Below are 41,773 nucleotides of genomic sequence, written 5' to 3'. Positions count from 1 at the left end.
GATCACGGTGTAAGCACTGCCAGCGCGTTCTTGCAGGGTTTTAGTCATGCCGGATGTGTCGGCCCAATCGGACAGCATTTGATCCAGCAAACCGCGTTGCTCTTCACGTGTGGTGGCCGCGCTGTAGTGTGCCAAAACGTCTTGCAGTGATGTCGACAAGCTGGCGGCTTCGCGCAGGTCGCGCACTTTGCCTGCGCCTTGCATATCGGGCAGATCTTTGACGTTATCGGCAATCACGACTTCATCAGTAAACTCCCGATGGAAGGCGTCTTCCTCAAAATTTACGTCACCCATATTGCCGCTGCTGCCATCGGTTTTTGTGTACGTACCTTGGTCGGCTAACTGGTTACCATTGGCGAGTGTTTGGTTATGTGATTTTTTGTTGACGTTGAGACTGGCGATGCCGAGTTGATCCAGCGTGAATAATTCATTGGCTTGAGATATGCCATCCTGATTAAGATCACGCCAGACTTTAAGTTGGTTCCAGTTGGCGTCGTTTTTATCGATCTTGCCATCGTGGTTGGAATCCAGATCAGCCAGCGCGCCAAAACCATCGCTGGCGGTGTGGCCGTTGTCGAGGTGGGTGGAATTACCGAAGAGTTCCGTACCGTTGTCGATCACGCCGTTACCGTTGCGGTCCATGACGAGCAAGCCATCGTCAGCGCCGACCCAACCGGTCGCGGTTTTGATACCGTCGTTGTTGTTGTCGAAGTAGATGTTGTTTTTGCTGCTGACGGTTTCGATGCCGTCGCCGTCGAGGTCGAGGACTAAGGGATCGTAGCGGTAGCTACGGGAGTGGGTGAAACGGTCATTGATTTCTTGGCCTAGTTTTGTCGATTCGTCGAATTGCCAATCATAAAGCTTTGATCCGACATATCCTCCAGCAACCCCTGCAACAACCCCCAGTGGTATTGCAAATGGCCCTATAAATGGCGCTGTCGCACCACCAACATAGACGCCTACCGCTTCACCGATTGCATAACCAGCACCTAATGAACCGACCATTTTTACCTGATTAGTAAAGTCTCCCCCAATAGAGTTTCTTAGCGTATCAAGAATGGTGTCCATCGCTGTTTTTGCATCATCACCTCTTTGTACTATTTTTCCTAAATGTTCTGCTACGGGCACAGCATCCTTCCCAATTCCTTTTGCAATGGCTTTGATGGCTGCGGGCGTAGCATCAATAACAACAATTCCGGATTTCGTGACAATGTAAGCAACACTCATTTAAGACCTTAGTTAATTTATTTAGACGAAATTTCAAATTTCTTGAAACAGATGGAGGTGATAGAAAGCCAGAACATTAATAGAAACAAAAAAGTGCTGAATAAATAGAAGGTGTAACTATTAGTGAACTGAAATCTAGATGTATGGCTGCCATCAATAGCCGTAGGAGTAACAAGTAAAAAAAACGAAATTAACCCCATTTTTTTTGCATTATCGAGATAGGTTTTATTTTCAACACTTTCTCTTAATTTTCTGTAAAACGTAGTTACATCTAAAGACTCGCGTTTACTCATTGAGAAGGTATCCAAGACCACGCCCACAAGAACGAAAATTACAGAAAAGAGAATCTCTACTGGGAACAAAGTATGAGAATTTCTTAGGAAATTCCCTATATAAAATACGTTACACAATCCAAGGAAAATGCATATTCTTCCTATTAATAAAAGTGCTCTGGACATGATATTTTTTATGTCCATAAAATCGCCTCCTGACACCCTATATTTGCTTCGTTACCATGCAGAGTCATGCAGCGACCTTGTTTTTCATTATTTCGGCTCTTTTATTTTTTCCACTTGTCGGGGCTTTTAACAGCCGGTCGTTAAACACTTTTCTTAAAGTCAGAACTGCATGGATGGGCATTGCAATAGACATAATTTATTCCTCGGACGATGACGCGATGGTGATGTTCTTTTTAATCAGGTCCGTGACGACTTGGTCTATTTTTATAAAGTCTTTTCCTATCGGTTTGGCTATCGTGTATTGCAAGTCGAAGTGATCATCGATTGTTCTGAGAGCTTTAAAACTAACGATAAATGGCAATGGATCTTTGATCGCGACGGGTTGTCCGTCTGCTGCCTGAAAGATGTAATACGTGCTGAGTGATTCCAACTCTTTCGGATTGCCTTGTTGATACCTGCGATAAATGCCGCGATTTTCTACGCGATATTCGAGTCCTCGACGTGAGGGATCGAACTGATCGATCGCGTTTTTCTCCATATTTTCGGCGTCGTTAATTCGAGGAAAATCAGACACTGTTGTCCGGCTTAGATATATTTTTATCTCATCTTTTTTTGGTGCGCTTCCCTGTGTTATCGGTGCCATGTCTGGATAGTGGAAGGCAAAGGTAATCAGCTCTGTATTGGTGTTATTTGTTTCATATTTTTGAGGTAGTGTAAAAGTCGCTTTGCCGTCGCTTGAATGCAGTTGCCTCACTGTTTTATCCTCGCTGCAAGAGATAACTAAAGAAGCCGATACCGTCATTAGAAAAATGTGAAAGTAAGATCGTTTGCCTATCATCATGCTCACTACTCCTTGGTTGATTATGTCGATTACCCTGTCAACGTTTGATCATTTAAAACTTGCTTTGTGTCAAAGCGCATTGCACGCTTCAGTGGCGATGAATCGTGTTGCGAGCGGAACGCCATATACTCGTTGTTCACATTTTTATGGAACGTCGATTCCAATTGATTGCATCAAGATTGGATAGCGTGACTGCAATGGCAGAAAACGTTGTCATGAATTATTTTAGTGTCTATTTTATTTTTAATTATTTTCAATTTTACAAATGAAATTTCCGAATTGATACGAGACTATTCTCGAATTAACATGAAAAATTCTATAAATAAATTTATAAGGAAGATAACTCTCGGCGAAGATCGAGAATTCTCTTGGATGAATTTATTAGAATATTTATCGCTCTATTTATTGACATATTTTTTTATTTATTACGTGGTCTATCTCTCTCGCCCTGCCTCCTGAACGGCCTTCTGCACCGGCGATAACAGATATTCCAATACTGTCCGTTTGCCCTGATGAATTTCTGCGACAACTTGCATGCCAGCGGTCATTTGCAATTGGTTGCCTTGCGGATCGACCAATATCTGATGCGCCAGTTTGATACGGGCTTTGTAGGTTGATCTGGCGTTGTTGCTGTCATCGCCGTTGCCGCCACCTGACGGACCACTGGCATTGGCGCTGCCCTTTTCGGGATCTGATGCGTCGGCGCTTAATCGTGTGACTGTGCCGTTCAACATGCCGTATTTTTGGAACGGGTAGGTAGCGAGTTTGATTTGCGCGGTTTGGCCGATTTGGACGAAGCCGACATCTTCGTTTTTGACAGAGACATCGGCATACAATTGCTCGTCCTGCGGCACGAGCGTCATGATAACCGTACCGGGTTGTACCACTGCGCCGACGGTTGTGGTGGCAAGATCGTTGATTACGCCATCTTGTGGCGCGCGCAGTTCCATCAGTCCTTGTTTGTAAATGGATTTATCCAGGTTCGGTTGCAATTGGGCGAGTCGGGCGTGGATGTCGGCAAGTTCGGTTTGCAGGTCGGCGTGATAGGTGTCGTGTAACTGGGTGATCCTTTGCTGTTGGGCTGCGATGGTTGCGGCAAGCGAGGCGACGATTGACTGTTGCGCGTCTAGATCTCTGGCTTTTTCAATGGCGTCGCGCTGCTTCTCGTCGGCAGCCAGACCGCTGACAAAACCTTCTTTTTCTAGCTTGGCGTAGGCTTCTGCACTGCGTTGATACAGCGGTAATGTTTGTTTTAATTTAGCGGAAATCTGCACCGCACTGCGGTACTCGTGCGTGGCTTTGATGACCAGTGATTTCTCCTGATCCAGACTGCTTAGAAATGCTTGCCTGTGCGCCAAAAATTGACGCTGTACCTGCGCGTATAGCTGCGGATCGTCTCCTGCTTTGGATGCCATCGTTTGATCTGCCAGTTCGGCATTGATCCGACGAATCTGCATGCGCTGGATGTCAATATCCTTGCTGACGCCGTTACGATCGGCGTTGGCCAGTGTGGTATCGAGTTGGGCTAATAGTTGACCGGCCTTGACGCTATGGCCTTCATTGACGAGTATTTTTTTGACGACGCCAGGTTCTGCCGGTTGCACGATCTTGACTAAGGTTTGCGGGACTAGCTTGCCTTCGGCGGTGGCAATAATGTCGAGTTTGCCGAACGCAGTCCAAATGATCAATATTAAAATAAGAATCGATACTGTCCATAGAACCAATCGCTTGATGTGGCTTGGCGCTTCGGCTTCGATCAAACGCAGAGGATCTTGCCAACGATTGGATGAAGGCAGCGCCATGATCGGGGCCATGTTTTGCGCGAGCTCCGACTGATCTGGTTTGCCCCACTTGTCTGATGATGTGGAATTATTTTTTGATGATGTCGAATTATTTTCTGATGCTGTATTGATGCTTGCATTCAGATTTGCATTGTCCGATGGCGTGGATGGCATTAATTGCCTCCTTCTGTTGCTTGCAATATGGAATTACCAAGCACATTGCTTTCTGCGTCAGGGTTAACCAATTGCGCGCCGTTTGCGGTTAGGCTAAATACGGCGTCGACCTTCAGTCCCTGCGGTAAGCCATGTGTGATAAATAGCATCGTCACCTTGCCCTTGAGAGAGTTGATGGTCCGAGCAAATTGCTCTGCGGTAGACGCATCGAGGGCGCTGGTGGCTTCGTCGAAGATGAGGATGGTTGGCTGCTTTAATAAGGCGCGGGCGATGGCAATACGTTGCTTTTGACCGCCGGAGAGGCCAGCGCCACGTTCGCCAATTTCGGTTTGATAGCCTTGCGGTAAGGCTTCGATGACGTGGTGAATTTCTGCCATTTTGCAGGCGGTGGTGATGGCCTCAAAATTAGCGTTGGGGCTGGCCATTTGTAGGTTCTCAAAGATAGTGCCGGAGAAGAGCATGGTTTCCTGCGGCACGACGCCGAAGTAGCTACGCAGTTCGTTGGCCGCGAGATACCGGATATCGACGCCGTCAATCAGGATGCGACCAGCACTGGGTTGGTAGAAGCCTTGCAATAATTTTGCGAGCGTGCTTTTGCCGCAGCCTGATGGCCCCATAATGCCGATGGTTTGTCCTGGACGGATGGTCAGGGAGACGTTTTCATAAACGAGCGGAAGATGATCGGCGTAACGAAAAGCGATCTCGCCTATTTCGATTTCACCATGCCGTGCGGTGTCGCGTGCGGGGATGACTGAATAAGGTTCAATCGGCACGTTCATCAAATCGCCTAGCCGCGCTACCGATAGACTTGCTTGCTGAAATTGTTGCCACAGGCCGACCAGACGCAACATTGGTTGTGACAATTTGCCCGCAAACATCTGGAAGGCAACCAGCATCCCAATAGTGAATTCCTTTGAGTGCATGACGGTGTAGGCACCGATACCGAGGATCAACAGGCTAAGTAACTGCTCCAAAAAGTTGGCGGTGGTGTTGTAAGTATTGGCCAGTTGCTTGGTGGAGAAACCAGCTTGTAGATAACTGGCGAGATAACCGCTGTACTTGCTGTTGAGTTGCGGCTCTAGTTGTAATGATTTGACCGTTTCGAGACCGGATACGTATTCGGTAAGAAAGGCTTGGTTGCGTGCGCCGAGTTGAAATTGTTGTTGCAGCCGTGTTTGAAATAACGGCGCTACAACGATACTTAGCCCGACGATTAACAATAAGATGGCCAACACAATCAGCGTCAAGGTAACGCTGTAATGAAACATAATGGCGACAAAAATAAATAGAAATGGCAAATCCAGTATCAGCGTTACGGCTGCGCCAGAAATGAACTCGCGGATGGTTTCAATTCCGTGCAGACGTGCGGCAATGATGCCAGTCGGACGATGCTGAAAATATAGCGGCGGCAGTTTGAACAGGCGTTCGAACACTGATGAACCCAATACCGCATCGACGCGGTTACCGGTATGTAATACCAGATATTGGCGCAACCACGATAAGACAGCCGAGAACAGCATAAAAATTGCCATGCCAATCGCAATCACGATCAGCGTGCTTTCTGTGCGGTGAACTACTACTTTATCGATGATGGTTTGCGTGAACAGCGGCGTTGCCAGTGCAATTAACTGGATCACCAGCGAGGCCAGCAATACTTCTTGCCACAATTTTTTGTGTTTGAGTAATTCAGGCACAAACCAGCTGAAGCCGAATGTGCGCGTTTGCCGCGCTTCGGTCTCGCTATCAATATCCGTACCGGGGTCAGCTTGCACATTAATGCGGGTGAGAAAGCCGTGATACCGAAGTGAAAAATCTGCGGGCGACATCATGGTTGGTGATACCTCACCTTTTTCCAGTACCAAAAAACTGTCGGTATCGACTTCCAGGATGATGGCTGGTATCGCATCCGGCGCTTCTGGCGGTAGAACTGAAGTTGCGCTGTCTACGCTGTTTGGTGTGTTTGGCCTGCCTGCGATATCTGTCATCGCAATTGACACTTGGGTCATTGCCGATAGCAACGCAAGTTCGTTCGAATTGTTGCCCTCTGTTGGGGCGGCTTCGACTTGTAGAAAAGGGGATTTGGGTGTCAACCAAACGACGGTAGGTAGACATTCTTTGTCCACATCTGCGGTAACGCAGCGCGTTAGTTCCGCATCGAAGCCGTATAAAGCAATAGCCGCAACCATGGAATGAACGGTGTGTGGCGCGGCTAATTGTTGGATCGCTAATTCCATGGAAAAGGGCTTGCGATGAAGTACGCAGATTCCCTGTAAAGCCCAAAAAAATGCATTTGTATCGACCTTCTTATTACGCATAATGACGGCTTTTCTCTTTATGCCTATTTAAGGCATTATGTTGTTGGAAGTTGTGCTTTTATTACTTTTAGCAGTCGAGGCGTTGATAAACGCTTGCCGTCATTCAAATGGCATCAGACTCAACCTGCGCTGGTGGCAAAATCAGCATTCCACGTGATCGCTCAGCGTGTTTCCGTGCGGGTTATTGAACCGGATCGGTAGAGCTGAAGGTTTCAAGAATCGCATTAATGCTTTGGTTGTTAATTTAGACAGAGAGCCATTAATGAACGAAAAAACAGACGCGAATAGCGACCCATAACTGCTCAAAGCATTGCGTGATAGCGCGCAGTTACACTGCACGTAAGCCCGCACATCCGTCGCGCGGCTGTCCTTGTCCAGATTATTATTTTATTTTCATTAATCCTGTGCAATTCTACAAAGCGCGCTTGCGAATTGATATGAGACAATTCTTAAACTGAGATAAGAAATATCCAAAAATTCGGGCAGATTTTTATTGGCTATTTGAGCCAAGCCAAGAAGGTACAATTCGTACCATTGATATGGTTGGCATGCAGGTTTGATGGTGCTGGCTTTTGATATCGTTTGCTGCCTTTTTTTTGCTTTTTTTCTACCAATTTTTTGTCGTTGTACGCAATTTCATACTATTCATATTCATAATTTTTTGTGGCCAAGTGGGCTGACTCAAAATTTCATTTCACCGCACTTAACATCGAAATAACTATTTTTTCCATGTATATCATTAACCTGTTGCTCCCCGATTTCACCCTGATCCTGCTTGGCGTTATTTTGCGGCGGACGACCGATTGGGGCGATGCCTTCTGGACCGGTGCCGAGAAGTTGGTGTATTACCTGCTTTTTCCTGCTTTGCTGTTTTATTCCACCGCGCGTACCGTATTGCATTTCGATACCACCGGAAAAATGCTCATGGTGGGATTAACGGCGCTTGGTGTGGCGATCATCCTGACCTGGATCGGCAAGCCGTTTTTGAAAGCAACGCCGATGGATTATGAGTCGGGTATGCAAACCGGCTATCGCTTCAATTCCTATATGGCGTTGGCGCTGGCGTCACGTATGGCGGGGGAAGAAGGTACGGGATTGATGGCATTGTTGATCGGCTTTGGCGTGCCGCTGTGTAACCTGGCGGCGGTGCACTCGCTGGTGCATAAAAACGGCGGGTTGTTGAAGGAACTGGCAAGAAACCCTTTGTTGGTCGCCACGGCATGTGGCTTGTTATATAGCTTATCGGGTATGCCAATACCGGATGTCGCCGGTGCGGTCTTGTCGCGACTCGGCAATGCCGCGTTGGCAATTGGCTTATTGCTGGTCGGTGCAGGTTTGCGTCTTACTGGCGTGCGTCAGGCCAAGTTGATGACGGGATTTTTTCTTGCAGTAAAATTACTGGCGCTACCGGCGGCAGCGTTGATACTTGGTCGCTGGGTGGGATTGGGGGCCTTGCAATTGCAAATAGTCGTGTTGTTCTGTGCATTGCCGACGGCATCGAGCGCTTATATTTTGGCAGCACGGCTTGGTGGCAACGGACCTTTGGTGGCGTTTTTGGTTTCTGCAGGAACGGTATTGTCGGCACTGACTTTGCCGTTATGGCTGGGATTGCTGCACTATCGTTAACTACGCTGCATCTGCATCAGATTACAGTCCGTACTGCTGCAATGCCCATTCAACATGCTCGCGAATCAAGGCAGATGGATCGTCGGCACGGGTTTGTAAGGCAGCGATGATTTCTGATGCATTATGCGTTGTTATGGCCGTTGCGGCTGTATTACCCAATCCGATCGCAATATTACGCAACCATCGCTCGTGCCCTATCCTGCGAATCGGGCTGCCTTGTAAGCGCTCATTAAATTGGGCTTCGGTCCAGCCAAACAGCTCTACTAACGTGGCGTTATCGAGACCGTTACGTACATCAAAATCATTCAACGTGGACGGTTGAGCAAACTTATTCCACGGACAAAATAACTGACAATCATCACAGCCGTACACGCGGTTGCCGATCAAGGCTCGAAATTCCAGCGGAATGCTGCCTTTTAATTCTATTGTCAAATAGGAAATACAACGGCGTGCATCCAAAGTATAGGGCGCGATAATGGCCTTGGTCGGACACACGTCGATACAGGCGCTACATTGACCGCAATGGGACGTGATCGGTGCATCCGTTGGGAGTGGCATATCCGTCAGCATCTCGCCTAGAAAAAATAACGAACCGGCTTCACGGTTCAACAGTAAGGTATGCTTTCCGCGCCAACCTAAACCCGCCTTTTGCGCTAGCGCGACCTCCATCACCGGTGCGGAGTCGGTAAATACACGATAACCAAAGGGACCAATTTCGGCGGTAATGCGATCTGCCAATTGCTGCAAGCGCGAACGTAACACCTTGTGATAGTCACGACCACGTGCATATAGCGATACCGTAGCCGACGTGGATGCACCGGGCTGAAGCCGATTTTTCTCACGCTGACGCCATGCGGCATCGCTATCTTGCGGCAAATAATCCATGCGCACGCTAATCGATCGAATGGTGCCCGGCACCAATTCTGCGGGTCGCGCACGCTTTAAACCGTGTGCTGCCATATAATCCATGTCACCGTGATATCCGAGCGCAAGCCAAGTCTCGAAGCCAGCTTCTTGTTGCGACAGATCGACATCCGTAATCCGCACGTCAGCAAAACCCAATTCGCGCCCCCACGCCTTGATGGTGGCGGCAAGCGCAACCATTGCGGTGGGGTTATGATCGCGTTTGATATCGTTATTGATATCGGTGCTGTTGTCGACGCTGTGATCGATGCCGTGATCGTTAAGATCAGCGCGATTCAAGGCGGTTTCAGTAAAATGCGGTAGAGACATCAGGACATCAACTCATCAATGACAGAGGACTATTTTACGAGATGCAAGACTTTACCTTTCATCTACATGACGAAGCAGGTACGTTTGCCCTTGGTGCTGCATTATCACGGGCGCTGGCACCGGGTCTGACGATTTATTTGCATGGGGACCTTGGGGCTGGCAAAACAGCACTGACCCGCGCCTTATTGCATGCTGCCGGTTATACCGGCCACGTCAAAAGCCCAACTTATACTTTGGTGGAACCTTATACCGTCAATATAAATCAACAAACGGTCGAAGTGATGCATTTTGACCTGTATCGCATGGGAAGTCCGGAAGAATTTCTAGAAGCCGGTTTCCGCGAGCATTTCAATGATTCCAATATTTGCATCGTTGAATGGCCCGAAAAAGCAGAAAATATTCTACCAACACCAGACATAAACGTCATTCTCAGCGTCTCAGGAGACGGGCGTGATGTAAAATTGTGCGGCGTAACCGATAAAGGTAATCAATGTCTCGCTCGACTGAAATTTGCACCAAACCTCTGAAGTCCAAAAGCCGCCGTACCATTCTCAAAGCAGGTGGAACGCTGCTTATTTCGGTTGTCGCGCCACTGACCTCGCAATCTGCACGGGCCGCACAAATTCTTGCGGTTCGGGTCTGGCCTGCTGACGACTATACCCGCGTTACGCTGGAAAATGATGTCGAACTAAAAGCTACCCATTTTCTGGTGCAAAATCCTGCCCGAATGGTGGTCGATATCGAAGGGATTGAACTGAATCCGGCACTGAAAGAACTGGTCGCCAAAATTCAATCGAACGATCCTTATATTAAGCAGGTTCGGGTTGGTCAGAATCGACCAAATGTGGTCCGTCTGGTGTTTGACCTGAAAGATCAGGTCGTACCGCAGGTCTTTACGCTGGACCCAATCGGGAATTACAAATACCGTTTGGTGTTCGATTTGTATCCACTAGTGCCGCCCGATCCAATTGCCATGATGATCCAAAAAGGCGAATGGCCGACAGCGGAGCCGGGAGAGATCGTCCCGCCAGTAGCAGTCACCAAGCCAGTACCGGTGGTGCCACCGCCAGAACCGCCGGTGGCAAGGGTTGATCCCAAAGCGCAGAGAAAACTTGAGAAGTCGCCCACCATGACGCGGATGATCACCATTGCACTTGACCCCGGTCATGGCGGTGAAGATCCTGGCGCAACCGGTAGTCGCGGCAATCATGAAAAAGATATCGTGCTCGCCATCGCCAAGCGCCTTAAAGCCAAGATTGAACAGCAGCCTAATATGCGCGTAATGCTAACGCGTGACGCTGATTTCTTTGTGCCACTAGGTATGCGGGTGCAGAAGGCACGTAAAGTTCAGGCTGACTTATTTGTCTCGATCCATGCCGATGCTTTCGTGACACCCACTGCGCGTGGCTCGTCCGTTTTTGCATTGTCTGAAAAAGGTGCCACTTCGACCGCCGCCCGCTGGATGGCCAACCGAGAAAACGCCTCAGATTTGATTGGCGGGGTGAATATCAAAAGTCATGACAAGCAACTTGCGGGCGTTTTGCTCGATTTGTCTACCACTGCGCAAATCAATGACAGTATGAAACTTGCCAGCGCGGTCCTTGGTGAAATCGGCGGTATTAATAGGCTTCACAAAGGGTCGGTCGAACAAGCCGGTTTCGCAGTGCTTAAAGCGCCTGATATCCCAAGTATTCTGATTGAAACCGCCTTCATCTCAAACCCGGAAGAAGAAGCCAAACTGACCGACAACGCCTATCAGGACAAAATGGCCGACGCCATACTGACCGGCATTAAGAAGTATTTCTCGCACAATCCGCCACTGTCCAAGAACCAGATGACATAACTAGTATCTGCTCACCGCTTTTGGTGGCAATGTGCAGACATAAAAAAAGGGTATGGCGCAAACAAATGCGTCATACCCTTTTTTACATCTGATCCATCGCTCTGATGGCAGCAGATTACATCAGCATTAAAGCACCATAAATCTTAGGCTGTACAACAAGCTGCATTTTCAGCAGCCCTAAGCTTGCTGCCCTTTTAGCTTTTGATACAGTTTCCATATCGCACCCAAAACCACAGGGATCGCTGCTGCGCCGACGCCAAGCAATACAATCGTATTTAAATGATCACGAATGATTGGCATATTTCCAAAGAAATATCCCGCTGACACCAGACCGACGACCCATAACAAAGCGCCAGTGATGTTGAAAAACTGAAACTTTGAAAATGTCATCTTGGACACGCCAGCCACAAAGGGCGCGAAAGTGCGGACAATGGGGACGAAGCGCGACAAAATGATGGTTTTTCCGCCATGATGTTCATAAAACGCATGCGTCCTTTGTAAAGCCTTTTGGTCCAGCCATCGATAATCGTGGGAGTAGACTTTCTCCCCGATCTTGCTACCGATCCAATAATTCAGCGTATTACCAGTGGTCGCCGCGATGATCAGCAAACCCATCAATAGCCAAATATTCATTTCGCCCATCGCGCAAAATGCACCGCCGATAAACAGCAATGTATCGCCAGGCAAAAATGGGAATACAACCAATCCTGTTTCACAAAAGACAATTAAAAATAACACCATATAGATTAAGGTGCCGTATTCCTTAATCAAGAATCCTAAGGATTTGTCAACGTGCAGAATCACGTCGATGAATTGCATAAAGTCCATAACTCTCCTAATGGTTGCGCGAAATAATACACTACACGGTTAGCCGAAAAAGCCAATGTCACTAAAAAAAATCACACACGGATTACCAGTAGACGACCGTTCATGCGCGAAACGCTCGTAAATCAACGAAAATCATAAAACGCTCTTGCCGGTCTGTGCCGGTCAAAAGTAGTACTTATACAAAACTTCCCCACCAATACCACCTGACGACGGCCTTAATAAGGTGGTCGTCAGGTGCGCCACCGCTTGAGCGGTCTTGCGTCCATCCTAAAAAATAGAGATACCTTACTCCAGACAAGAATCAAGCTTCAGGGTTCGGTATAATCTGTAAATGAATGCTCCATTGCCCTCCTTTCGTGCTATCCAGGCTCTTCCTGACAACCTTATTTCGCAGATTGCTGCCGGAGAGGTGGTGGAACGACCATCTGCGGTTGTTAAAGAACTACTAGAGAATGCGCTCGATGCTGGCGCAACCCAGATCACCGTCCGGCTCGAACAAGGTGGCATAAAACGCATTTCCATTACCGATAACGGCCGCGGCATCTCTCCAGAGCAGTTGCCGCTCGCGCTGGCACGCCACGCCACTTCAAAAATAACATCCCTACACGATCTTGAGAATGTAGCAACCCTGGGTTTTCGCGGCGAAGCACTGGCCTCCATCGCCTCGGTTTCGCAGATGACTTTCACTTCCCGCACTGCCGATGCCGCCCATGCTTGCGAAATCGACGGTAGTACGCTCGTCGTCACACCGTCGTCCGGCGGCCAAGGCAGCACGGTCAATGTCCAGGATTTGTATTTCAATACACCTGCACGCCGCAAATTTTTAAAATCCGACCAGACCGAATACGGCCATTGTGCTGAAGTGGTCCGCCGCATTGCGTTGTCACGGCCAGATGTTGCGTTTTCACTATCGCACAATGGTAAAACCGTCGATCACTGGCTAGCCACCGAAAGTGCCAAACGCAGCGCCAGCATACTTGGCACCGAATTTGCCGAAGCCAGATTGCCGCTAGACGAAAGCGCCGGCACCTTACGCTTATATGGCTTCGTCGGACTTCCGACCGCCTCCAAAGCGCGTGGCGATTCGCAGTATTTTTATGTTAATGGCCGCTTCGTGCGCGATAAAGTACTCATGCATGCGGTCCGTGCAGCTTATCAAGACGTACTGCATGGCGATCGCTTTCCAACGTATGTACTGGCATTGGATCTGGACCCGTCGCTGGTAGACGTCAATGTCCACCCATCCAAAATTGAGGTGCGCTTTCGCGATAGCCGGTCGATCCACCAATTCATTTATCACGCGGTCAATCGCGCGTTAGCGCTCACTTCTGCGACATCCTTTGGCACCACGCCAGCGCCGATACCCGCGCCCAGTGGCGCGACGCCGTGGATGCGTGGCTCCGCCGAACACTTACAAGCTATTTTGCAGCCACAACCGCATCAACAGACCACATTTGGTGGGCAATTTAGAGGAAATACTTATCCCGGCGTAGCACAGTCACCCACCCAATACGGCGCCTTGTTTAATCAAGCCACACCAACAAACCCCTCCGCGGCGCTGGGTGTTGGTATGCCTGATGCCCACCAGACCAACGCGAACGATGAATTCCCGCTCGGCTTCGCATTGGCCCAATTACACGGCATTTACATCCTCGCGCAAAATGCCAAAGGTTTAGTGTTAGTGGATATGCATGCCGCGCATGAGCGCATTTTGTACGAGCAACTCAAAGATGCATTGGACGAAAACGCCATGCAAGTTCAGCCGTTACTGATTCCTGTGACGTTTTTTGCAGATGACGTGGAAGTCGGCACGGTTGAAGAAAATCAGGAAATCCTGAAATCGCTAGGATTCGACATTGCCGCAATGTCGCCGACAACGCTGGCTGTGCGTGCCGTTCCCGCGCTATTAAAAAATGCCGATGCCCAAACGCTTGCGCGAGATGTGCTGCGGGATGTCCGCGAATTTGGCGGCTCAAGAGTATTGGTAGAACGCCGCAATGCATTGCTCGGCACTCTCGCTTGTCACACAGCGGTGCGTGCCAACCGACATTTGACCGTGCCAGAAATGAACGCCCTACTACGCCAAATGGAAGCCACCGACCGCGCCGACCAATGCAATCATGGTCGTCCGACATGGAGCCAACTGGCAATGTCCGACCTCGATAAACTCTTTTTGCGTGGGCAATAACTGCAATAAGCCGGAATAGTATCGATCAACGAGAAGCGCAATGTGAGTAATCCGCCCAAGAGTCATGGCCGCCAATGACCCTCGACTGAATACGATCAGTACCTAATATTCAAATCAAGCTCAGGTCGACTTCACGTAAAATTCACGCAATCATCAATTTTGCTCCGACGCTTGCCACCATGCAAAGACCCGGACAAACAAATACCGGAGTGATGACGGAACGGTAGCGCTATGCGCGGCCTGAACCAGCACAATAACGTAAGCCAAAAACTGATAACCGCATGAATCAATCCGCACCAAAACGCCCGCTCGTAATCGCCATCATGGGCCCCACTGCCTCCGGCAAAACTGCAGCCGCGCTCGAGATCGCCCGTCACATTCCGTCCGAAATTATCTCGGTCGACTCCGCGCTGGTCTATCGCGGCATGGACATCGGCACCGCCAAACCAACCCCCGCCGAACGCGCCGCTGCGCCGCACCACCTCATTGATATCATTGACCCGACGCAATCGTATTCGGCCATGCAATTTTGCGACGACACGCTGGCTTTGATCGAACAAATACACGCCCGCGGCAAGCTCGCCCTCATGGTCGGCGGCACCATGCTCTACTTCAAAGCTCTGCGCGATGGCCTGGATACACTGCCGCAAGCCGATCCCGCACTACGCGCCCGCTTAGACGCCGAAGCCGCAATTATCGGCGTGCCAGGAATGCACGCCAAGTTAGCGCTACTCGACCCGCTCACCGCAGAGCGCCTCAAACCCAACGACAGCCAACGCATCCAACGCGCCCTTGAAATTATCGAACTCAGCGGTCATACCATGTCATCGCTACTGACCAACAAACCGCCCCCGCAACTTCCGTTCGATGTATTGCCGATCGCGCTGGAACCGTCCGACCGCAGCGTACTGCACAGCCGCATCACCCAACGCTTCGATATGATGCTTGACAGCAACGACGGCGGACTCGTCGCCGAAGTCGAATCCCTACGCGCCCGTGGCGACCTGCATCTAGGCTTGCCATCGATGCGCTGCGTCGGCTATCGCCAAACCTGGGAATATCTCGACGGCCAATACGATTTCAACGAAATGCGCGAAAAAGGCATCGTCGCCACCCGCCAACTAGCCAAACGTCAACTCACCTGGCTTCGCGCAATGCCCGACCGCATCATCATCGATTGCATCGGTAATAATGTTGCCAATACGGTATTGGATACCGTTATCCAGGCTCAGGATCAAAACCAGCCAAAATAAAGCGAAAATCATCAAAATCAGCCCCCAATTCGCTTGACAACAATTGGAGTGATAGATCATACTAGCGGGCTTCTTTGGTGATATAGCTCAGTTGGTTAGAGCACAGCACTCATAATGCTGGGGTCGGTGGTTCAAATCCACCTATCACCACCATGAACATGTTCTAGGTAGTACAGGAACGTACAGAAACCCGCACTTCTCTCTATGAGGATGCGGGTTTTTTGTTTGATATCGTCCGATGTTATCCATTTATATCTAAGATTTTTACATCCCTACTTTCATCAATGGATGCATGCCAACCTCCCTGAATGAAAAATGCCTAAACTTGCCACCCCGCTGAACGGTATCCAGCTCAAACGTGCCAGACCAAAGGGTAATACTTATACATTGGCTGATGGTGGGAGGGATGTATCTTGAGGTCGCTCCGACCGGTTCAAAAATATGGCGAATGCGTTACCGTTAACCCGACGGTAAAAACACACGTTTGCCGTTCGGTGCCTACCCGGAAGTATCGCTTTCCGGATGGACGTAAGAAGCGCATGGATGCAAAAAAACAAAAACGGATGGAACCGAGCCTGCGCAAGCGAAACGAATTGAAAGAAATAACAAGTACTGCCAACCCGAATACATTCGAAGCGGTAGCGCGTGAGTGGCATGCTAATAAGATGGACACGTGGGGGAAACTAACTGCAGACATGTTCTGAGCCGTTTATAGAAAGACATTTTTCAGTTAATCGGAAGGATGCCGATTACTGACGTCAAAGCGCCAATCATGCTCGATGTATTGCGGCAAATCGAAAAACGTGGCGCCTTAGATATGGCGAGGCGCCAGGGCCTGGTCTGTGGCCAAATATTCCGCTACGCCATTGCAGTCGATAGAAACTGAAGTAGACCCTATCCCCAGCCTGCGAGGTGCGCTCAAGCCAGGTGCAAAAGGTCACCAGCCATCACGGCGGACGGTCTACCCGAGTTTATCCGTGCATACGAGCAGATCGACGGCCGAATGTACCCACCGACCAGAATTATGTTCCGGCCAATGATGTTGATCTTCGTGCGCACCAGCGAATTGACGATAACGGAATGGAAAGAAATCGACCTCGAAAAGGAAGATTGGCTAATTCCGTGGCAACGCATAACGATGGAAAAAAAGAAGCTGAGCCCACGCAAAGTAGACGATCACGTATTTTTTGCCAATTCAAGGTTGTATTTTATTAAGAGAACTCCACCAATACACAGGCAATAACAAGTATCTCTTTTACAACCTGCGCGATCCTCAGAAGCGTGCAACTAATTTCGGTATATTGGCAGCTATCAAGCGCATGGGATACAGCGGCGCAATGACCGGACACGGCTTCAGATTGCTTGCCATGGGCGTGATTAAGGGGCGCTTGGGCTATCGTCACGAGGCCGTTGACCGTCAGCTATCACATGCTTCAGGAGATACCTACGGCGAGGCCTATGACCGTGCAATGTTTCTTGATAAGCGCAAGGTGATGATGCAGAAGTATGTGGATTCTCCTGAGACTGTGGCAGGCGGGAAGGTCATTGCTCGAAAGTTTGGGCGGGTGGGCTGATGCGTTAGTGCATGTGTTGTTTCGTCATAGCAAAACGGCAGGACAAGGCATTATATTAAAACCAAACCTCGGAATAGTATCAACGAATGTACACAGTCTTTACCAGAATACAGATAAAAAAACCCTTATATTTAATGTGACCCGTACCGCTTATCCAGACCGCAACCACTATAAAGATTCGATTGCGAGTTAATGCGCTTGGCTGCAACTAGTCAAAATAACGTGCTTTACCAATAACCTTGCATCACGGTTTCGGACATGACATCAGGAAGACTTTTTGCGTGGCTGCTGGATTTTGACGGTGTGCCCGACAATCTGGCCGCTATCGTTGATGCTCCAGGTTCCGATGCAAAAAGCCTGCTCCGGGCAGGCTCGGACTGAACGTAAAAAACGTTTATGCGTTGTTAATGCCTGATTTGCGACGTGCCACTGCGAAACCAAAAATTCCCAAAGCCAGCAATGCAATAGATCCCGGTTCAGGTACATTGGCTGTGGCATTACCTGGCGTGAACGTGAAATTTTGAAAAGTCACAAAACCAAGCGATTCGTCAAGGCGTGTCAGGTTCGTGAAGCCCGTTAAGGAAAATGTTTCGATACCAACACTATAGCCTGGCACTGTGAAACTCTTGCTGATGGTAGAGCCGTCAATCTTTGTGCCGAGAAAGGTCACGACTGACGCAGGATCAGCGTTGTTGAACATTGAAAATTGTTCCGACGTGAAGTCAAAGCTATTAAAGCCGGAGCCAGCGGTGTTCTTGACGGTAAGCGTTGACGGATAACCATATGGACCAGCAAAATTATTTTGAACAATATTCGGTCCAACAAATCCGAGAGAATCGGTAAAAGTCATCCCATCCTGCGTATACGTTTTAACCGTCCCAAATGTGCTTCCAAGACCTGCGAAATCGATCACATTTGCATTTGCATTTGCAAGTGCAGCCAGTAGACCTACGGCCGAAAATGCTACAGCAGCAGCGGAAGACCAAGAATTAAGAATTTTCATTTTTTTCCCAAGGAATGATTAAAGAATAATTCTAAATAAGCAACAATCATGCCCAAAAAAAACTTCTTTAATATCAATGACTTAAAAAAATATAATTTTTACGCCTCGTAATATGTAAAATTTGCTGACAACTGATATCGGTGTCGGTAGCCGGCGGCGACCTCCCCGGCACTGGCACTCGTAGCGCAAAAAATGGGCGAGAAATCTCATCCTGTAAGCAAAATTGCTGAGAATGTATCATCGCTGTAATTCGGTCGATGGCGCAGCGCAATTGTCGTTGCATTTTTGCAGCAGTGTAGTCAATTAAGGGCTAGCCTCCATTCCGGATCGATAAGCGTAGTACCTCAAAAAAATAGTTACACTACGCGTATTAATATGTGATTGTTATTCCGTCTGTTCGCGCTAACGCGATTTTGAACCAGGCTGCCGGAATTCATTGCCGCAGCTGCTCGCATGGAAAATAGTTTCCCCACTGCTGGATTTTGATGGTTGAAGATGGGTCAGTGAAGGTCGGCAGCCTGGGTCAAAATCGCGTCAGTGCCAACACTATAGAATATACAAAGTCCCGCTTAAGCGAGAGTGGACAGCGGGCAGCGGACAGTGAAAGAAATACCGCTGCAAAAGAATCCACGCGAGCTGCCGGTGAATCTCAATCGAGGAGGTAACTCACTTCCTCGATTGCGTCGGCAGCCAGAAGCACCGCTGCATTTTGATGTTATGCGTATCGGGGCAACGGGTTGCCAAACAGGGTATTGAGTCACCGTTCCGCGCCTGCAAAGCCCGCCAGACATAATCGCTTGTTATACTAATATCCCGGATACGACCGCCTGCAACGACCAGCGCGCTTCTACCCTGGTTCCACTATTCAGACCCGATTGAATCCAAAAATTACCAGCAGACGACTCTACCCGTTCACGCATGCTTTTTAATCCCAATCCCCCCTGATTCGCAGTGGAAAAATCGAGTGGATTGGCATCAAAACCTTTACCGTTATCACGGATGATCAAACGCATATTAGCGTGCTCCACCTGCAGAGAGACGGTTACCTCGGATGCCTGTGCATGCTTGGCGACATTATTTAATGCCTCCTGAATAATGCGGAAAATGTCCAATTTCAGCACTTCCGGGACTTCCGCTTCAATCACATCCAGATCAAGATTCAGGCGCACGTCGTGATATGCTTTTTTGTAAATGCGGCAATGCCATTGAATCGTCGGAATCAGGCCCAAATCGTCTAGGCTACTAGGACGCAATTCAATCGAGATACGCCTGACTTCATTCATTGCTTCTCGCAACCGTACCACCGTCTCATCAAGAATTTTCGCGCCCTCGTCCGGCTTTCCGCTTTTTACCTGTCGCGCGGCATCTTCGATCATAAACTTTATCATTGCCAACACTTGTCCAATGCCGTCATGCAATTCGGAAGAGACACGTTTCAGCTCGAGTTCGTGGGCTGCAATTAAACGATTCGAAAATTGTTGAAGTTTTGGTTCTGATCGATCCAAAGTTTGCAGTAAAGCGTTGCGATTGTTTTTTTCAGTGAGCACCAGCAACATAGAACGCGTGATGCCATCAGAATGTTCAATCGACTGGGGCACGATAGTGAGTGTACTTTTGCGACCGCTACGGCCTTTAAAAAGGATCTCAAACGATTCGAGCTTGCCAGACTTCAGCGGAAAGGTCAGTACTTGATCAAGCCCCCCTTGACCATTTTCTACTAAATGCGTCAGCAAGGTATCCTGTAGTTCTTCTACCTTAAATCCCAGCATTGCCGCCGCTATCTCGTTGATGCTCAGTATCTTGCTTTGGCTATCCACAATCAGCGAGGCTATCCCGATCAGCTCAGTTAGCTCACCAAACTGTGACTTCGACAACTCCAGCTCGCTACACATCCTGCGCATGGTCATCATCACTTGCTGCAGCTTTAACATTATTGTCTCCTTGCGAGCCTAGGAACCTACTTCGTGAACCGTATTCATTGCGAATAATAAGATTTCCGACTATCAACATACGGACGCGGTTACGTAGCTTTTTTTCCATCATACATTGCGCATCATAGTCGTTACCGCGATCCTGCATTCCTGGTCAGTCGCGGCCATTTATTTCTTCAGCGGCAGCAAAGCGCTATTCAGCGTTTGGCACCGCAGGCAATGCGTTAGGATTTGTAGTTCCCTTTGGTTGTCTTGGCGGAGTAAGGAATGGTGAAGTCGCTTTGCTCGTCGCCGTTCTTTTCGACGGGGCTTGCCCGACCGTACCGGCCGGTGCGGCCTCGCTTCCGCTATCTGCGCTGCATGCACTCACAGCAAGCATAATAAGCAAAACCAAGGGGAATAATAATGGATCCACTTTGCACCGTACAATCGCCACAATCAATCTCCATTTCCATGTTCCTACCTAAGCCTAAAGCTGACACGTTAGGTTAAGGGCCAGACGTCACAGCGGGCGCAGAAAAAAGGGCATCGCTCAATACAGGATTGAGCATGACATGGTCAATCACTATGCGCTCAGTGGTACGCGTCCCGCCGATCGCGGTGTCCAGCACATGGGGGATCTGAAGCCCGTGTACTTTCTTGTAACCGGAAAAATAGGTCTCTACCGGCCAAACTGATCCCCCTACCATCCGGGTGCCGTCAATTTTGGTATCGAGAAAGGTGTCGGCATCAATCCAGAGATGCCGCACCTGACCGTCGCGCAATGTTAAGGCGAGGCGATAGTTATTACGTCCGTCCACCAATTCGAGGCCTTCGAGGAGCACTTTAGTCCCTTTTGCCGCGCTATCCATCAGCGGACCATCCAGATCCTGTTGCGTCGCCGCCGCGTGCGCAGTCTGCGGTGCGTATTTCACCGCTACAGCCCCGCTAGATGTAGGCATCACCGTCCATCCTTGCATCCCATCGAAAACCTGAATCGCTGTCGACCCATGGTATTGAATTTCCAAATACATCTTATGCGGGCGCTGCATATGCAGGGTGAAGGGCACACTCCGGTCGCGCGCCCCGCCGCCAATGGTTGAATGGGCACCCGAACGCGGTTTGTGGATTCCATTGATGGTGCTAAGCTGGACCTGCTCCATCCGGCCGACCTCACTTAAACCTGTAACCGCATGCCATGCGTCAATGCCGCCGCGCGCGGCACCATTGCGGGCGATGATTTGGGCGACAGTGAGTGTCTGTACTTGCGGATTTTCAGCAGAGGATCCTTGTTGAACCGGAGCGATCGCATGGGCTGTGAGGGCGATTGTCAGCATCGCCATCCACGTAATAAGCATGGTCAGCAGCAATCCGGTGTGCAAGATGGACAAACCGAAGATACGGGCGGCCCCGCGATCGCGCATCCCCTCCTCGTCGGAGCATATTGACATTAAGCGCCCTGAGTTTTTCATATCTTCTCCTCTGCCGTTGCGGCGATTCGGTGTTTTGAAGGCCTGTACTGAGAACGTCAAATGACACTGATTTGAACATTCTTACCTTTTTCTGTTGAGACAGTTTTACGGTTTTGCGAACCGTGTATCCGGAAGATCCGCGTTGATCACTACTTTCTCCACGACTATTCGTTCAGCATCCTTCAGCCCGACACCATGGGTTTCCATCTTGAAGGGAATCATCACGCCGTCGATGCGGCGGTAATCGCTAAGTAGCGTGGTCATCGCACGCGAACGACCACCGACATCCCTGATACCATCGACCTTGACATCCAGGAACGTCGCAGCATCCACCCATACCCGACGCACATCTCCATCGCGTAACGCCACCCTGAGTTTATAAGCGCGTACCCCATTTACGCTATCCATACCTTCCATGCGGATTTGACTGCCCTTGGCGGCGGCATTAATCAGCAGACCGTCTAGCTCCTGTTGGGAAGCGGCAATTTTTATCTCCGCCGGACTGAACGATTCGACCGTCGTGCGTCCCATGAAAGGCCGAACCTTCCATCCTGCGCTACCGTCGTAGACCTGAATCGCGGTATCGCCAGCGAAGTCAAGCTCCAGCCGACTTTTGCGCGGTCGCTTCAACTCCAGCCGAAACGGCAAAGCAATCACCTCCTCTGGCTTTACGGGCGTTTCAGCGATCATCATGCGGCGCTGACCAGGGCGCAGATTCGACGGACCCGTTGAGTAGCTATCAACCGTGCCGGGAGGAGTGGGATGGGTCCGCCCAGCATCGATCTTACCTACAAAGGAAATCGAACGAATAGCACCCCAAGCGGTTGCTCCACCCCGTGCCACGACATTCTTATCGACAACTTGTGCTGCACCCAACGGTGGGGTTTCTGCCCGCGCAGCCGAGGTCAGGAAAACTATCACGCCCAAACACACGCATAATTTTGAGGGAATGGAAAGACGATAGTGGTTGTTCATAATGTGCTTTTCCTTTTCATCCAATATTATTCCGACCCAGCTATTCGACCACCAGGTCGTCCGCATGGAACGCGCCAACCGCAATATTTACCCGGTTACCGCGCCGCACCACTTGACTGGCATTTCCAAAAATAATGAAATAATCCCGCCCAGCCACCAACGACGACACTTGTCGCAGCTCACCGACATTTTCCATTGCCGGAACCGCCAGCATCGCGCCGCTCGGTTTGTCGGTCAAATACGGTTTGGCTTGATGATCGAGCAGCAACCTCGCCTTTTCCGGGTCCGTAACCTGGTATTTAAATTGCAGCATCCAATTGGAAGAAACCAGCCGCACGCCCGTTACGTTAATACCCCACATTCGCTCCATTTGCGGGTTGTGGTTGATGCGCCAGGCGTGGGCGGCATTGCGCGGATCTTCCTGGCTATCAGCGTAAGCTCCGTTGCAGAACCCAAGGATGGCTAGCAAGATGAAGGGACCGACAATGCTACGAACGGCATAGTGCCGGCTGTCCGTTATAAGGGACGCGCCACTTTCCCCACGCACCCTACCAGCAACGCGCGACCAGCCTGAAACCTCCCTGTGCAGCGCTGTATATTTTTGCTCATTCATGCGATCCCCTTGGCTGCTTATTGCCTGCTTATTGCCTGCTTATTGCCCACTTATTGCCCACTTATTGCGTCGTACCCTTGAGGGTAGCGACCTGCGTGCTACCAGCCACACCCCCGCTATTGTCGCGCACCAATAATGATGCGGTGACCGCTCCCCCCAACGCCAGCGGATGATAAGTCACCGTGATCCCGCAGGTAGCGCCGCTAGCCAATGTGGCACCACAGTTACTCACTATCGCGAACTGGGCCGGATTACTCGATGTAATACCGGCTATCGTCAGCAATGACTTTCCGCTATTCGAAAGCTGCACCGTACCGGACCCGCAGGCCGCCTGTCCAGGCGTACCGCAGTTGAGCGCAGAGGGTATCGATGCTGGCGTTAATGCACTCAACTGCGCAACCGGTTGGGTCGTCACGTTCACTGCCGCTGCCAGTGCAGTCAATGGGTTAGCGGTCGCCACCAATGCATTTGTACTGGCCATCAGTGACGCTGTACGCAGCAGTATATTTGCTCCCCCGACAATCCCGTTATTGACCTGCGTCGCGCCGATGTCAAACCCCGGTAAGCGACCAGTTGTAGGCCGTGGCGCACCCAAATAATCGATGCTTGTTGCTCTGATCAGACTGTCTGGATCCGCGCCTATGCCGTTGTTATATGCGGCACCGCTATTTGTAATGCTGTAGTTACCGTAGGGTACTGCACCTGGTTGAAGCGGATCAGTCAATGACAGCGGACCATATTTCAGATCGACAAAGTTTCCGGCCTCATCCAGCGTGACACCGGCAACCATGCTGAACGGCGGCAGGAAGGGCTGACCTGGCTCGAACTTCATCCCAGGATTGGCGCGCGGGCCGTTACAATAGCTCTTGGTCAGCCCAGGATCACTCACGCTGATACCTCGGCCAGGATTGCTGCCATAGATAGAACCTGCTGGCGAAAGGACCGAGTTGTACATATCCGTTACGGTGAATCTGGATGCTGCCGCCGAAACATCGCCGACCGTACCAATATCCCAATACGCTGGCGTACCGGTGCAGTCGCTGGCATTTACCGACGGTGGCAGCACGTTGCAGGTCCGATCGTTGGTATTGTTGCTCGAGCAAACGTTGGATGCACCCGCACCTCCGGTTGCGTCGACAAAGAACGACCTGTTATGCCAAATGATGTCATTAAATATATCGGGGTTGGAATAAGTATTACGCGCCTTGGTCGCAGAGACCGGCACCCGCGCCGAAGCAGTTGTCGGCAACACTGCAAGCAGTGCCGGCGAAGTCATTTCAGTGCTGATACCAGCCGGGCTTGCATACGATGTGGTAGGACCACGGCCATTGATGCCAAACAAGGCGCCGACGATGGCGGCACTATCGTTGTTAGCGATCGTATTTTCATGAATCACCGCCTTCAGCGTATCCACCAGCGAGATACCACCACCCGACCAGCCCGCCACGTTATTCGTGATGATATTGTTGGTGATGGTTGCCCGATACCATTTTTCCGGATTGGTTGGGTTGCTGATAACGTCGTTGCCGTTCACCTGTTGCAACCGAATTCCACCGCCATGACCGGACTGCGCAAAATTACCAACGATCAGATTCGAATCAATCGTGATATTGCCAGTACCGTTGGAAAACGTGGTGTTGGTAGTCAGATCGCCTTCAATATCGATCCCGCCGCCATGCACGGTCGTCGTCTGTTGCGCACTCTGATTAAACAATATTTTATTATGGGCGATCACACCGTTCATATTGACACCGATGGCACCGATACCGCCGCCGCCGCCGTTGCTATAGTTGCCGCAAATGAAGTTGTAATTCACCGCATAATTATCGGTACCGGTGCAGATGGATACGCCTGCTCCAGCGCCTGTTACGTTGGCCCCGCCAGCTCCCGGTGTCGCTTCGACGGTGCCGTTATTGGTGATGGCGTTGTGATGAATATTCACGCCGACGTCATAGCCATAACCATTTACAGGAGGGGTTTCTTCCTCAAATGGGGAGCCGATCCGTAAGCCGCCATGCATAGAGCTGGAATTGCTATAGATGCGGTTATTCGAAATTTCAAGTCCATGGGTCCAACCGTTGGCGTAGATGCCGCCGCCCGCATCGCTGCCAGTGATACTTAGGCCATCTATCCGCGATTTAGCACAGAGGAAGTTCGAATCGCCCATATTCCAGCCGGTCGGTTGTATGGCGACCTTGCTAGGCACGCCCAGATTTTTCGCGATCACCGCAAAATAATTGCTCGGTCCATTGTCTCCAGAAGTCGTACTGGCGCAATCGCTTTGCGGTAGATTTTTGGCCAGAACGGCTATTCCAGGCCCTTCTTCTGTCGCCAGTATGGTTGGTTCGAGCAGCACGACGCCACCGGTGATGGGAGTTTGGGTCGGAAGCGGATCGATTTGCGGTTTATCGCTCAGATTACCGGTGGTGACATCCACCCCGAACAGCTTGTTAATTCTGGGTCTCCAGTCTTCCAGCTTTTGGGTCGGATATTTCGCAGCATTGATCACTACCGAGGCAGCGCCTACGCCTTGTAATTGCACCGGTTTCCACATGATCAACAGTTCAGGATAGGTTCCCGCATCCACAATGATCAGATCGCCAGGCCGGGCGCTATCGATCGCGTCTTGAATCGGATGCGGAAAGCCAGCACCCGATGCCGTGGCTGGGCTCGGATTAAAAAAGGCGGGTTTCACCACTACGGGTACCGCACCCCCGACAGTCAGCGTGACCGAATCCACACTAGACAATCCCGCTGCATTGGTGATCAGCAACTCACCGGTCGCCATACCGCTTGGGACCGTTGCAGTAATGTTGGCGTCGGACCATGACACATTGGTCAGGGCCACACCATTGATACTAATCGTGCCCGCAGTCGGACCGAACCCATAGTGCCGTTTGACCGTGCGCTGGTTGAATGGCGCGCTAGTCGCACTAGGTCCCTGATATGCCGGATTTGGCACATCCACGTCGCCCAGCGCGGTGATCTTCACAATATGCGTACCGTCAGCCGCAGCCACCCAGGGTCCTACGTTGTCGCCGTCAACGCGTTTAATGGAAGGCGTGCTGTCGGGATAATTGCAATCGGCCGGATTGTAACCATCGGCAAACGCAGCCACTGGCAACACAGGCGTATCAAGATAGACAGTTGCACCCGGCATGTACGGGTTGGTATAGCAAAAATGGCTGAATGAGGGATTGAACAATGGGTCCGAAATCAATTGTCCCAAGGTTGAAGAACCGGGGCGCATATCGACGATTGGACCGGAATCATTCATACAAGCGATCAGCATATTCGGAGAATATCCAGACGGATTCGGTACGTTGACTTGCCAGGTCGATGGTGCCATACCGTTATAGGTACCCCATTGATCGGAATACACCCGTGAAATTTCCACGCCATGCATATCGCGGATCGATACCGGCGCATGGGCGATGGCGAATTTTTCACCGAAATCGGGCGAGACGGCATTGATTTCAGTCGCAGCATCGTCAAGTATCAAGCCAGTGAAATGCGCAGCAACCGGCGTATTACTGTAGATGAAGAAACTTGCTTTGCCGGTCGCCTGATCGGCAAGCTGTACTTCCTTACGATCGCAGAGCGGTTTGATCGCACCCGCGAACGGTGCTACCTGACCGGAGCCGGGAAACAGACTCATGAAATCAGGCACCGTACGCAATGTCCCGACGCAGGTTGGAAACTGGACTTTAGCGCCCTGGAACCCAAGGCTGGTGGTGGCATTATTCGGATTCTTCGGATTGTAATATGCACCCACCTGGGCTTGATCAGGCATGATGAAAATATTGGCCAGCGCACTGAATTGCTGGGCTGCCGGTGCTACCCACGCGTCGCCGATCAAGATGTTCTTATCTTCTTCCTTAACAATCTCATATCCGGCCGGAGGAATAATTTCGACCACATATCTCCCCGGTGCCAGAGGCAAGCCCGCAGCATCGGTCGTAAAGGCATAGGCACCATCGTAGACCGCAGGTTGCACCTGGTTCCATAGATGGAAGCCGTCATAGCACTTGAACTGGTTAGATGCGCCAAGTGTGTAAGTCAGGAAAGGATCTTGACCGTCTTGTCCCGGACACACCATATTCGGTGACCCATCGGCCTTGGTCCCGGTCGCGTAATCGTCCCAGCTGGTGGTCTTAGTGGTGTTCACAAGGGTGAGCGCTGTCGTGCCGTCCGCATTCAGCAACTTTTTATACAAATTAACGATGACGCGGGGGACGCCCGGCTCCCATTTAAACTGCACCTCAAGGCTCGGATCATCAAAGCCACGGGTCGAGGCATACACCACCATGCCTTGAATCCCCCCGTTTTCGCCGACATTGAAAGGCCGCTTGCCCCAATCCAAAATTTGACTCTGGTTGATGAAACCTTGCAAGCCTTCGTACAGCACGCTACCACTGTCCTTACGGTTGGTGCCGTTACTCAATCCCGGTGGGACAGCACCAAAACTCTTACCCGTAATCGGGTCATTCCAGACATACGAAGAGTTGAGAATGCCGCCAGTTTTTGAACACGGCATGGCACTATTCTGGTTAGCTGCGCCAACCGTGCCCTGCCCGGTAACCGGTTGATAGGTCACGCAGTCGGGCAAGCCACCAGCGTCGACCGTGACGTTGACGCCGGTACCCGTAAAGCGGGTACGGTCTGATTCGACCACATACCAGTTAAATAGAGGGAAAAGCTCGTAAAACACCGCATTGCCATCGGAATCGGTCGGTAATACGTTGGAGACGGAACCATCGCGAAACCGAATTGTGACGGGTACCTGCGCGATACCGGGCTCGCCAGCATCCCGCGTGCCATTGCCGTTTTGATCAATATAGGTACTCGTCACCACACGCGTGAACCAACTAAATACCGGGATATTGCCCAATGCCACCGCACCCGACGGCACCGGATTACCATTTTTATCCGGCGTGTTGCTGGCCAATACCTGGACCGACTTGAAGGCGATGATCTGGTCCAGCCAATGGTCCCAGATGACTAGCATGTAAGAACCCACAGGAATATTAGTGAGCGTGAAATTACCATCATCGTCGCAAGCAGCGTAGCCAATATTCAGGCCCAGCTCACCTTCCTGATTGAGACCTACCATGCAAGACGTTGCAGCCAGCGGCCCACGCGCACCGGAATCCCATAAGGTTTCCTTGACCGGACGTGACATATGCAGGCTAGTAATCCGTCCCGATACCGTCGTCGTGGCAAGCGCAACCGGTCCGGTGACAGGAGGTCCTTCGTTATCGGCACTTGGTGCAGGTGGAATCCCACTTACAGGAACATGCGTCGCAATAATATTTTGTTGAGCGATATGGGCGGGATTCACGAAACCAATAAATGTGTGGAAGCCTGGAGGTCCAAATTCCTGGAAGTAAGCAGGCTCACCTGATTTGACAAAAGCATCCTGCGCCGGCGTGCCTTCCAGAGTAGATACCTGATGCCATATTTCTCCTGCACCACGTCGCACCGCACCGGGATGTGCCATCACGTCAAAGCGGCCAGGCATCAGGTTTTTAACCAGCGCCTGCCCTTGCAAAACGTAATCCGCGCTAGGATTAGCTGGATCGATAGGGTCATTAGGGCAAGTCAGAATTACGCCGGTCAGGTCCTTCCCCGCGTAATTAGGACTGGTAGAACTTGTGCCAGAAGTGGTGGGGCTATAAACATTTGGGCAACCGGGTGATCCCAGCAACGCATTCGTCAATGGCATGTTGAAGGCATCGTAAGTTATCTGACCGATCGCATCGCCGGAGCGACCGGCGGTATCCCAGATACGGATTTCAAATCCTCCCAGCCCGTTTTCGGTCGCATCGGGATCGCCATTGGTTGGGCTGCCGTCTTCAAAAATATACACCGACAGTTGTGCTGGGCGCAAAGGATTCGGCTCCACTTTAATAGTGGTCGGTGGATATCCAGCCCCGGCTAACGGTGCAATCTGGCCGCCACTGATCGTATGTCCGCATTTGGCGTCATTGGCACCGGCAGCGCTAGGGGTTAAGCAATCCGGGGTGAGCAGAGGATCACCCGCGAAGGCACCTACAAACGGATTAGCAGCATCACCCGGCAAGATGGAGATGTAATACCACTTGTTCGGATCAAGCGCGACATCGGACGGCAGCGAACGCGGTTTCGGCACAACGACGGTACCGCCGACGCTCTGTGCATCCATACAACTTAATGTTCCGGTACAGCCGGAAGCCACGACCGGCATGTAGCTACGGAAAAAACTAGTGGCTAAACTAGGCGTCGGTTTCCCGTTGATGATCGGTGGTGTCACACCGACATTCGCATTGTGCCAGGTCTGATCCTCTTCTATGATCCAGCTGTAATCGTTGAGCAATACCGTCCCGCTCTGGGCATCGACCAGCGTTATCGGCAAGCCGCTTCCCGCCGGAAACACCACTGTCGCGGTTTGGGCGGGACTGGCGGTACCCTGACTATTCACTGATGCGAACTGGAACGTACAGGTAGCGGGGGCAGCCGCACAAGGTGTCGCGGTAAAGGAGCCGTCGCTACCCAGCGCTACCCAGCTCGGCGCAACCCCAGCGAACTTAGCAGTCAGCGGATAGCCGTTGGGGTCAGTTGCACCTTGCAGCAGACCAGCGCCGCGCGGCACTTTAAGCAGCGATGCGACATTGCTTGGATAGGCGGTCGTCGCAGTATTGTTATAAATTCGTCCCACGGCAGTCGGTGCAGCACCGGTTGCCTCGAAGGTGATCGATACCAACGCACACACGGTGGCCGAATCATTGCCGCAATAGGTAAAACTATCAATCGTAGCCGTACTCGTACTGGCCGGAGCAGTGGTCACCGTATAGCTAAATTTGCCATTAGTGTTAAGCGTCACGTTGCCGTGCGCCAACACAGCGGTGGACGTGGTGGCGCCATTGGTCAACGCCTGCCCCTGAATGACAGCGCGGACCACCCCAATGTCATTGGTCAGTACGTTGTCGTTCAAGGCGGTCGCGTTCGGTGAGAGCGTGTAATAGTCAGGGTTGGCCGTCGCCGTCACCGCTGGTTTGGCACTGGTACCGATGTTTGTGTTGAGGGCACGCACCAACGCAGCACCGGTCAGCGTGGCGGTTCTCGCTGGCGCGACGACCAAGTATCCCTGCATTCCTCCCCTAGTCTCGTTGCCTGATGTCAGCCCAAGCCCCCGATCAAAAAATGGATACACCGCATCGGTGTATCTTCTTTGCGTCCCGGTCGCTGCGCTAGCCCGGGGAAGCACCAATGCATCAATCGTTTTACCCGGGGGCATGTTGACTTCATTCTGCACCTTGGTGTTACCCGGTGCCACGTTGCCATCCTCGCCGATCAGCGTAAACGGTAGTCCGACGACGGCGGGAGTATGGGTGCGTAAGCCTGCATTTACCATCCGCACCATGATGTTGCCCGTGACGGCGTCGCTGCCGGCCAAATCGGGCAATACCGTAGATGAGTCTGCGGGGCTGGTTTGATTGTAGGGTTTGCCATTCACCATAAAGTAAGTCGGTGCATAGTTGACTGCCGCCGGATAACACGGCACCTGCGCTACGCCGATGGCGACGGGCTTTTGCGATTGGGTGCAACGCGCATCATTCCAACGGATCGATTCGCTGGTTCCGGCTACCGCTGCTGCATCCACCGCCGTATTCTGGTTCACATCAATCTCAGAAAATAGCAAGGTTGCATCCATGTCGTAAGGCACGCCTACCAATCTGGCAAGTGGCGATGGTGTGCCAGCGTAATTAGCATACGCGCCAGGAAAAGCATGGCCGGGAGACTCCAGCGTTTGCGATGCCTCGGCACTCCCTGGCTCCTCGATTTCATACGTTGGCCTGCGCGTTACAATCAGCACGCCATACAAACCCATCGGTGCCTGCAAAGACGGATGACTTCCGGTTTCATATAAGTAAGTACCCGGCTTGAGGTACTGAGGATTCCTGGCTGCTGGCGCAATATTCGTATTCCATGTGTAGGCGATCGTGCCGTTGAAGGCGGCCTCCTGACCAAAGGCGCGGGCGCGCATGCCCTGTTGCGGTGGGGTAAAACCAGCCGCCGCTTGAGCTGGCCAGGTAGTTGCAGTTTGCGGTGGATGGTCAACCGGCGTGACGTCCCGCGTAGGGCTCCCCGCGCTACCGCCAATCTGCCCAAGGATCACGAGCGAAGTGGAAGTGCCCGCCGCCAGATTATTTTTTACACTGATATTGAGTTGATTTCCAATCGGCACAACAATCGTCGGCCCGGGCGCCCAGACCGTATTGGCTATCGTCTTGGTTGTTCCAGCCACCGCAGTGCTGCATGGGTTGACGTTAAGTAGCACACCGCCGCTTAACGCCGGACTTTGCGCACGGTCATCTGAACAGTAGCCCCACATCGGAACGATGGTGCCGTCAGGCAGCGTTTTACTCATGCGCTGCGCGCTCAGATGCACCGTCGTGAGCGCACCAGACTGTGCCATTGCTGAGGTTGCCGTCAGGGCCATCGCGGTTGCAACAATGGCGAATTTAAGCGGTAACCGTTTGAATATAATTGTCATTTTCATTTTTATCCTCACCTGTCACAAGGCGACTATCCATCGACAATCATCGATCTCAGTCGATCCCGGTAGCTCAAATCCACTTACAACCTCTCGTCGATTGCTGCCCCCGGAGGATCAATGATCATCATCATCATCATCCCTCCCGGAAACACATCGTTTGTCGTAATCTCTCGCTCATCGTGCGAATGCCACATGAAGGCGTAGCCTGCGCTAGGATTTTGCGAGGTGGCCGTGGGCGGCAACGGTCGTGTGATCGGCTGTACCCCACCGCTGTCTACGGCCTGGAGACCAAGGTAAGGCGTTCCGCCGTACCAGAAGCCATTGGTAACAACCTGGGGGTCTGGCGGCGTAACCGGCATCGGCTTGTTATGATCGGCACACCACTCGCCATAGTTGGGCGTCACCCCGGGTATGGCAGGCGGATTGCTGGCATCGGTATAAAACCCCGCAGTATCCGGATGACATGGAACGGGATCCGCCGCACCAGGACCGCCTGCAAATTTATGACCGTAGACGTCCCAGTTCAAGCCCTTGCCGGTCCAGGTAAATAGCGCGTCCACCGATTGCCCGGACACCGAAGGAAAAGTAAAAATCAGCGGCCCGGCGAGACTGGTCTGATCAACCGTTGACAGCAACAGATTGCCATCCCTTGCCAACACCCGCGCATGATTGCCGTGGATGTGTAGCGGATGTTGGATTCGCCCTTGACCGATCTCCCGTACCAGCATCGTTTCACCCGGATGCACATGCGGATTGCCGTTATAAGGCTGCGCCGGATAAGCCGGAGAGAAAGAGCTGTCCATGTCATCCGGCATAGAACGCCCGTTGATCAGGAAATAATTCGGATGAAACGGTTCGGTTTTGACGACGATGGGCGCGCATATCTTGGCACCGCCAAGCAATGCACTATCACAAGCCTGAACCTGATCCAGGGCCGCTGAGTGTATAGTAGAGTCCATCTCTGACAGTTGAAACAAATACTCGCGGTCATAACATGTTTGCGGGTGCCCGTAGGCAGAGGTGGCAAGCCTGAAATCGGCTTGACTACCGAGCGCGGACTTATTGCAGCGCGCCGGGGCCGTTTTTGGTAACACGATGATCGCGCCGTATAAACCCATTTCAATTTGCAGCTCTGCCTGTGTGCCGCTGTGGTAGCCATAGGTACCAGGTTTGGTCGCTTCAAACGAATAGCGCACTGTCTGCCCGCGTGCCGCCTCACGGGTGAGGATGCCCGCCGTACCGTTGGTGGTGGAGGGATGGCAAATCCCACCGCTGATGGGACCGAAACAAACCTGGAATCCGGGAAATACGATCGAGGTATTTCCCGCAGCTACCGGTAACGCATTAGCGAGTTCAAGAGTGACCATATCACCTTCGGTCACGATCAACGTCGGCCCCGGCAATTGCATGACACCACAATAGCTTGTACTGGTCATCGCTGCCGGTGCGAAACCTGCGGGCGACGCTGGCACTACCACGCCAGGCGCAGAACCCGTTTTGCCGCAACCATATCCCCAGGAATAGATTAACGCGCCATCCGGCTGCGATGAATAGCCAGCGCTTGCCACCAGCGAGAACACCGGCGTAGTAGCGCCGCCCGTAATGCCGGGCACGGCCGCTTGCGCGGGAACGCTCCAGCAACCGCACACAGCGATCACCGCTATATTCAACGTCATGATCGCCTTAGCGAACGCCCCGATACCTCTGTGTAGTAGGTTCTCCACAGCCCCTCCTATAGAACGTGAATTTCAGTCATCATGCCGCCGAAATTTTCAGCATCATTTGACAAATGGTCAAGTTGGGTCGTGTAAAGAAAATAGGTCCCCACCGGAACCGTACTGACATCGAGGATCACATCGGCTGACTCTCCTCCTCCGATGGTCACCGAGTTGGTGGTGTAGTACAGATTTTCACCAGCGGTATCGCGCAGCAGCCGGGCATGGAAACCGATCACCAGCATCGGCACGCCGACGGTCGCCAACGTGTGATATTCAGTCACGCTCAAATTCGATACCCGCAGCAAGGCTCTGGTCTGGCCGCCAGTTTTATTAATCGTGATCAGCGTGGGCTGAACCTGCGATTCGCGCGCTACCCCGTCGCTGGCAGCGGTAGTCATGGCACCGCCGGGTAAAGGATTGGTAGATGCAGTAGGCAGACCCGCATAGCCGGGTACGCCGATTGTATCGGGATAACCACGTCCGCTAAGCAGGAAGTATTTATCCTTCATATCAGCGAATGGCTCAGGATTAAACGTCATACCAATAAAGTGGAAGTTAGGATCGAATCCCATCATCTGGATCGGATATTCGACGTCATAGCGGGTGGAACCATCGCCGTCGTTATACGCATATTTGGCGCCCGCGATCTGTACTACACCGCTATCCTTACCAGGAAGCGGAGTGGAACATAGAATGTCTTTCTTACAGTCTTCGGGTGGAAAAGTCGCATTCGGATAGTGCGCTGCGACGCGCTTGGAAATAGGTACGGTGGGGTAAAGATAGTCATGCAAGGCGATGTAAAGATTTTCCCCTGGTGCTAGCCGATTCTGGCGTGGGCGGACAAACAGTTGACCCACCATCCCCATCTGTAAATGCTCCGGCGGCGTAATATGGCAATGCCAGAAATAGGTGCCGGCGTCGGGCGCCGTGTAATAGTAGGTAAAACTACCCGCGATATTAATGGCGACCGATGCATCCGGCACGCCATCGAAAAAAGACGACGCGTTGGGATAACCGTGGAAGTGAACCGTGTGCTGCTCGAAAAGATCCGGCCGCATGATCATCCCGACATTCGACAGCGTCAGAAAGAATTCATCATCTTCGTCAATCGCCATCATCGGTCCGGGCGCTTGCGCCGCTAGTACACCGTTATTCATCATGAGTGCCGGTTCCGTGATGGCGGCATTGTTCGGCGCGGTACCATCCCCCGGAAACACCGGGCCGGCAAATGCACCATTAAACACCTTAGCGACTTCGGTCCCGGGCAAACCGTTATTCAAATCGGCCAACCCAGACAATGCACCGAAGCCGAACAAATAGATCTGCTGTCCATCTGCCATCGTGGCAAATCCGTCTCCACCCGAAATATGCTGGCACTTGATCTGGGGGTTGGCATTGGCGGCTGAGGGCCGGGTGGGGTCGCCGACAATCATCGAGTCGACCTTTCCGTCGAGCGATTTATGCAGCGCCGTACCATTCGGACACTGCACACGAAAGTTCTGTGCGCCGACATGGGTGCTAGCTATAACGAGCAGTAAAGCGGTCAAGCCGCTGTAACTCAACTTCGTGATAAACATCACGACCTCCTTCACTTCGTCAATAGAATGTGAACTTCATCTATACCGTTTGCTGTGAAGCATGATGGCAGAGCGGTTTGCGCAATTTTTTGCATACATTGTTCGGGGGAGATGCGTCATCAGTGACTTCACTGCACGCAGCGCCGGTTCAGCTCGGTCTTCTGGCCAAGAAACCATTCGCTTTGGTGCAGCTAAATCGCTTCTTCCGAATCAGTGCAACCTATTTTTCTTTCCATTTCCCTTGTCATAAGAATACGTTTCTTAACAGAGAAAAAATAGGAGGGTTACCACCCAAACTGATGGTAGGGTATCCATTGTATGAACCAAAACGAGTGGTTTGACGGAAGCAATAGACCTAACGTCTGTGCACTAACGGCAGTGCCAGAACAAGGTAGGAGGAATTTAATTATTCGGCAGGGGCAGGTTGCGGCGGTCATTCCAGTGGAAGAATAGCCAAAATAAAATCTGCAGACGTCACGGCACAATCCAATCTCCATCGACAATCGGGTGCATAGACCCCTGCTGTGCGAAGCGCACAATATAGCCGCCCTTAGAAGCAAATCGCTGGCCGGGTGCCAGTCCTAGTCGAGGATAATAACCATTGACCAGGCGCCTGCTTAACATCGCCTCAACTTGCTCGACTAAATAGTCGCGCACAAAGCTATCCAGCATATCTCCGAGACTTTCTGACAAAATCTGGCATGCCAGATAAGTGTCGGCCTGCACCCGTTCGCTCACGATCGGAATATTACGTATTTTGAACCATCCTAACGGAAAGTTCATCCTGACTTTCCGCACCTCCGGTAAATCGAACGGATAGGTCATCCGTGCGTTTTCACGCCATGCAGGCGGCAGTGGCGCATTTTCCAGTAGCGCCATGACGCCGGACAAAAATAATGATTGCCCCGGTTCCGCGTTGGAGGGCAACAACGCGAGATCGGGTGGACGCAACCACAACACCAACACATCGCCAGCCGCCACGCTATTGACAGCTTTGGCTAGCTCCGCCGCATCACCCGAGATATGTAGGATGCGAGAGGTCGACTGCCATCCTGCACCTTTCAAGTCGTCTGCAAGTGCAGCGGCCGCTTGCGGTCCGATGTCTCCCTTCCGAAAGACCTGAACCAAGCGCCGCCGCGCCGTTGTGCCGTAGTTATTACGCAGACGATATGCCAACAATTCGGCTTCCAGCAGCACCCCTTTGGAAAAATATATCGTATAAAAATCGTTCTCGGTATTGACCGGCATGTCGACATTGGGCATCAGACAGGGAATCGCCTCGCGCTCGCAAAATCGGTGAATCGGCGCCCAGGTTGTCCCGCCCAACCCCGAGACAATTGCAAAGACCGGCTCCGCAATCATGCGTGCATGCAATTGCTGTTCCCATGTCTCCGGCGCGCCGGTGAGTTCCCATACATGTAGTTGCCATTTGCGGGAGACTCGATACATAACACCCTTGTCGCTTTTCATGCGCTGAAAGCCACCGCGAATAAATTCATTTTTATCGCGGAAAAAGCGTTCTAGCACATCCAGCATACCCTGCCGCTTTACCGGATCGGCATCGGGTGTGATGATGGTTGCAAAGTGCAGCGTATCTTCGGTGACGCCCGGCACCGCTTCGCTTGAAAGGACTTTTAAATAGTCGATCAGGGCGGCCGTAGTTACCTCGTCGAATACGAAGCGCGGCATCAGCGCATTGAGCGGCTTCCCATCGCGGCCTATGCCATTCCGGATCGCATTGGCGAGCGTCGCATCGGTGTACGGTTCACGCTTTGGAATAAAACCTGCCCCATAGCGAAAGTCGATATCCTCCGGCCGGTTACCATGTGGCCTGAACAAATAACGGCCGGCAATAGGTGGAATGACGAACTTTCCTTCCGTGGTACCAAACCCGCTGCGGCGATGGCAATTGACGCAAGCGGCTTCGGCACCCTCTACCGATCCGTTAGCGCCCCACTCCGCGTGTACCATCTGGCCTGAAGGCAGAATACCCTCGCGGTATAGCCGCAGTGCTGCATCGGTACCGGTTAAGGGCTCTGCCAAAGTATTCGATACAGCCAGCACGAACAACATTACTATCATGAGCGGAATAAATCCCGCCAGTCTTCGTCCGACCCACAATCGCTGTGCAATCGCCAGGTTGCCTGCCACAATGCGCCCCTTTACTTGACAGCGACCAGATTGCGGTAGGCGTTGAGTAGATCGGCCGCAGAAGAAAAGCCATCGATACGCAGCCAAGGTTTTCCCGGAGCACTGCGCAATAAGGTCACTGGATTATGGTTCATTTTATCGCCCCGATAGACATCAAACGCACGTTGGGTGGCGATACTGGCTTCAACGCTGCCGGTGTAGTGATTCCATTCCGAATCAGCGCCGAATTTTTGTGCATACTTTTGCAATCGCGCTGGCGTATCCTCTTCAGGATCTATCGATATAGAGACAAGATGAACCTTGTACTTATCACTGCCCAAAGCCGTTTGCAATTGTGAAAACGTTTGGCTAGTCAGAGGACAAACCGTCGTACAAGTAGTGTAAATAAAGTTCAAAATAACCGGCCGCCCGTCATTTAACTCGTCAGCCAACGAGACCGTCTTACCATCCTGCCGTACCAAATTTACCTTCGGCAAACTATAGTCGACAACTGCCTGCGACGACTCGGTCGACATAGGATGATGATGATGTGCATGCGCGTCCATATTTACGGCGAACGCACTGGTCGACACCAGTACAGTCGAAAAAAATAACGGACCACAGATTATTTTGGTAAGGCGCATGTTGATTTCTCCGAATAGACGTACAAACATAGGGTTATGCGGTGGGCTGCTCTTTCCGTCAGCCGGCGCTTCCGGGTTGGATATCAAGACCGCCATCAGGATCGCTCTCCGCGATAATATTTCAGCACCTTTGGTACATAATTGCGCGTCTCGTTATAGGGAGGTACACGATAACCGGCGCGGATCACGGCATTCTCTCCTGCGTTATATCCTGCCAGCGCCAGTTCGATATCACCGTCGAAGAGTGTTAATAACCAACGCAGGTACTGCGCGCCCGCTTTCAGGTTTTCGCGCGGATCAAGCAGATTTTTGACACCGAAGCGAAGACCGGTGTCCGGCATCAATTGCATCAACCCGCGTGCGCCTTTGCGCGATATGGCTTGGGCGTTATAGCCGGACTCGGCTCTGATCACTGCATGCAGTAGAAGGGGGTCCAGACCGTACTCCTTTGCCGAATCTTCTACTAGCGCTTTGAGGACCAATGGAATAGAAAAAATAATGTCCCGGCGTGGATGAGATTTCTGCGACTTGGCCTCAGCCAATATTGGGCCGGGAACGACGATCGTTGGTGTATCGCCAGAGCTAAAGTTAGACAGGACTAAGGTTCCCTCGGCATTTACACCCGAATAGACTTGCGCAATCGACGGGCATGAAAAAAATAACGCACCTGCGCCAAACATAAAGAGTAAAACCCGTAGGATCAAGATTGTCATTTTTTTAGCCTCACATGTATGTATAGGCTATTGCGCTGCCAATTGATCTACCCATCATCCCTTTTTATCCATGGGTATAACTCCCCAAAATTGCTCAGTAGGGGTTTCACCAGAGCCAAAAATATTTCCGGCAACCTTCCCCCCCGGGAGGGAGGGTAAGTACTACTTTTAGTGGGTATACCCGCACTTACTCGTTGACAAAAAGATATTATAAATTACAATAAAACTTGCAATAAACACAAAACAACTTAGACCCACTCTGCTTAAGCCTGCTGTCTGTTTCCGCCCAGAAAACTTTTATATATGGACGTGATGGCTGGTCTCAATAGCGCGGGATCTTCGGTTCAGGGAGAAGGATAATGACCCGTAACGTCACCTATGGCGCGAAGTCGCTCACGCCTATACCTATCAGCCGGTACGCCGCATTTACCCTGCTTGAACTGCTGGTGGTGATCCTTATCATCGGCTTGCTGGCGGCTATTGTTACCCCCCGCTATTTTGAGCAACTCGGCAAATCGAATACCAAAATCACCCGTGTTCAAATCCATTCTCTCGGTAAAGCACTGGATCAATATCGTCTGGATGTCGGGCATTTTCCCAGCACCGAACAGGGATTAAAGTCACTGTTCACCAAGCCTAACGATGAAGAAAAATGGCAAGGTCCGTATCTGGTCAGGGCCGTTCCGCCTGATCCGTGGGGCCGCGAATTTATCTATAAATCTCCGGGTGATCATGATGGCTACGACATCAGTTCGTTAGGCGCCGACGGACAGGTAGGGGGGACTGGTGAAAACACTGACGTGGGCTCCTGGATGGCTCAATAGAGGCCCAACTTCACCAGCAGCGCAATGAGTACAAGGAGGACCTGATGGACGATGCGCGTACCCTTGAATTTGAGGTTGTGGGAGTAGCGGAAGCCGGTGCCATCCGCATCTTGCGGATTCCTGCGGCTGATGCAGATCTCGCCAAGCAACTCGCCCAACGCGAGGGCTTGCGCGTGCTCTCTTGCAAGCCGCGTTCCGCTGGTTTTTTTGGGGCCGGAAAAACATCCAAACCCAATACTGTGCGTTTGGACATAGCGCTATTCGCCCACGAGCTTGGCGCCCTCCTTGACGCCGGTTTGGGTATCATCGACGGCATCGAAACCCTGGCTGAGAAGGAACGATCCTCTGAAACCAGCCGCGTACTTGCGCGCCTGGTACGCGCATTGAAAGAAGGACGAAATTTTTCCGCTGCGATGCGCGACAGGCTGGACGTTTTCCCGCAACTACTGATTGCGAGCATCGCTGCCAGCGAGCAAACCGGCGATATGGCAGCCGCATTGCGCCGCTACTCAAGTAATTTCGAAACTTTGCGGGGAATTCGCTCAAAAGCGGTAGGCGCCGCAGTGTATCCGTTGATGCTGCTCGGAGTCGGTGGAGTGGTTGTGTTATTTTTATTGGGTTTCGTCGTCCCTAAATTCTCGACATTGATTGAGAGTTCGCGGGGAGAAATTCCGTTCGCTTCAATGATGCTGATTAACGTCGGAAAAACGATTAATTTACATCCCCAAATCATGGGCGGTACTTTTATCTGCATGTTGCTGTCGCTGATATGGGCGATCCGACGTGCAGCTCGCGCACACTGGAATCTGCCGATTTTAGAAAAACTCCCATTCATCGGCATATTGATTCGGATGTTTCGACATGCGCAGTTTTACCGTACTAGCAGCATGTTAATCGAGGGCGGTATCTCCGCTGTCAGGGCATTTGAAATGTGCAGTTCACTGCTTAGTCCCGGCGATAACAAACAACTTTTGCTTGCCGTCGTTGCGATGCGCGAGGGCTGCGCAATCGGGCCGGCACTACAACGCGTAGGGCTGGCAGACCCGGTGGCGTTACGCATGCTAACGGTAGCGCAGCGTACCGGACAGTTGGCAGAAATTTTAGCGCGGATTGCGTCCTTCAAGGAAAACACCTTGGCACGTTCGATTGAGGTTGCTACGCGCTTGTTTGAACCAGTGTTGATGCTACTTATCGGTCTTATCATCGGTGCCATAGTCGTGCTGATGTATTTACCGATTTTCGACATCGCATCAAGTTTACAGTGAACCTTATAGGATCATTTATGCAAAACGAATCCCTCTCACTCACGCGTGTCCTGGATGCAGATTTCATCAGCGATATCCAGCAACAATCGAACGCTGCGTTAAATACTATTGAGCGCATCGAAGCTACTTTCGGCACCGATTCGGACGCTTATCTGCAAGCAGCTGCGACGTACTTCCGGATGCAACCGATCACGCTCGATACCATGCGTCTGATGAAGCCGGACTTCGCGCTGATTTCCTTTGTCGAGGCCAGCAAGCGGCTATGTCTGGCATTTTCCGACGTCAATGATGAATTGATTCTGGTGATGGCCGATCCACTAGATGTACGCACCCGTGCTTGGATCTATGCGAAGCTGCGCAACCGCAGCCAGCAATCTTTGCACTGGGGTATCGCCACCATTTTAGATGTACGTTCCTATCTTATTTCAATGGAAAAATCGGTACGTGCCATGGATTCGATCGGGATATCCGACGCTACGACCACCAATGACAGTAACGCCCTCACCATCTCGATTGAAGGTATCAGTAGCACCGAAAGTCGCATCGTCCGCTTGGTCAACTCAACGATTTACGATGCGTTGCGTGCAGGTGCAAGTGATATTCATCTAGAAACCCAAGCGCATGGCATGAACATCAAATACCGTCTCGATGGCGTGCTGACCATGATCAAGCAGGTAGATGGCAGCGACACTTCAGAGCAAGTACTGTCGCGCGTAAAAGTCATTTCCGAACTAGACATTGCAGAGCGGCGGATTCCGCAGGATGGTCGTTTCAAGGTGCTGGTAGAGGGTCGGGAAATCGATCTCAGGGTCTCGATTATGCCGAATTTGTTCGGCGAGGATGCGGTATTGCGCATACTGGATAGATACCATCTAGCAGGCGAACGCAAAGCATTGAGCCTGGAAACACTTGGGTTTTCTGAACCGGCTATGGCATTTGTCAGACGACTGTCGGCTTTGCCGTATGGCCTGCTGTTGGTCACCGGTCCTACCGGCAGCGGTAAGACCACAACCGTGTATGCCGCTATCTCTGAAATCAATACCGGCCTG

General features: G+C 51.5%; 27 protein-coding genes, 1 tRNA gene and 1 pseudogene (1 of these 29 cut by a window edge). 12 read left to right on the top strand and 17 right to left on the bottom strand.

Translation table 11 applies throughout. The features are described from left to right. From QN379_RS03690 to QN379_RS03675, 4 genes and pseudogenes are all read right to left on the bottom strand, one after another. Positions 1 to 1,227, bottom strand: a pseudogene (locus QN379_RS03690) (hypothetical protein); the annotation flags it as partial. A 654-nt stretch (positions 1,228 to 1,881) separates the two neighbouring features. Then, entirely contained in the window at positions 1,882 to 2,526 is a 645-nt protein-coding gene (locus tag QN379_RS03685; RefSeq protein WP_323506038.1) for a hypothetical protein, read from the bottom strand. Between the two features lie 434 nt (positions 2,527 to 2,960). Continuing rightward, on the bottom strand, positions 2,961 to 4,481 hold the full coding sequence (locus QN379_RS03680) for an HlyD family type I secretion periplasmic adaptor subunit (RefSeq protein WP_323506037.1): 1,521 nt from the start codon (positions 4,479 to 4,481) through the stop codon (positions 2,961 to 2,963). Next, complete coding sequence (locus tag QN379_RS03675) at positions 4,481 to 6,715, bottom strand: peptidase domain-containing ABC transporter (RefSeq protein ID WP_323506036.1); 2,235 nt, start codon at positions 6,713 to 6,715, stop codon at positions 4,481 to 4,483. The genes QN379_RS03680 and QN379_RS03675 overlap by 1 nt, the downstream gene beginning before the upstream one ends. Positions 6,716 to 7,525: 810 nt before the next feature. Between QN379_RS03675 and QN379_RS03670 the strand changes: the two genes are divergently transcribed. After that, on the top strand, positions 7,526 to 8,422 hold the full coding sequence (locus tag QN379_RS03670) for an AEC family transporter (protein WP_323506035.1): 897 nt from the start codon (positions 7,526 to 7,528) through the stop codon (positions 8,420 to 8,422). Positions 8,423 to 8,443: 21 nt separating this feature from the next. Here QN379_RS03670 and queG read toward each other — a convergent pair whose 3' ends face one another. Then, on the bottom strand, positions 8,444 to 9,526 hold the full coding sequence (gene queG, locus QN379_RS03665) for a tRNA epoxyqueuosine(34) reductase QueG (RefSeq protein ID WP_323506047.1): 1,083 nt from the start codon (positions 9,524 to 9,526) through the stop codon (positions 8,444 to 8,446). Between the two features lie 170 nt (positions 9,527 to 9,696). Between queG and tsaE the strand changes: the two genes are divergently transcribed. Both tsaE and QN379_RS03655 read left to right on the top strand, forming a co-directional pair. Next, positions 9,697 to 10,182, top strand: coding sequence for a tRNA (adenosine(37)-N6)-threonylcarbamoyltransferase complex ATPase subunit type 1 TsaE (gene tsaE / locus QN379_RS03660; RefSeq protein WP_322232593.1), 486 nt, complete (start codon positions 9,697 to 9,699; stop codon positions 10,180 to 10,182). Beyond that, a complete protein-coding gene (locus QN379_RS03655) occupies positions 10,146 to 11,498 on the top strand; it encodes an N-acetylmuramoyl-L-alanine amidase (RefSeq protein ID WP_322232594.1) in 1,353 nt (450 codons plus the stop codon). Before tsaE ends, QN379_RS03655 begins: the two co-directional genes overlap by 37 nt. A gap of 177 nt (positions 11,499 to 11,675) precedes the next feature. Here QN379_RS03655 and QN379_RS03650 read toward each other — a convergent pair whose 3' ends face one another. Further along, positions 11,676 to 12,326, bottom strand: coding sequence for a VTT domain-containing protein (locus tag QN379_RS03650; protein WP_322232595.1), 651 nt, complete (start codon positions 12,324 to 12,326; stop codon positions 11,676 to 11,678). Positions 12,327 to 12,657: 331 nt separating this feature from the next. Between QN379_RS03650 and mutL the strand changes: the two genes are divergently transcribed. The 6 genes from mutL to QN379_RS03625 all read left to right on the top strand — a co-directional run bounded on the left by mutL (position 12,658) and on the right by QN379_RS03625 (position 17,722). Continuing rightward, positions 12,658 to 14,514, top strand: coding sequence for a DNA mismatch repair endonuclease MutL (mutL, locus tag QN379_RS03645; RefSeq protein WP_323506034.1), 1,857 nt, complete (start codon positions 12,658 to 12,660; stop codon positions 14,512 to 14,514). A gap of 281 nt (positions 14,515 to 14,795) precedes the next feature. Then, positions 14,796 to 15,767: a tRNA (adenosine(37)-N6)-dimethylallyltransferase MiaA gene (gene miaA, locus QN379_RS03640; protein ID WP_322232597.1), complete on the top strand. Its 972-nt coding sequence runs from the start codon at positions 14,796 to 14,798 to the stop codon at positions 15,765 to 15,767. A gap of 76 nt (positions 15,768 to 15,843) precedes the next feature. Next, a tRNA-Met gene (locus tag QN379_RS03635) sits at positions 15,844 to 15,920 on the top strand. A gap of 589 nt (positions 15,921 to 16,509) precedes the next feature. Beyond that, positions 16,510 to 16,653: a phage integrase central domain-containing protein gene (locus QN379_RS23645; RefSeq protein WP_416348516.1), complete on the top strand. Its 144-nt coding sequence runs from the start codon at positions 16,510 to 16,512 to the stop codon at positions 16,651 to 16,653. 301 nt (positions 16,654 to 16,954) lie between these two features. Next, on the top strand, positions 16,955 to 17,341 hold the full coding sequence (locus QN379_RS03630) for a hypothetical protein (RefSeq protein ID WP_322232640.1): 387 nt from the start codon (positions 16,955 to 16,957) through the stop codon (positions 17,339 to 17,341). 258 nt (positions 17,342 to 17,599) lie between these two features. Next, a complete protein-coding gene (locus QN379_RS03625) occupies positions 17,600 to 17,722 on the top strand; it encodes a hypothetical protein (protein WP_322232641.1) in 123 nt (40 codons plus the stop codon). A 13-nt stretch (positions 17,723 to 17,735) separates the two neighbouring features. On the opposite strand, the gene QN379_RS03620 is transcribed toward QN379_RS03625, so the two are convergent. The 11 genes from QN379_RS03620 to QN379_RS03570 form a co-directional block, all read right to left on the bottom strand. Beyond that, positions 17,736 to 18,344 carry a PEP-CTERM sorting domain-containing protein gene (locus QN379_RS03620; protein ID WP_322232642.1) on the bottom strand — a complete coding sequence of 203 codons (609 nt, stop codon included), beginning with the start codon at positions 18,342 to 18,344 and terminating at the stop codon, positions 17,736 to 17,738. Positions 18,345 to 19,144: 800 nt separating this feature from the next. Further along, positions 19,145 to 20,275 carry an ATP-binding protein gene (locus tag QN379_RS03615; protein WP_323506033.1) on the bottom strand — a complete coding sequence of 377 codons (1,131 nt, stop codon included), beginning with the start codon at positions 20,273 to 20,275 and terminating at the stop codon, positions 19,145 to 19,147. Positions 20,276 to 20,763: 488 nt separating this feature from the next. After that, complete coding sequence (locus tag QN379_RS03610) at positions 20,764 to 21,726, bottom strand: outer membrane lipoprotein-sorting protein (RefSeq protein WP_323506032.1); 963 nt, start codon at positions 21,724 to 21,726, stop codon at positions 20,764 to 20,766. A 105-nt stretch (positions 21,727 to 21,831) separates the two neighbouring features. After that, positions 21,832 to 22,701 (bottom strand): outer membrane lipoprotein-sorting protein, encoded by an 870-nt coding sequence (locus QN379_RS03605; RefSeq protein ID WP_323506031.1) that lies wholly within the window; start codon positions 22,699 to 22,701, stop codon positions 21,832 to 21,834. A 40-nt stretch (positions 22,702 to 22,741) separates the two neighbouring features. Beyond that, positions 22,742 to 23,314, bottom strand: a complete 573-nt coding sequence (locus tag QN379_RS03600; RefSeq protein ID WP_322232646.1) for a hypothetical protein — start codon at positions 23,312 to 23,314, stop codon at positions 22,742 to 22,744. A gap of 61 nt (positions 23,315 to 23,375) precedes the next feature. Next, positions 23,376 to 31,856, bottom strand: a complete 8,481-nt coding sequence (locus QN379_RS03595) for a hypothetical protein (protein ID WP_323506030.1) — start codon at positions 31,854 to 31,856, stop codon at positions 23,376 to 23,378. A gap of 77 nt (positions 31,857 to 31,933) precedes the next feature. Further along, positions 31,934 to 33,529, bottom strand: coding sequence for a multicopper oxidase domain-containing protein (locus tag QN379_RS03590; RefSeq protein ID WP_323506046.1), 1,596 nt, complete (start codon positions 33,527 to 33,529; stop codon positions 31,934 to 31,936). Between the two features lie 56 nt (positions 33,530 to 33,585). Next, positions 33,586 to 35,148, bottom strand: a complete 1,563-nt coding sequence (locus tag QN379_RS03585; RefSeq protein ID WP_322232652.1) for a multicopper oxidase domain-containing protein — start codon at positions 35,146 to 35,148, stop codon at positions 33,586 to 33,588. Positions 35,149 to 35,622: 474 nt separating this feature from the next. Next, positions 35,623 to 37,299 (bottom strand): cytochrome C, encoded by a 1,677-nt coding sequence (locus tag QN379_RS03580; RefSeq protein WP_323506029.1) that lies wholly within the window; start codon positions 37,297 to 37,299, stop codon positions 35,623 to 35,625. 11 nt (positions 37,300 to 37,310) lie between these two features. Next, positions 37,311 to 37,922 carry an SCO family protein gene (locus tag QN379_RS03575; RefSeq protein ID WP_416348519.1) on the bottom strand — a complete coding sequence of 204 codons (612 nt, stop codon included), beginning with the start codon at positions 37,920 to 37,922 and terminating at the stop codon, positions 37,311 to 37,313. Positions 37,923 to 38,017: 95 nt separating this feature from the next. Then, positions 38,018 to 38,635, bottom strand: a complete 618-nt coding sequence (locus QN379_RS03570; protein ID WP_322232657.1) for a lytic transglycosylase domain-containing protein — start codon at positions 38,633 to 38,635, stop codon at positions 38,018 to 38,020. Positions 38,636 to 38,994: 359 nt separating this feature from the next. On the opposite strand from QN379_RS03570, the gene gspG reads away from it, so the two are divergent. The 3 genes in view from gspG to QN379_RS03555 are tightly spaced (at most 44 nt apart) and all read left to right on the top strand, a layout consistent with a single transcriptional unit that may run on beyond the window. Continuing rightward, a complete protein-coding gene (gene gspG / locus QN379_RS03565; protein ID WP_322232659.1) occupies positions 38,995 to 39,459 on the top strand; it encodes a type II secretion system major pseudopilin GspG in 465 nt (154 codons plus the stop codon). 44 nt (positions 39,460 to 39,503) lie between these two features. Further along, entirely contained in the window at positions 39,504 to 40,724 is a 1,221-nt protein-coding gene (locus QN379_RS03560; protein WP_323506027.1) for a type II secretion system F family protein, read from the top strand. 17 nt (positions 40,725 to 40,741) lie between these two features. Then, positions 40,742 to 41,773 carry the 5' portion of a GspE/PulE family protein gene (locus QN379_RS03555; protein WP_322232663.1) on the top strand. Its footprint extends 666 nt past the window's final position, so 1,032 of the gene's 1,698 nt are visible here — the first part of the coding sequence; it begins with the start codon at positions 40,742 to 40,744; its stop codon lies off the right edge, out of view.

The organism is Glaciimonas sp. Gout2, from assembly GCF_035018905.1.
Lineage (GTDB): Bacteria > Pseudomonadota > Gammaproteobacteria > Burkholderiales > Burkholderiaceae_D > Glaciimonas.
This window is presented reverse-complemented; position numbering and strand designations above follow the sequence as displayed.

Excerpts from the sequence above, each read along its gene's own strand:
- QN379_RS03605 (WP_323506031.1), bottom strand. The coding sequence starts at position 22,701 with ATGAACAACCACTATCGTCTTTCCATTCCCTCAAAATTATGCGTGTGT.
- QN379_RS03680 (WP_323506037.1), bottom strand. The coding sequence starts at position 4,481 with ATGCCATCCACGCCATCGGACAATGCAAATCTGAATGCAAGCATCAAT.
- QN379_RS03610 (WP_323506032.1), bottom strand. The coding sequence starts at position 21,726 with ATGAAAAACTCAGGGCGCTTAATGTCAATATGCTCCGACGAGGAGGGG.
- QN379_RS03560 (WP_323506027.1), top strand. The coding sequence starts at position 39,504 with ATGGACGATGCGCGTACCCTTGAATTTGAGGTTGTGGGAGTAGCGGAA.
- QN379_RS03620 (WP_322232642.1), bottom strand. The coding sequence starts at position 18,344 with ATGAAAATTCTTAATTCTTGGTCTTCCGCTGCTGCTGTAGCATTTTCG.
- QN379_RS03650 (WP_322232595.1), bottom strand. The coding sequence starts at position 12,326 with ATGGACTTTATGCAATTCATCGACGTGATTCTGCACGTTGACAAATCC.
- QN379_RS03600 (WP_322232646.1), bottom strand. The coding sequence starts at position 23,314 with ATGAATGAGCAAAAATATACAGCGCTGCACAGGGAGGTTTCAGGCTGG.
- QN379_RS03675 (WP_323506036.1), bottom strand. The coding sequence starts at position 6,715 with ATGGAATTAGCGATCCAACAATTAGCCGCGCCACACACCGTTCATTCC.
- QN379_RS03685 (WP_323506038.1), bottom strand. The coding sequence starts at position 2,526 with ATGATGATAGGCAAACGATCTTACTTTCACATTTTTCTAATGACGGTA.
- QN379_RS03670 (WP_323506035.1), top strand. The coding sequence starts at position 7,526 with ATGTATATCATTAACCTGTTGCTCCCCGATTTCACCCTGATCCTGCTT.
- tsaE (WP_322232593.1), top strand. The coding sequence starts at position 9,697 with ATGCAAGACTTTACCTTTCATCTACATGACGAAGCAGGTACGTTTGCC.
- queG (WP_323506047.1), bottom strand. The coding sequence starts at position 9,526 with ATGGTTGCGCTTGCCGCCACCATCAAGGCGTGGGGGCGCGAATTGGGT.
- QN379_RS03655 (WP_322232594.1), top strand. The coding sequence starts at position 10,146 with ATGTCTCGCTCGACTGAAATTTGCACCAAACCTCTGAAGTCCAAAAGC.
- QN379_RS03585 (WP_322232652.1), bottom strand. The coding sequence starts at position 35,148 with ATGTTTATCACGAAGTTGAGTTACAGCGGCTTGACCGCTTTACTGCTC.
- QN379_RS03575 (WP_416348519.1), bottom strand. The coding sequence starts at position 37,922 with ATGCGCCTTACCAAAATAATCTGTGGTCCGTTATTTTTTTCGACTGTA.
- QN379_RS23645 (WP_416348516.1), top strand. The coding sequence starts at position 16,510 with ATGCCGATTACTGACGTCAAAGCGCCAATCATGCTCGATGTATTGCGG.
- mutL (WP_323506034.1), top strand. The coding sequence starts at position 12,658 with ATGAATGCTCCATTGCCCTCCTTTCGTGCTATCCAGGCTCTTCCTGAC.
- gspG (WP_322232659.1), top strand. The coding sequence starts at position 38,995 with ATGACCCGTAACGTCACCTATGGCGCGAAGTCGCTCACGCCTATACCT.
- QN379_RS03570 (WP_322232657.1), bottom strand. The coding sequence starts at position 38,635 with ATGACAATCTTGATCCTACGGGTTTTACTCTTTATGTTTGGCGCAGGT.
- miaA (WP_322232597.1), top strand. The coding sequence starts at position 14,796 with ATGAATCAATCCGCACCAAAACGCCCGCTCGTAATCGCCATCATGGGC.
- QN379_RS03615 (WP_323506033.1), bottom strand. The coding sequence starts at position 20,275 with ATGTTAAAGCTGCAGCAAGTGATGATGACCATGCGCAGGATGTGTAGC.
- QN379_RS03625 (WP_322232641.1), top strand. The coding sequence starts at position 17,600 with ATGACATCAGGAAGACTTTTTGCGTGGCTGCTGGATTTTGACGGTGTG.
- QN379_RS03590 (WP_323506046.1), bottom strand. The coding sequence starts at position 33,529 with ATGACGTTGAATATAGCGGTGATCGCTGTGTGCGGTTGCTGGAGCGTT.
- QN379_RS03595 (WP_323506030.1), bottom strand. The coding sequence starts at position 31,856 with ATGAAAATGACAATTATATTCAAACGGTTACCGCTTAAATTCGCCATT.